This window comes from Enterococcus diestrammenae (assembly GCF_049384045.1).
In the GTDB taxonomy this organism is placed as follows: domain Bacteria; phylum Bacillota; class Bacilli; order Lactobacillales; family Enterococcaceae; genus Enterococcus_C; species Enterococcus_C diestrammenae.
In genome coordinates this window covers 1-57,671 of sequence record NZ_JBMRGR010000006.1, presented here as the reverse complement: position 1 = coordinate 57,671, position 57,671 = coordinate 1, and the positions used below count along the sequence as shown (strand labels likewise).

Sequence of the window (57,671 nt, the reverse complement as noted above, 5' to 3'; positions counted from 1 at the left end):
CCGGTAATTCCCCTAAGCGGTCCTTCCCAAAACGGATATCTGTTGTCACATGAAAATTAAAGTTATTCATGAAGTTCCCTCCCTGATTTCGTCATAGAACAATGGTAGCATATCTAAAAAAAATATGGCGCGTTGGTGGAATGATTTGTTCAATCACATTCTTTTTCAAAATCAAAAAGCCGAAATTCCCGCTACAACGTGGCTTTCGGCTTTGATATTTTTTAGCGCATCGTTACAAATTCCTCACTACCCGTCGGATGAATGGCTACCGTGTTGTCAAAATCGGCTTTGGTCGCCCCCATCTTAATCGCTACCGCAAAGCCTTGTAACATTTCCTCCACACCGATACCGATCCCATGAAGACCGATAATCCGTTCTTCTTGATCCAGGCAAACCAACTTCATCACACAACGTTGGCGATAATCGTTTAAGGCAAAATACATAGGGGTAAACCGACTCTTGTATACTTTGATGCGTTCAGGCCCATATTGTTTAAGGGCTTCTTCTTCAGACATACCGATAGTGGCGATGGCCGGATGAGTAAAAATCACGGTAGGAACCAGGTTGTAGTCTAGTCGCAAGTGAGTTTGCCCGTTGAACAGGCGCTCTGACAAACGCCGTCCAGCAGCAATCGCGACTGGTGTCAAATCAAGCTTGCCGATGACATCCCCCACAGCATAAACCCCCGCTACCGAAGTATTTTGGAAATCATCAACTTTAATAAAGCCTTTGTCATCTCGTTTTACTCCAGTGTTTTCCAGACATAAACTATCCGTTCGCGGTGTCCGCCCACCAGCAAACAATACCAAATCCCCTCGTAATTCTTGACCATTGGCAAAGCTGACACAAAAACCCGCCGCTTCTCTAGTAATCTTTTCAGCCACATACTCTGGATACAAAGCCATACCGCTTTCTCGATACAATTCTACCAAGTTATCGCTGAGCATCCGATCAAACGTCCGCAGTGGTCGCTCTTTACGATAAGCCCAGCTCGTTTTGATCCCCAATTCGTGACAGACACCCGCTAGTTCCGCTGCAATATAGCCAGCTCCAAGGATGATGATGGATTCCGGCTTCTCCTGCAAGGCAAAAAAACCGTCAGAATCAATGGCCATCTCCCCGCCCGGCACAGACATCAAGGAAGGTCGGCCACCAGTAGCAATCAAAATATGCGGCGCAGTGTATTGCTGTCCTTCGACGACAACTACATGATCCGATTCAAAATGGGCAAATCCCCGAAGGACCTCCACATGATTATGATCCAATCCCCGCTGATAGGCTCCGTGAAGAAAATCGATATAGTGTTCGCGACGCTGCACCAGTTCGCCAAAATCAAATTTGTCCAAAGATGCTGTGATGCCATAACCAGCCGTATCTCGCTGCAACATAGTCAACATTTCTGAAGCTTGCCACATCACTTTTTTCGGCACGCATCCTACATTGACACACGTGCCTCCCAACGCTTTACCTTCAATCAATAATACTCGTGCCCCGTGCTCACCCGCGCGATTTGCTGAAGCAATCCCACCAGAGCCGCCACCAATCACGATATAGTCGTATGTTTTCATGTCTTCTCCTTTAGTCTCCCTGATTGACAAATAGGTAAATGGCGATGAGTCTTTTCCTACCGACAACTAAGGAATGATTACCTAGATTTTACCAAAAGCAGTGGAAAATTTCATTGGGGGATTGACGAGTGTTTTGTTATTGACACTAGACTGTCTTATGTCTACTCAAAAATTAGTCTTTCTTAAAAGCACCCCAAAAAGCTCCCGAGTTCATCCCTCGGGAGCTTTTACGGCTATTTTTTTGGTTCTTCCTTCTTTTTCCGGATCATATCTCCCACATGCACGGGTTGCGCCACTGGCATGGTCAAAAGCATCATGGGATTTGGCGCTCGATCAATGGACTCGCCATCTTCGTTGTACATCACCGTTACAGATTGATGAAAATGTTGAAATCCTGGTCCGTAAAACTCGATTTCATCTCCGACAGAGAAATGATTGCGTTGCCGTACAGTCGCCATCTTGGTGGCGGCATCATAAGCCAGCACTTCGCCAATAAAAGTATATTGAGGAATTTTACGGCGCGGACCAAAAAGTTGATCTTCATCTGTTGGGGTGTGGTAGTAGAAGCCATCAGAAAGTTCCCGTTGTGCAACTTTCCATAGTTCATCAATCCATTCTTGTTTGCACACCCAATTTTCCGGATCTGCCATATAACTATCAACAGCGGCTTTGTAGACGTTGGTCACTGTGGAAACGTAATGGATGGACTTCATTCGTCCCTCGATTTTGAAGCTGTTTACGCCATTTTCGATCAAGTCGGGAATGTGTTGAATCATGCTCATATCCACTGCACTCATACTGTAAGGTTCCGTCACTTGACCTTTATCTACCAAACTTTGGTGGGCTTCAGTTCCAAAAGGCATATCAAATAAGTCGTATTTCCAACGGCAAGATTGGGAACAGCCACCGCGGTTTGCGTCCCGCATCGACATATGATTGGATAACACGCAACGGCCAGAATAAGAAATGCACATGGCCCCATGAACGAAGGCTTCAATTTCAATGTCCGAGTGGGCACGAATCATAGCGACTTCGGCCATGGAAACTTCTCGAGCCAATACCACCCGTTCCAAGCCTTCTTCTTTCCAAAATTCCAACGTCTCCCAGTTTGTTGCCGAAGCTTGGGTAGACAAATGCACTGGTAAGCCCGGCGCTTCCGTGATACAAATTTCAATCAATGCCGGATCAGATACGATAACTGCGGAAATCCCAACATCTCGTAAGTTACGGAAAAACTCGCCAGCACCTTCTTGATTGCCTTCGTGGGTGACCATATTCGCTGCTACATAAACTTTGGCATCATGTTCGCGGGCATAGGCCACCCCTTCTGCCATCTGTTCATAAGTAAAATTCCCCGCACGACTGCGTAACCCATAGGCATTGCCGCCGATATACACGGCATCCGCGCCATAATGAATGGCCGTTTTTAGTTTTTCTAACGTACCGGCTGGAGCCAAAACCTCCGGCCGTTTCAAAGCTGTTTTCGTGGTGCTCATCTTTTTCGTCTCCTTTAATAACTAACCCAACTAGCGAATTTTCTTAGGATCAATCCCATAAAAGCCGGTGTCTAGGCCGCGATTTGCCGGGTGCAACTGTTGTACTTCTGCCACTAACTGGGCGCCATCAGCTACCGTCCAGTTTCCTGATTCCAACAAGTGGCGAGCTTTATCAAAACAGCCGGCGATTTTTACAAAATTAGCCCCGGGAGACAAGACACCATCTAGCTTCCAAGTCGTAAAACCTACCTCTGCTAATTCACCAACTTGTGCCATCAAAGATACATCATTGGAAGCAAAAATATGCGTCCCATGGCTATCTTCATAAATCGAATAATGGGTATTCTCATCTTGCGGATCTGACAAAAAGAGTCCTCGTTCCCGTGTAACTGCCTCGTCTTGCTTCGTAAAACGATAATAATTTTCCAATAAAGGGCGTTTTGATTGATGGATACAAGTCGCCCCGTATACCAACACTTCAGTGGGAATTGCCAACTGTGGAGCCATTTTCACCATTTCTGCAAAAGGAACTTCCCGAGCTAAAACTGCGCCTACCGCTCCTTTTTTGTGCCAAAAATTGATTTGGCGAGCATTGGTTACCAAGGTTTCCGCATCATAAACAAAAGGCAAGGCCAGCTCCGGATTTTTTTTCATAACATAAACAATACCGGGATCACCAACTAATACCCGATCCACAGCGATTTCTTTCAAAAAAGCTAAGTATTCCGGCAAGCGTTGCATTTTTTCTGGATGCATGATGCCATTCACAGCCACTTCTGCCGTTTTTCCAGCAGCATGAATCACTTCCACTAGTTCCCGCTGCTCTTCTCGACTAAAATCTGCCGGCAAACGTAAGCCAAACATTTCCTCGCCAAAGACCAGCGTATCCACACCAAAAGCAAGTAGCTCTTGTGCTTGCGTCAAGGATTCACAAGTCGCTTTCAATTCTATCATCTTGAAGACTCCTATCTCGTATTAAAGATTAAATTTAATAAAACTAAATTTAACCGTTCATTTCAGGCTATTTCCAACCCGACTATCCTATCATAAAACAGCGCTACAAGACAATTTGCCAGCTTTTTCACAAACTTATTTAAGCAATAGCCGGTTTTAATTGGTCCGTAACAACTTCTCAAAAATAACATAAAAAAGCCGCTACTGTCAGCAGTAGTCGGCTGAATTTAAGAATTTCACAAATAAGCTTCGCAAGCTTGCAGTAGGTTTTTCCTAGCTAGAAAACTTGGTAGAAAAGCTTCAATCAAATACCTCGTACCGTGCTTTCACCCAGCGCCAAGGTACACCAGTCAATTCTAGCGCTGCCTCTTTCAAAATCGGCAAGCTTGCCTCATGGGTGGTCTGCACCGAAACACTAGCAAATCCCTGGGGCCAATCATAAACTAGCTCATTTAGACTGGTGGACTGCTCACAACAGGGCGTCGTCACTGTCAAATCATAAAAACCTTGTGTTCGAGCATAAAAAGCGGCCATTTTTTGATGCCACCACAGCGGGTCAAGTGCTGCATCACAAAAAGGACAGCAAATCCCATGAAATTCTTCACCAGCGTCGATAAACTGCACTCGTTCGGTGATTTCCACGCGATTGTCGTCATTGATTGTTTTCATTTTTTGCTTAAAAGGTACCACCAACTCCTCCGGCAACTCAAAGAAGGGATCTTGGGGAATTAATTTGTATACGATAGCAGGCACAGTCAGTTGCTCCTTTTTGAATAATCGAAAACTTTTCTCCATTATAAACCACTGATTTCGTAAAGGCTAGTTCATGAAAGCCGGCCGATCTAGCTACCGTCAACCCAATTCCTAGGTCGCTAAATTTCACCTTTTTCGGCCATCACAATGTCGGCATGATAAGCCACTTAATTCCTGATACATCAAGCTTTTTGGAGCTTAATTTTCTATAAGTTCTTTATCTATAAAAAAGGAGCCCTGCCATCAACTCTGGATAGCAGAACTCCTTCAGCAATCTGACTGGAAAAATCTTACACTAGCGCTGTTTCTTTACCGGTTGCCCCTTTAGGAACTTTAGCGTCTTCTTTCACCGTCAACGTAATCTTTCCTTTTTTAGCCCCAATCGTCACTTGCTCACCAAGGTGGATTTGGCCGCTCAGCAAGGCTTCACTGAGGCGATCCTCGACTTCTTTTTGCAGCGCGCGACGGATTGGTCGGGCACCGTATTCAGGATCAAAGCCAGCTTTCCCCAGGACATCGTAGGCTGCCGGAGTGATTTTCAGGCGAATATCTTGTTCAGCCATCCGTTTGATGATGGCTTTGCTCATAATTTTGACGATTTCGTGGATTTCGTTTTCCTTCAAGGAACGGAAGACCACTGTTTCATCGATTCGGTTCAAAAATTCTGGACGGAAGGCTTTTTTCAGCTCTTCCAAAATACGTTTTTGCATCTTACCGTGGTCTTTGGTAATGTCGGTCACATTGAAACCGACATTCTTTTCTTCACGAATTTGGGTGGCACCAATATTTGAAGTCATGATCAAAATCGTGTTACGGAAATCGACTTTGCGACCTTTAGAATCCGTCAAATGACCATCATCCAAGACTTGCAGTAAGATATTGAACACATCTGGATGGGCTTTTTCCACCTCATCTAGCAAAATCACAGAATAAGGTTTTGAACGAATTTTCTCCGTCAATTGCCCGCCTTCTTCATAACCGACATAGCCTGGAGGTGAACCAATCAAACGACTGGTGCTGTATTTTTCCATAAACTCGGACATGTCCACTCGTACCAAGGAATCCTCCGAGCCAAACATCGCTTCCGCCAAGGCTTTAGCAAGTTCTGTCTTCCCGACACCCGTTGGACCCAAGAACATAAAGGAGCCAATCGGCCGGTCGGGATCTTTCAAACCACTGCGGGCCCGACGAATCGCTCGTGAGACAGCAGTTACGGCTTCATCTTGTCCGACTACGCGTTGGTGAAGAATTTTTTCCAAATCCAACAAGCGTTCGGATTCTTTTTTCTCCAACTGTTGCAACGGTACCCCAGTCCACTGAGAAACCACTGTCGCTACATCTTCTGCAGTCACCTTATTTGAAAAGCCGGCTGCCTCTTTGGTCTCCGCGAAAGCCAACTCCGCCAAACGTTGGCTGAGTTTTTTCTCTTTTTGACGCAAGCGAGCCGCCAGCTCAAAATCTTGCTCCTGAATAGCTTGCTCTTTTTCATGCATCAATTGGGTAATTTCTTCCCGTAGTCGCGCTAGTTGCGACGGCTCGTCCGCCCGATCCAAACGCACTTTGGCAGCTGACTCATCCATCAAGTCGATGGCTTTGTCTGGTAACTGGCGGGAATTGATGTAGCGCACCGACAACTGGACCGCTGCTTGCAATGCATCATCCGTGATTTCCACCCCATGATGGTCTTCATAACGTGGTCGCAAGCCTCGCAAGATTTCTACCGCTTCTTCCGCCGTTGGTTCATCCACTTGAACTCTGGCAAAACGACGTTCCAAAGCCGAATCTTTTTCAATATATTTTTGATATTCATCTAACGTGGTGGCCCCAATGGTTTGCAATTCTCCACGAGCCAAGACTGGTTTCAAAATATTGGAAGCATCAATCGCGCCTTCTGCTCCCCCAGCTCCGATCAAGGTATGCAACTCATCAATAAACAAGATGACTTGACCATCATGGTAGATTTCATCGATGACTTTTTTCATCCGATCCTCGAATTCGCCACGATATTTGGTCCCAGCAACTAATGAGCCCATATCTAGCATCATCAAGCGTTTTTCTGCCATGTCTTCGGGGACTTCTCCCGCCACAATTCGTTGCGCTAGTCCTTCCGCAATGGCTGTTTTACCGACACCAGGTTCCCCTACTAAGACAGGGTTGTTTTTGGTGCGTCGGCTCAAAATCTGAATCAGGCGTTTGACTTCTTTAGTCCGGCCCACCACGGGATCTAGACGGTTTTCTCTGGCTAGCTTCGTCAAATCCCGCGCCAAATTATCTAGCGTTGGGGTACCTTGTTGCACGCCCCCTTGTCGTGTCCCTTGTTGCTGACCACTTGCTTGACGACGGCGACTAGCGGCTCCTGTGTTATTGGTTTTGGATTCATTGAGGCCCATTTTTTTCTTCAATACTTGCCGCATCTTGGCCAAACTCATCCCTAGATTAATCATAATCCGGGACGCTAAGATCTCATCGTCTCGCAACAAGCCCAATAAAATATGTTCCGTACCGATTTGGGGAGCGCCAAAGCGTTTGGCTTCGTCACCGGCATAAGCAAAAATCTGCTTCGCCCGCGGAGAGTATGGCAAATAAACGCCAGCTGGGTAGCTCTTCACGGTCCCATAACCCGTCAAATGTTCAATCTCTTCACGAATATCGTTTTCACTGATGGCTAATTCCCGTAACGTTTTGCCGGCAATGCCATTTTGTTCAATCACTAAAGCCAAGAGCAAATGCTCAGAACCCACTGATTGGTGCTTGAATGTTTTTGCTTCTTCTTGCGCAATGGCCAATACTGCCTTGGCCCGTTCTGTAAACAATTCCTCCATAACTTACCTTCTTCCCGCTGTCTGACGCCGCAGCTGTGACAGTCTCTGGTTTTCGTTGCTAACTTTAGCTGGTTACCACTGACGATGTTGTCTCCGTTACGTTGGCTTTCAGCATGCTTATTTTTCGTAACTTAAACGTTCCAATACCGCACGCATTAAACTGGCGCGAATCTTGTCTGCTTCTTGGTAATCCGCCAAGGTGGATTGAGCCATTACCGCTAGTATCAAATTGCCTTCTTTTTGGGTCAACAACTCTTCTTCATACAATTTTTGAATGATCGCCAAGGCATTTTTTTCCGTCAACGCCTCGTCGACCAATTCCGCGACTTGTTCTAAAAAGCGGTGTTTATCGGAAATCTTAACCTTCTCAATGCGAATATAACCGCCACCACCGCGTTTTGAAGCCACGGTGTAGCCCCGTTGAATCGTAAAACGGGTATTAATCACGTAATTTATCTGAGAAGGCACGCAATTAAACTGCTGGGCCATCTCCGTTCGACGTATCTCAATTATCTCACTATCTTCCAGAATTTTCTTCAGATAGGCCTCGATCAGATCTGAAGTATTATGACGTGTCATGACGAATCCTCCTATCTTCAGTATCATTGCAACTTTGCAGAATCATTTTTCCTTGAAATGCCAAGGCTTTGGCGATTTCATTGACTAATTCTGACCATAATCAATTATACCGAAGATTTTCAAATAATTAAAGAAAGACGAACAGGAGGGACAGGTTTGTTAAGAATTCTTGCTGTAACGCTGGCTTTTGTAACCCTTAGATAATTCTTCCCCACCAAAAGCCTGATAAAAGCTCAGAAAAAAAGCGCTAACCACTTCACTGATATCCCCGTGAAGTGGTTAGCGCTAGTCGCTTATTCAAATTGATGCCGAAATTTAATAATGTTTTACATCCATCTCAAAATATCCCAACACTTCAGCCGTTGCTTCTTTTACAGGAGTTACCGATTTTAGTTCCCCCTGAACGACTACCCGCTTGGTCCCGCCGATTTCATTACAAGTAATCAAAGTGACTAGTTTTTTGTCTGGGACTTCTTCAATGTACTGCGTCTCAGTGGGTAAAACAGTAATATTCAAGGTAGCGGTATACTCATAGATATTTTCCAAATCTGTCAGATAAATGGCGTCACCAATTTGAGTCTGATCTAATGGTTCGAATAAATACCCTTTATCATAGGCACGATGACTGGCCAGAGAATAATTGCCCGCCCCCATCTTTTGATCAGGAAACATGGTGCCAGCACCCCACAAGAGAGATTCGTTGGCAACACCTCTAAAGATTGGTAAATTAATGCCCACTTTGGGTATGGCGATACCACCGACTACTGGTAAGTTACGATTTTGCCATTGGGCTTTGAAAACCGTCTCGGAGCTAGCAGGAACTACCGCTTCAAAATCAAAGCTCGCTTCTTTTTCTTCATTTTTTACGATGTCTTCTCTCGTAAGCTTAGAAACCGCAAATTTTTCGCCATTATGGTCGATAATCACGTTTTTGATTTGATTATTAAAAACCAATACCAGTCCGACTACCAAAAGCAGTAGTAAAAAGATATTGATAAGCCAATTTCTTCCCCGATGTTTTTTCTTTTTCATAATAAGCCCCGCCCTCATTTGATTGCTAGCGCCTTTATTTTACCATAGAAAACAGCACACCGGCTATGGTAGCTCCAGACAGCCTCGCTAGTTTTAAGAAAACGCAACCTTCTTTTGCGGAGCGGATTTTCTAAAAATTGGCTGGACTAGCAAAAGATTGCAAAAGAAAGCCCTTTCTGTAATCAAACTTTAAAGGAAACGAAACACCACGAAATCCCTCGTTGTTGTATGATGGTAGTATCGGGAAAAAGGAGGGGGCGCCCCATGACAAAAATGATTTACATACATATTGATACTACCAGCAATGCCGTTTTGTCACGGGGCATTAGTCCCTTAGAATTTTATCATGGCATCGTCCATCAGCCAAAAAATCTCCTGCTTCTAGACCCTTCCTCTGATTACGGTGAATATGAAACCCACACCGGTTTGAAAATTTTGCGGGGAAATGAAGGCGTCAAACAGTATTTCGATGAACTGGCTCGCAATCGGATTTCTGAGGATATCAAATGGATTGACTTTAATGACAGTGCCCTGCTAAAAGAACTGACACCCTTAGAAATCAGTGAGTTGCTGTATTTTGGCCACATGAAAACCCATCTCCACTCGCCATTTTTCTATAAACTGCAGAATAATTTCGTTTACTTCGATTTGAAAGACGAGCTTTCCCGGGTTTACTATCGCTATTTAGATGAGTATTATCGGATTCTCGCTGACAAACTCACTCGGACAGTCTTGGAAAAAATCAACGACCGCCGTTCATTTTTCCGCAAAGCAACTCCAGTAGAAAAACTTGATATCAGTCTTTTACGAGAGATGAAAGGTCTTTTTCAAGAAGGTGTCGTCTTTTGCTTCCAGTCGGCCCACACAGAAGGCCAAGATTATAAAATTCCCATCTACTTAATTGAAGATGGTAGTTTTCGAAAAAATGAGGAACTTACCAAAGATGACATGCTCGTCGGCCATTTGATTTACCAACAAGACCGACGCCAATGGCAAGTGACCTACGAAGACAAAGATCTCCTTTTTCTAACCAATTAAAGTAAGCCTGTAAAAATACAGGATGGCCTTATTTTTCGAAGCATCCCTCAAAATATCAGGGAACCAATTATAGGCGACTATAAAACAGGCCTCATTCCTCAGTTTTTTTACTGATTTCTGCTTAGATCTTAGATGAAACTGGCTATTTAAGGCTTCTGACAGCCGAAATTTTGACCTTCCTTGATCCAGCAAAAAAGCTGCATTTTCCAAATGATGTGGAAAATGCAGCTTTTTTAGTGGTTCAATCACTTAACGGTTGCCGATAAGTACCGGTTTACAACTTATTTTGTAGCCGACCAAACACCATGATCGTCTTTCGGGATAAACAACCTAGGAGCAACTTTGACCAGAATCACCAAAACTACCGCTACATAGATGATATTCCCTAAAGCGGAGGCACCGTTGACGGAAAAAGAATACAGCCAAGGACTCATATTTTCTGGTGCATAGGCGCCCCAAACGAAGACCCCCGCCCAAAAATGCCAAAACCAACGGGAGAGACACGCAAGCACCGCACCCAAGACAATGTACAGCACCATCTGTTTTTGATAACCTTTTTGCACACTAAGGCGAACTTTAGTCCCCAACAAGCCGCCCAAGCCACCAAAGGCAAAAGCAAAGGGGTATTCAAAAATGATTTGCGGGACACTGATAAAGTTCTTCATCGCCGAACCTAAGACGATATTTAACAAGCCCCAGACAAAGCCTGCTGTCATCCCTGCCAGCGCACCTCGCCGATAAGAATACAACACCAACGGCACCAACCCTAAAGACAAATCCAAGGCTGCATTTGCCGTTTGGATGGGAATATAAGACAAAGCCATCCCCATCGCGGCGATAATCGTTCCTTCGATCCAGACTCGCAGATTTTTATTCATAAAAAAACTCCTCCATTGCAGATTATAGAACAGTCACAATCTACAAAGGAGAAGTATATGCTACTTCTAAGTCGTCACAATTCCTACGCTCGCATTATCGAGACAGGTACAGAGGGTTTAGAGTTCACTCATTCTCAGCCAATGGCATGGCTCCCCTTTGTGATCGTGTTCTATATTCAGTTATTTTGGTACAGCTCCATCTTAGCATATTTTTCAGAAAATGGAAGAGGAATTTCAGCCTTCCGTTTCCTCTTGTAAGCTGTCGGCTTTTGCCAACATTTGGTAGGTAGCGGTAAAGGTGGGGCAGACATCATCTGGTATCTGGTAGTCTGCTGTAAGTTCCCGTAATTGGGCAAACGTTGCCGAAAGATCCGGATTTTCAGTAGTCTCCGCCAATTTTTGGCTGATGCTATCATAGAGAGCTTTCACCTGAAAAACTTCTGGATGATGAGCGCCATGAGCACGGGTAATCGCCGTGGTGTATAAATCGAGGGTTGCTTGATTTTCTTTGAGATAGTCGGTCACTTTAGTCATTCATAATCCTTCTTTCAATAAATGCTTAAATTTTCTTGCCATCACGAAGTATACCTGTCTGGCTAGCAGAAGAACTTGATGGCTATCAAGAAAAACATTTTTAATCCGAAAGAGGATACCAGGACCCACCAAAATTGACGATAAAGCTTATGAACGATGGCAGGTCGACGATGGATAACGGTAAATTCTCGGCTCCTAAGTCTCCCTATTTTCCCTTCCCCACGCAAAAAAAGCAGTCCACCAAGTTAGTGGCCCTGCTTCTTTTGCAATTGCTTATTGTGGTTGATTGGTTTCAAACAAAGGACTAACTGGTTTGTTTTCATGGATTCGCTTAATCGCTTCACCCATCAAAGCACTAACAGAGATCTCATCGATTTTTTCAATCTTACGGTCTTCTGGCAAGTTGATGGAATCGGTCACGACTAAGCGTTCGATAGCGGAGTCTGAAATCCGTTGCATCGCAGGACCAGAAAGAACTGGATGCGTACAAGAAGCATAAACACTCTTAGCACCGGCTTCTTTCAAAGCATTGGCAGCTAAAGTGATGGTGCCGGCTGTATCGATCATGTCGTCGATCAGGACACAAGTTTTGCCTTCAACATGTCCGATGATATTCATGACTTCAGCAACGTTAGCTTTTGGCCGACGTTTGTCAATGATGGCAATCGGCGCTTTCAAGAACTCGGCCAATTTACGTGCCCGTGTCACACCACCGTGGTCAGGCGATACCACAACCACGTCATCTCCTTGAATTCCTTTGTCCAAGAAATAGTTGGCAATCAATGGTGCCCCCATCAAGTGGTCCACTGGAATATCAAAGAATCCTTGAATTTGAGCCGCATGCAAATCTAGACAGACAAGGCGATTAGCTCCTGCTTTTTCAATCATATTGGCAACTAATTTGGCAGTGATTGGTTCACGAGAGCGTGCTTTACGGTCTTGGCGAGCATAACCATAATACGGCATAACCACATTGATAGTTTTCGCACTAGCCCGTTTCAAAGCATCAATCATGATCAACAATTCCATCAAATTATCATTGACAGGACTTGAGGTAGATTGGATGACATAGACGTGGGCACCCCGGATACTTTCTTCAATATTCACTTGAATCTCGCCGTCAGAGAATTGATTCACTGAACATTTACCCAACTCGACGCCGACCGCTTCCGCAATCTTTTCCGCTAAGGGCCGATTGGAATTCAAGGCAAAAATCTTCAATCTTGGATCAAAATAATGGTTAGACATGAGAACCTCCGCTTTCTTCCTTGCATGATGGCTTACGGTACCTGGGACACCGCAGCAGATAGACAGATGAGAACCTGTTACTTTCAAGTAAATATTAGTCATTTTCATGAAATAAATCAAGTGTTTTCGTCAACTCTGTGAAACAGCTTAGAAGGAAGTCCCAACGGCAGCCGGCTTATTTTTTTATCTTCAGGAAAGATTCGTTTCACAAACAAATTCCTCCCCTTCTTAAAAAATGACACTCCTACCACCTTAAGGACCTCAAAAATGGCCTCGTCCAGAAATGAGACGAGACCATCAAATGACATGTTATTCTTGGAAAAAAGGAAATCGTTTAGCAAAATCTTCTTTATTTTCTTGTCGAGCCCGAGCGATACCCATTGCTCCTTCTGGCACATCTTTGTTGATGGTCGAGCCAGCTGCGATAATCGTGTTAGCAGCGATGTCCACCGGTCCAATCAAATTGGCATTGGAGCCGACAAAGCTATGATCGCCAACCGTTGTATGGTGTTTGTTTTTGCCATCATAATTGACGAAGACGACCCCACAACCTACATTGATATCTTTGCCTAAGGTTGCATCCCCGACATAGGTCAGGTGGCCAACCTTGGTTCCTTCACCAATCGTTGCTTTTTTCACTTCGACAAAATTGCCAATATGGGCATTTACACCAATCTCAGCTTTGGGACGCAAATGAGCGTAAGGCCCTACGTCAGCCCCACTGCGGACAATGCTTTCTTCAACTACCGAGGTTTTGATAACTACACCATCTTCAATCGTCGAATCGACAATTTGGGAATTGGTCGTAATCACACAATCGCTACCAATCACCGTGTTACCTTTTAAGTACACCCCTGGTTCAATAACGGTTTCGGCACCGATTACCACCCCATCATCAATATAGGTTGCCGCCGGATCGATGAAGCTGACCCCATTGACCATGTGTTGATGGTTGATTCGTTGACGCATGATTTCATTGGCTTTAGCTAATGCCACACGATCGTTGACTCCCAGCGATTCATCGAAATCCTCCGTCAAGTAAGCCGCGACATTTTTGCCTTCACTCTTGAGAATTTCGATAATATCAGTCAGATAGTATTCCCCTTGTGCATTGTCCGTATCCAATTTGCTCAAGGCATCAAATAACAATTCATTATCAAAACAATAGGTGCCTGTATTGATTTCCTGAATGCGGGCTTCTTCCAGCGTCGCATCTTTTTGTTCAACAATTTTTTCTACGATACCGACATGATCCCGAATAATTCGTCCATAGCCTGTTGGGTCTTCAGCTTTAGCAGTCAAAATCGTCGCACTGGCATTTTTCCCTTGATGGTAATCAAAAAGATTTTGCAACGTTTCTGAAGTCAATAATGGGGTATCGCCAGAAATGACTAGCGTCGTTCCAGGTTTACCTTTTAGGAAGTTTTCTGCTTGTAACACAGCGTGACCCGTACCTAATTGTTCTGCTTGTAACGCATATTTGGTGCGGTCACCCAGCTGTTCTTTCACTTTGTCCGCCCCGTGACCGACAATCGTAATGATTTCAGCAGGAGCCGTCTCTTCTACCCGATTGATGATATGTTCTACCATCGGTTTGCCACATACTGGATGTAACACTTTATATAGTTTTGATTTCATGCGAGTTCCTTTACCCGCAGCCAAAATAATGGCATACCGTTCTGTCATGAATCTTCCTCCGAATAATCAGTAGTCCCGTCGTTAGCAACCGTACCTACCAAATTTACATACTAAAAGTCTACGCTTAAGTTTAGCCTACCCGCCATGAGTTTTCAACTATTCTTATGTAGACCAATCTGCATTTATACTGCTGTTTAATTTTTACTTTATTGCTAACAAAAACCAGCAGAAAGAAGATTTCCGCTGGTTTATTATCTGCTTACTCTTCAAAATAATTTCCTGGCACCACACTAATTGTTTTCGTGCGGGTATCTACATCTTCTACAAACAGTAAAGAAGTGTACTCATTGATTGCCCGAACACCCTTAAATTTTGCTTCAGCAAAGACAGTTACTCCAACCAAATCACACTCAAACTCCTCGATGAGACTCTTCATTCCGTTGACTGTACCGCCACCTTTCATGAAGTCATCCACCACCAGGACTCGTGATCCTCGAGCCAAGCTGCGTTTTGAAAGTTCCATCTTCTCAATCCGTTCTGATGATCCAGAAACATAGTTTACACTTACTGTCGAGCCTTCCGTAATTTTAGAGTCTCGACGCACAATCACAAAGGGCACATTTAAATAGTAGGAAACTGCTTGGGCAATAGGAACTCCCTTGGTCGCCACCGTCATCACCGCATCAATTTTTTGGTCGAGGTACTTAGACGCGATAATTCGCCCTACTTGTCGCAACAAATCCGGCTGTCCCAGTAAATCCGACAAATACACATAGCCCCCTGGTAATAAACGATCTTGCTGACTCATCTCATCACACAGTTTCTCAATATAAGCTCGTGCATCTTCTTTGTTAATCTCCGGCACAAATAATACCCCACCGGCGGCTCCTGGAATCGTCTCTAAAATCCCGGTTCCTCGCATTTTAAAGGTTTTCTTCACAATAGCTAAATCTTCGGAAATAGAAGATTTGGCTGATTCATAGCGTTTGGCAAAAAAGGTCAACGGTATCAATTCATGAGGATGCTCCAACAAGTAATGGGTCATGTCGATCAAGCGTTCACTGCGCCGAATTTTCAAAATTGTGTACCTCCTGTTATTTTCTCGCCTTATTATACTGGTTAACCAGCAAAAAAGCTATCATTTTATATGAAATTAGAGAAATAGTTCGGCATTTGTCTATTTTGTAAGGAGGATTGCAAAAACTCGTTCAACTCTCGGAATTAAGTCGACGCAAGTTCCTTTATGAAGCCAAACATAATACCAACACAAAAAAACAACTCACGAAAATGCCACAGAATTCTCGTAAGTTGTTTCGTTGTCATATCTATTAACGATTTCGTTGTCCTCGTTGTACAGCGACTAGTAGTCGTTTCACCAAATTTACCACTAAGAATAAGGCGATAAAAACTAACGTAATCGTCGCAGCTGGAGGTGAATTGAGATAAAAGGAACTCACTAAACCACTAGTCATCCCCACTAAACCAACTAGTATGCTAATAAAGAGGACCGCATTGAAACTTTTCCCTAAGCGCATGCTAATGGCTGCTGGTAAAACCATGATTGCGGATATCAACAGCGCTCCAGCAATTGGAATCATTACCGCTATCGCCACTCCGGTGAGTACATTGAAAGTCATAGACATCCAGCGTACTGGCAGACCATCTACGTGAGCGACCTCTTCATCAAAGGTCAGCACATACATCGGTCGTTTGAACAATAAAAATGCCACTAAAGTCACTACGAACAGTACGGCCAAGGTCACTACCTGACTTGTGGTGATCGTGACAATCGAACCAAAAAGATAAGACTGGATACTAGTAGCAGAATTTCCTGGTGTTAAATTCATCAGTACTAGGGCCAGTGCCAAGCCACCAGCCATCAAAATTGCGATAGAAATTTCTGAATAGGTGCGATACATAGAACGCAAATACTCCATCACAATCGCCGCCACCACTACCACGGCCAAAGTCGTCAAACTAGGATCGAGATTGAGGAAAAAACCCAAAGCTACCCCGGCTAAGGAGACATGGGATAAGGTATCCGCCATCAACGACTGTCGCCGGATCACCAAAAAGACGCCTAACATCGGTGCAATCCCCGCAATGAAAACCACTGCCCATAAGGCTTTGATCATGAATTCATATGAAAACAACGCCATGGCGAATCCTCCTTCCGCACCAACCGAATCTGCCGATCAGCATAATTTTTGATATCTTCATGGTCATGGGTGATCATCAAAATCCCCTTACCATGTTCATGAGCATTGTGTCGTAATAACTTGTAAAACTTGTTACGGCTTTCTTCATCCATCCCAGTAGTTGGCTCATCTAAAATAAATAAATCCGGATCGGTAGCAAATAAGCGAGCTAAACTAATCCGCTGTTTTTGGCCACCAGATAGCTCACCGATACGTTTGTGGCGCATTTCCCACATACCGACTGCCTCCAAAGCTCGGCGCACATGCTCCTGATCTTTTTTGTTCAGTCTTTTGAACCAACGTCCTCGAGGATAGCGCCCTGACTGTACCAACTCCAAAACCGTACTGGGAAAGCCAGCGTTGAAGGAAGCCACTTGCTGAGGAATATAACCAATACTGATTTTTTCTCCCTCTACATTCGTTTTTGCTAAGGTCACTGTGCCCTTTGTCGGCTTCAGCAACCCCATCGTCGCCTTGATCAAAGTAGATTTAGCCGCGCCATTTTCACCAGTGAGAATCACAAATTCACCAGCGTCCACTTGATAAGAAATATTTTCTAAAACCGGCTCTTCATCGTAATAAAAAGTCAGATTTGACACATCAATATAGTGCACCACGCACCGCCTTTCTCGTCCTACGAAATGATTTTCCACTTCTCAAAATTCAGAAAATCATCGCATCTAGTAACATGTACTAAAGCATCTCAAAGAACCAAGACTTTAATTATCATGGTTCTTTGAGTGTAGCATCTTCCCCATCATTTAGGAATAATTTGACCTTTAGTTAAGATTACGTCCGCAACCTCAATTCGACTTATTTGATACTTTTTTGCAACGCCACTAAGTTGTCCGCCATCACGGAAAGATAAGTTGCACCAGCTTTTATCTGGTCATTCGTGAGACTCTCCAGCGGATTCAGCACCGCTAATTCGACGCCAGTTTCCGTGGAAAGTGTCTCCGCTACTTTGGAATTGGCATTTTCTTCAAAATAAATCACCGAAACATCATGCTCTTCCACGAAATGTTTCAACTCTGCCAACCGAGCTGGCGTCGGTTCTTGATCCGGAGACAAGCCGGCAATCGATTCTTGCGTCAAGCCATATTGATGAGCTAAATAACCAAAGGCCGCATGTTGTACCAAGAAGGTTTTATTCTTGGCATTCTTGAAGGCTGCCTGATAATCAGCATCCAGTTGTTCCAATTTGGTAATGTAATTTTGCGCGTTTTTATCGAAGGTGGCCTTTTGCTCTGGGTATTTTTCTCCCAACTCTTGGGCGATTTCTTGAACTTCCTTCACCGCCATCAACGGATCCGTCCAAACATGAGGATCTACTCCCGCATGATCATGACCATCAGTTTCTGTTTCTGATTCGTGATCTTGGGTATCCTCAGCGGCGCTCAACAAGTCGATTTCATCGGCAGCTTCTATCACGAGGGTTTTGTCTTCATTCAAGTTATCGGTCAAATTTTCCACCCAAGTTTCGAAGGCTTCCGAATTGTAAACAAAGACATCTGCATCACTAATCTCCGCTATATCCTTGGCGCTAGGCTCATAGTCGTGAGGCTCCGTTCCCGCCGTCACCAGCAAGGAAACCTCCCCTGTATCCCCTAATACTTCTTTCGTAAATTCGTACATTGGGTAAAAAGTCGCTACTGCCTGGATTTTGCCCGAGTCTTGTGACGTATCACCTGCACCATTCTCATTACCGCAAGCAGCTAGCAATAACCCGCTAGCTACAATGCCAGCTGTCAAAAAAAATTTCTTCATTCCATAAGCCTCATTTCCTTTACTTGCACTATCAGTGACTATCCAAAATAATTTCTTCAGTTGCAAAATCTATGCAAATCGTAAACTTCCGATTTGTTTCCTGAATCAATTTATCAAAGAAAAAATCACCCGTCAACCGAAAACGTAAAGTTTCCGATTTGAAGCGTGATTTTCATCGTAAATCGTAATAAAGGCTGATTTTATAGGATTCGTTGTTCATATGAAGGCGTGCTAATGTTTAATTAAAGGAAGCAAAATTTACTAATAAATGGGTGATCAACTCATTTATCACCGTCACTTCAACGTCCTGACCAAATAGACTTCTTCACAAAAGCCCTTCAGCCCATTGTAAATCCGTTGTGCTCGGGAATGTTGTTGGCACAGGGCAAAAACGGTAGGGCCACTGCCACTCATAAGGGCGACGTCCGCACCGTATTTCATCATCCGGTCTTTGATTTGTTGGATGACAGGATGGCGCTGGATGGTAATGTCTTCTAGGCTATTGCCCATTTGGCGAATCATGGCGCCATAATCATCATCTTCAATGGCTCTACGTAAAGCAGCAATATCCGGATGGCTGATATGATCCACATCCACTTCAGGAAAGACTGTGCGGGTGGAAACACTGATTTTGGGTTTTACCAACACGACCCAGCACTGAGGCATGGGAACCATCAGCTGGACTTGTTCCCCTTTGCCACTGATATAAGCCGTGTGACCATAAAGACAATAAGGGACATCGGTTCCAATTTTGACGCCGATATCAATCAGCTCCTCTGGCGACAAATCGAGTTGCCACAGGCGGTTTAAGCCTCGTAAAACGGCTGCTGTATCTGAACTACCCCCACCTAATCCTGCTGCCACGGGGATTTGCTTGTGGATGTCGATTTTAACACCTTGCTGAATGCCGTAGCGTTCCTTTAACATCGCCGTCGCCTGATAGACATTATTGCGCTTGTCTACCGGTAAAAAGGCTTTGTTGGTTTCGATGACAATCTTGTTTTCCGCAAGTTCTGTGATGGTGAGGCGATCCGCCAGATCCACACTGGCCATGACCATTTCCAACTCATGATAGCCATCTTCTCGTTTATACAGTACGTCCAAGCCAAGGTTGATTTTGGCTGGCGCTTTTTCGATGATTTCCAACTTCTCACCTGCTTTCTCATAAAAGGCTGTCAACATTGGGCCCTTCAAATGAAAAAATGCAAAGCAAACTTTGGACTGCTTTCGCCAAGGTTTCTGCGCTTTTTCGCTGTGGTCGCCTAAATCACGATGGTGAAAGGCCGCATGCAGTCAGACAGCTGCTGCGAAGGCATCGGTTTGGACCGAAATGCTGGTCCGTACACTCCTTCTTCACATAATAGTTGCCTAGATTCTATCATAAACCATGATTTCTAGCACCTTTTCCACAGCTGGGAACGAAAATTGTATAAGAAAAGAGGCCTGCTATTTCAGCCGCAACAGCCAAAGTTTAAGAAAAAACTATTCTTGCTAGCTTCACCCGCAAATCACTTCATTTCAGTTGCCTAACCCTCCCCCGACTCTTACAATAAAGAGAAAAGACAGAAACGAGGACTAGTGATGACCGATAGGATACCGAAAAATTTGCAAGGTGCTAGTGAAGAACTCAGCGGTCGCACCATGAATCATTTTTGGCAAGATCGCCAAATTGATACAGACATCAAAGAATATCCAGACCGTTATGAAATTTTGGCAGATCTTCCCGGTGTAACAAAAGAAAATATTCTCGTTCATTATGATGCAGAGCAACTGACCATCTCCGCCACTCAAAATTTTACTGAGAACAACACTGATGACGGGCACTATCTTCGCCGAGAACGCGCCACTGCCAGCTTCCAACGCAGCTTTGCCATTAAAAATATCGTTGCTGAGGAGATTACCGCTAAATACGAAAACGGCGTCTTGCGGCTAAGCTTACCCAAACAGAGCCCCAATTTAATCGTTGGAAAGATCATCCCCGTCGAATAATTCAGCAATAAATAAGAGCAGGTTCCCAACCAGGGGGCCTGCTCTTATTTAAATTCCAACTAAAAAATACCATCGAAAAAGATTCCTCTAAAAAATGACAAGCTCAAGAAAATCAAGAACAACACCACTAATTGAATCGGAAATCCCCGCAATCCACTAGGAATCGGGGCGATGCGCAGTCGCTCTTGAATACCGGCTAACAAAATGCCGCAAATGACAAAAAACAATAATCCTAAACTCACATGATACAAGCTCAGCCAAGGTTTTTCCAAATTTAAAGTGGTGGTGAACGCTAAATTAATTACTATCGGTAAGCACACAATCAGTTGTTGTAACTCTCGCGTATACCAGCGACAACGACTTAATAACCACCCTCCAAACAAACTCCAAAGTCCCGTCAAGACTGCTAGTAAAAAGGGCCATAGCACGGGGGGATTAATTTTTTCCTGAGGGAGTGGCAACAACAGATAACAAAGCATCCCCAAAAGTGCCGCCCCCGCCACTAATATGGTGACTAGGATTAATTGAAGCATACGACTGGTACGCCGATTATCTGTCAGTTTGCCACCGGTCTTTTCCACCAGAAGCACAATTACCGCTAATCCGAGAAACATAACCATCCGAATAGCTAAATTCATACTGCCCCCGCCTTTCTTATTTATCGATTTTGATATTTAGCTGATGATTGCCCGGTTCGCCTAAGACTCGCCGACGCAACAAACGGTCAATCAGAGGCACAAAACAGTTCATGGTTAAGATGGCATAACTAACACCTTCGTTGGTGGGACCCCAGAAGCGTAAAATCACCACGAGCACCCCAATCCCCACCGCGTACACACACTCACCGACTAGGGTGGATGGACTGGAGGCATAGTCAGTGGCCATGAATATCGCCCCCAACAGTAAGCCCCCACCTAGCACGTGTCCCAAAACAGTAGTACCTGATGCCAAGCTCCCAGGTTCGGCAAACAGCCAAGCCCCCATTGCCACCACTGCCACCATAATCAAGGGAATATGTGGCCGGATGATCCGGCGCCAGATCAAAAAAACGGCCGCTACTATAATCAAGACCGCAGATGTTTCCCCAATCCGACCACCAGTGTTGCCTAAAAACATATCCAATAGCTCATCACCAGATAGCGCTTGTCCCGCTTTTAAGGCGGCCAATGGTGTGGCATGAGTAGTAACATCAGCGGTCGCCTGGCTGACAGCACCTGGCGGAATGCGGCCAAACGGCGGATCTGGCCAACTAATCTGAAACATTTCCATGTAAAATAGTCCTACTAAAAACGCCCGCCCCCCTAGCGCTGGATTCAAAAAATTATAGCCAAGGCCACCAAAAAACTCCTTCACCACAATAATTGCAAAGGCTGAACCAATCACCGGGAAATACCAAGGAGCAGAAGGTGGCAAATTCATAGTCAACAGCAGCCCCGTCACCACAGCACTCAAATCAAAAGTCAGCTCTCGGCCCCGGGCTTTGAACCAAATAATTTCCGCTAGTTGAGCAGTCCCTATCGACAATAAATACAAACCATAAATCCGCCAGCCAAAATAATAACCAGAAGCTATCACAATCGGTAATAAGGCCACAACGACTGTACCCATGATCTGACGACTGGTGACATCGGCAGTTAGATGAGGGTTAGTGTCCGTGATTAAATTCCCTACCTGTGCTTCTAGTTGGGCCACGGAAAGGTGCTGTTCTTCAGAATAACTGTGCTTTTCTCGTTGAATCATCTCTTTTGCGCCTCCCTTCTCAGCTTACCAATCGCACCTCTCGCCTGCATAATCGTAGGAGCCAGGCGCCGCTTGGAAGGACAAACATAGCTACAGCACCCACAATTGATACATTCTTCCGCCTTTAGCTGGGCACAACGGGTTAGTTCACCGGCGCGCATCGCTTGATCAATATTTTGTGGTTCCAACCGAATCGGACAACTGACGACACACCGATTGCAGCGAATACAGGGTTTTTCCGCAAATTGCTGCAGATGGTTTTGATTAAAAACGATTAACCCGTTAGAACCCTTAGTCAAAGGCGTCTGCAATTGATGCAAGGTTCGCCCCATCATTGGTCCACCGTGGAGAATCTGAACTGGTGGCCCACCGCGAGTTTCAAAGCCACCGCAAAAAGCGATTAGTTCACCAGCATAGGTCCCTAACGGAAAATCAATTACCCGCGGATTGACCACATCGCCAGTCACCGTGACATAGCGACGAATTAATGGTCGCCGTTCATCTACCGCTTCAGCCATCGCTTTGGAAGTAGCGACATTCATATTGTAACCACCGGTCTCAATCGTCCGGCCACCGATTGGCGATTCCGCTCCTATCAAGGTTTCCAACAACTGCTTTTCACCACCTTGAGGATAACGCACCGGTAAAACCTTCACTTCGCAATCTGGCACTCCGGCAATGGCAGCTTCCATCATCTTCACTGCATCTGGTTTGTCTTCTTCGATGGCAATTATTAAGGTTTTGGCCCCCAACATCTCCCGAGCAATTTCACCCCCTCGGACGATTTTAACCGCTTCCATTTGCATCAAATAATCATCGGAATGAATAAACGGCTCGCATTCTGCGCCGTTTAGCACGATATACTCGACATTCACATGGTCTTCTGGCGCCAATTTGATATGGGTAGGAAAAGTCGCTCCCCCCAATCCTACAACGCCGGCTTCCCGCACCAATTCGGCAAAACTGGCCTCTTTTCGCAAGAGTTGTACTTCATCAGGATCTGCCTTGAGGTCTCGCTGGATCACCACCGCTTTTTGATACCCCCCCGCCAGATTGGGCACTTCGCGAATAGCTGTTACCGTCCCAGTAATCGACGCGTGGACGTACCCGGAAACCGCCTCTTCTGTCATAGCAATGATCTCCCCCGCTCGCACATAATCCCCCACCACTACTTGAACTTGGTTGGGAGCGCCAATGTGTTGATCAAAGGGAATCGCTACTTCCGCCGGCTCATAGTGATACAATACCGGCGCTAGCTGAAAAGTTTCTTTCATCTTCAATAATGACGGCGCAAAATCAATACCTCCTGTAAACTCACCGTTTTTCATCTAAACCACCTCTCTTGTCGACACCTGCCTTTTGCTCAAAAAAACACTAGATTTCTTAATTATATGGTAACAAAATTTAGGGAATCAGCAAAGAAATCCACTAGTCTTCTTTGAAAAAAACCATCTACAACGCATTTTTAGCCAAAGATCAGCACCGGCTACTACTTCACAAACGCTCTTTGAATTTTCTTAATAATCTCCCTTACCCCCAACTAGACCACCTTTCTTAGCAACTACTCGTTCGCAAAAAATGAAAGCGGGCACATTTCTTGTCAGATAAAAATCACCGTTGTTATACTTGATATGTGAAGCAGTTTTTCAGTTGAAAACAATCGTCATCTTGCTTACTAAAAATAGGAGGAAAAACAACATGGCAAAACCCGAAATTGACATGCTACTAGACAAAGAATACCTAATGTACATCGGTGGTAAATGGACCGTCGGCACAAAAGGTGCTACTCTGACTACCTCCAGCCCCGCTGACGGCAAACCGCTGGCAACCTTTATCAACGCTGATAACGCCGACGTGGATGCCGCTGTTGCAGCTGCCACCGAAGCCTTTCCTGCTTGGAGCAAAATCGGTACCGAAGAACGCAGCAAACTCTTGTTGGACATCGCTGACATTTTAGAAGAAAATCTAGAACACTTAGCGATGGTGGAAACATTGGACAATGGTAAACCCATCCGCGAAACTCGTAATGCCGACATCCCCTTAGTAATCGATCATTTCCGTTACTTTGCCGCCTTGATTCGCTCAGAAGAAGGCACTATCAAAGAACTCAATCACAACACCTTGACCATGGTACTGAAAGAACCGATTGGCGTCGTGGGACAAATCGTCCCTTGGAATTTTCCAGCTTTGATGGCCGCTTGGAAAATCGCTCCGGCTCTAGCAGCTGGCAATACAATCGTTATCCATCCGTCGTCATCCACGCCTTTAAGCCTTTTAGAAATCACCAAGCTCATCGGTCCGATGTTACCTGCCGGTGTCTTAAACGTCATCACCGGTAAAGGATCTGAGTCAGGTGATTACATGTTGACTCACCCTGGCTTTGCCAAACTAGCCTTCACCGGCTCAACCGAAGTCGGTTATGAAGTAGCCAAGGGGGCGGCAACAAACTTGATACCAGCTACATTGGAATTAGGCGGTAAATCTGCTCATATCATCTTTGCTGACGCGGATCGCAAGCGGGCTCTGAAATTTGCCCAAAGCGGAATTCTTACCAACCAAGGACAAGTTTGTTCCGCCGGCAGTCGTCTCTTGATAGAAGAGAGTATCTACGACGAGTTTGTCGCTGCTCTCGCCGAATCCTTCAAGACCGTCAACGTCGGCTTGCCTTGGGAAGAAGGCACTGAAATGGGGGCTCAAATCAACGAAGGGCAAATGGATACCATCTTGAAATACATCGCCATCGGAAAAGAAGAAGGCGCCAAAGTCCTCGTAGGTGGCGAGCGCTTCTCCGACGGTGTCCTAGCAGAAGGAGCCTTCATGCAACCGACAATCCTCACTGATGTCACCAATGATATGCGGGTAGCCCAAGAAGAGATCTTCGGCCCAGTCATCGTAGCCATTAAGTTTAAAGATGAAGCAGAAGCTATCGCAATCGCCAACGATTCCGACTACGGTCTAGCTGGGGGTGTCTTCACTACCAACCTCAATAAAGCCTTCCGGGTAGCACGCGCTGTCCGTACCGGCACTATGTTCGTCAACATCTATGGGGAACTCCCAGCCGGCACACCATTTGGCGGCTATAAGAAATCCGGAATTGGTCGAGAAACCTACAAATCAATATTGGATGCTTATACCCAAGATAAGAATATTTATATGTATGTGGAGGATGGGGAATAAATTCACCTATTTCCGGATAAGACTGCTGTTTTTCAGCAGTCTTTTTAGCTATTTCTAAAATCCCCCTCAATCCCTTGCCAATACCACCATTTTCTGTTACCTTCCCCTCATGAAGACAATTCAAGCAAAACTCCAACAATTACCGGAAGCGCCCGGAATTTACCTGATGAAAGATACCCATGGGGATATTTTGTATGTTGGGAAAGCGAAAAATCTCAAAAATCGGGTGCGTTCGTATTTTCATCATAACGCGCAGCATTCAAAAAAAGTGTTGCGAATGGTCTGGAATATCGCGGATCTTGATTGGCAGATTGTGGATACCGAACTGGATGCCTTATTATTGGAATGCCAGCTGATTCAAGAGCACCATCCTCTTTATAATCGCATGATGAACAGCCACCTCAACTATTGTTATGTTAAATTGACTGCTACTGGACCGGTGTTGATCACCGACCTGGAGCCAACAGATACGTCAGAAGTGGGTGGATTACCGGCAAACATATCTGAGGAATCCCCCCTGCAGACCTCCCTAATACTCGGCCCCTTTCGCCAATATAAAAAATTACCGACATTGATTGAAACATTGCAGGACACTTATCTATTACCAGGAGTCAATCCATTGACCAGTCTCGCCGTGCAACGACAACTGCCTCAAATGACTCAGCGCCCCTTGTCGGAACGTCTCTATCAGGTAAACCAGTTTTTCTTAGGCAATGAGACAACCGTTTTTCAAGAGCTAGAAGCACGGATGACTGCCAGTGCCGAACAACTGAATTTTGAGAATGCTGCGCAACTTCAGCAACATTTAGAACAAGCGCAATATTTCTATCGTTACGTACAAGAACATCAGCAATTTATCGCTAAGAAACGACTACTTTGGTGGACCCCGCTTGAGAGAGATCCAAAACAAAAGAAGGTTTATTACATCAGTCATGGTCAGCTATTGACAAGTCGCGTAATCCCACTAGCAACACCAGTGTCCTTCGATATAGCGCCGCTTTCGGCTCCACCACAACTCACCAAAAAAGATGTGGATCCTCAAGATATTCTGATAAGCTATTTGAAATACCACCAAGTATAGTATCGGTTCACGTTTGTAGATACTTCAACTACGCAAACAACCGCAAGCCATTTTTCACGGCTTGCGGTTGTTTGTCATTTTTTACGGCTTGCGGTTGTTTGTCATTTTTTACCGAAAATAATGTTCTTTTCTATCCTAGCTCAAAACTTCTGCATGACCAATCCGGCTCTTTTCTTTCACCGCGCCAGTCATATCCAATGTTACGCTGTCGATTTTTTCACCATTGGTAAAGACTACTAAAACATCTGTTTCTTTGCCGCTAGCCTTGACTGCGGTTAAATCCATTACAGCAAGTAAGGTTTCTGGCGTCACTTGATCGCCTTCTTTGACCTTCACATCAAAAGGGGCACCTTTAAGCTCTACCGTATCCAAGCCCATGTGGACTAAGACTTCAGCGCCTGTAGCAGTCGTAATACCGATTGCATGTTTTGTCTCAAAGACGCTGACAACTTTCCCATAGACCGGGGCATAGATTTCATTGGCTGTAGGGCGGATTGCAAAACCATCCCCCATCATTTTTTTAGAAAAGACTGGGTCGTTGACTTGATCGATAGCAATCACTTCACCGGCAACGGGGGCATAGATCATTTCTTCTGTCACAGTCCCGGTGCCCTTATCCATGACACTGGCTGTCACGGCTGCTGGTGCACTTGCCCCAACACCAGCTCCCACTGTTGCCAAATCTGACAGATCATCATCATCAAGCGCTGGTTCAATTTTATTCAATGCCTTCACTTGACGTAAAATATAAGTCATGATGAAGGTGATTACCATGGTTACGACCATCGAAACAATCGTCCAAGGATAACTCTTAAGTGGGAAAGACAAAAGACCAGGTAGTCCCCCGACACCGATCCCCAGTGCCCGACTATTGGTAACCGTGATTAGCATCCCACCGATGGAAGAACCAATCATGGCTGCCACAAATGGGTATACGTATTTCAAGTTAATCCCAAACATCGCTGGTTCGGTAACCCCGAGATAGGCAGAGATTGTTGCGGGAACCGAAACTTGTTCCTCTTTTTTATTGCCTTTGTGTTGGAAATAAATCGCTAATACCGCCGTCCCTTGAGCAATATTTGATAACATAATCATTGGCCATAAGTTTGTCGTTCCAAAATCTGAAACCAACTGTTGGTCAATCGCTAGCGTGGTGTGATGTAGCCCGGTAATAACGAGTGGTGAGTACAAAGCCCCAAAGACGAGACCAAACAACCAGTTAAAGGAAGATGACAAACCGGCGTTTACCACATAAGAAATCCCCGAACCAATCTTCCAACCAACTGGGCCTAATAACACGTGAGCCGCAATAATCGTCGGTAATAAAGAGAACAATGGAACAAAGATCATCGCCACCGCTTCAGGAATATGTTTCCTAAAGAAGCGTTCCAAGTAAACGAGTAAGAAACCAGCCAACATCGCCGGAATTACTTGTGCTTGGTAACCGATCTTATCAACAGTAAAGAAGCCAAAATCCCATGTCCAGTTAGCCGCAATGTCCGCAGCACTCGTCCCATTTACGGCATAGGCATTGAGCAATTGAGGAGATACTAAGGTAATCCCTAACACAATCCCCAAAATTTGCGTCGTTCCCATCTTACGAGTAATCGACCAGGTAATCCCGACTGGTAAGAAGTGGAAGATCGCCTCACAAGGTAACCACAAGAAGCTGTTGACACCATTCCAGAAAGTGGAAGCTTGTGTGATGGTTTGATCCCCCAAAAAGCCCAATGGTACCCCTTCGAGAAAGTTTCGGAAACCGAGCATAAGCCCCCCGATGATGATTGCTGGTAATAAGGGCGTAAAGATTTCTGCCAAAGTTCCAATGGCTTTTTGCACTAAGTTTTGATTTTGTTTGGCAACTGCCTTACTCTGTTCTTTGGAAACCCCTTCAATTCCCGATACTGCCGTAAAATCGTTATAAAATGAGGGGACATCGTTTCCGATAATGACCTGAAATTGACCAGCATTGGTAAACATTCCCTTTACACTGGGAATATTCTCAATAGCTTTTTCATTGGCTTTGCTCTCGTCGTTTAAGACAAAACGCATCCGTGTAGCACAATGAGTGACTGCCGCAATATTTTCCTTCCCACCAATCTCCTGTAACAGCTTTTCCGCATCCTGTTGATACTTGCCCATTTCTCAGGCTCCTTTCTTTTCTCGCTGTGTCCGAAGTGTTCCTAGCAGTGTTCCCCTATCTAACCTGATCCTGCCCCTAAGTTTATTCTTCGAGCTTCAGCAAATCCCGCGCTTCAAAAACTTGTATATATAAGTTCGTTACAAGACAATCATAACGGCTCACCAGAAATAATGCAAGCGTTTTATATTTATTTTTTTGCAGCGGTCTAAAAGTATTTCCTACTTTTATATTTTTTAAAAATACCTTCCTATTAATGTTTTTAATTGATTATCCCCAATTTGAAAATATTTATATGAAAATGGTCAAGTATCTTTTAATTTATTGGAGATAACATTTGAAATCGGTGTCATTCTCCGCTATAATGAAGTTGCATGTATAGACAAGTTGTAAGTTTATTTGAAGCAGAGTCCTCTGCTTCAAGCGCAATGTACACAAAGATCAAAAACTGTCTAGGAAATCTCCCTAAGAAACTCCCGACACTCCAAATGATTTGAAACACAGCAAACAAAGAAAGGAGAAGCAGAGAGGCACGCACCTATCTGCAAACAACTCATGAAGCTGACTATGATTACCATTACCTCCCAAGGCTGGCGAGTTCAGCTGCCCTCGGGTAACCAACAGCAACTAACCGACTTTCCTCAGGCAAACGCAAAATCCCTTTTTACTATCATCCAATCGGAACCAACAGATGGAGGTATCCTTTATTGTGAGCTTCCAGAAATTATCACTTTTCCAGAAGGGACTTTTGAGCTGTCCCAGTGGCTGACGGAGAATTTGAATCTGCCGTTTCTGACCAATGTCAAGGTAGATGAGTTCCCTGAAAAAGCTGCCGATTTATGCTGGCATCTCGATTATTATGGCTATCGCCCTGGCAAAGATGAGTACTCAGTGGAAAGTTTACTGACGGTTGGTAATGGCTATCTCGGTTTACGGGGGACGACACCGGAGATGGAAATTTCTGATGATAGCTACCCAGCAACCTATCTGGCGAGTCTTTATAACACTGCCTACTCTCAGGTTCAAGACCGCACCATCGCCAATGAAGACTTCGTCAATGCACCGAATCTACAAAAAATCTACTTAATCATCGATGGCGAAAAAGTTGCGATGTCAGAAACGCAAGTAAGCACGCTCCATCGTTCATTAGATATGCGAAATGGCCTAATGACCTCCCGTAGCCAGCTTTCTTTGGCAGATGGACGGAGTTTAACCATCGAAACGGCTAAATTTGCCAGTATGGCCCAACGAGAATGCTATAGCCTGCGTTATCGGTTCACTCCGGATTTTGATGGCACGATCCAAGTGGTGACGGAAGCTGATGGGACGGTCTACAACTACAACGTCGCCCGTTACCGCAGTCTTGAAAACCGCCATCTAGATGTTTTGAAGACGGCCGTGGCAGGTCCCCACGCTCTTTTAGCGGCCCGCACAAAAGACTCTCACATTACTGTTTTACAAGAATCCTTTTTGCGGAGTCCTCTCTTGGAAACCCATGAGCTCCAAACAGAAGTGACCGATGAAAAAGTTTTTCAATCCTTAACCATCGAAGCCCGTTGCCAACAATGGTATGAGTTGGAAAAAACCGTCCACGTGACCCAATATCGTCCTGACGAGGAACAACCCGCTCTTCATTTAAGCCCAGAGAATCCAGCAGAAAGGTTTCCTGATTTTACAACTTTGTTGGACCTATCTGCAGCGGCATGGCAAGTTTTATGGGACAATGCTGCCATCAATGTTACGGGGGATTTTATGAGTCAAAAACTTCTAAATCTCCACACGTATCACCTTTTGTCTTCCGCCTCCCCTATCGGCAATGTCAATCTGGATGCTTCCGTAACTGCCCGTGGTCTTCATGGTGAAGCTTATCGTGGCCACATCTTCTGGGATGAGCTGTTTATTTTGCCGTTTTATATTTTACGTTTTCCAGAAACAGCGCGGCAATTGTTGCTCTATCGGTACCACCGACTGCCAGCTGCCAAAACCGAAGCCCAAAAAGCCGGCTATCAAGGGGCGATGTTCCCATGGCAATCTGGTCTAGATGGAACCGAACAATCCCAAGAACTCCATCTCAATCCCATCAGCGGAGAATGGAAAGAAGATCACAGCCGCCGCCAACGCCATGTGTCGCTGGCGATTGCCTACAATGTCTGGTTCTACTGGCACAACACAGAAGATCATCAGTTTATGAAAGACTATGGATTGGAGTTAATTTTAGAAATAGCCCAATTTTGGCAAAGTATCGCTACTTTTGATCCGACAACAAACCGCTACACCATCGCTGGGGTCATGGGGCCAGATGAATTTCATGAGGCTTATCCTGGTGCTGAAAAAGGTGGGTTGAAAGACAATGCCTATACCAATATGATGGTGGTCTGGCTCTTTGAAGAATTAGCGAACTTAAAAAAAACGTTCGGCACTGAGGTTTTCCAACAAATCCAAGCAAAAACTGGGGTCACCGACGACCTGGTCTCAAAAATGGAAAAAATCCGACATCAATTAACCTTAGACATCAACTCGGACGGGATCATTGCCCAATTTGACGGCTACTTCGACTTGCTGGACTTGGACTGGGACCATTACCGCGCAAAATACGGCAATGTCTACCGCTTGGATCGCATCTTAAATGCGGAAGGCTTATCCGCTGACGACTATAAAGTCGCCAAACAAGCGGATAGTTTGATGATTTATTACAACTTCTCAAAAAATCAAGTAGAAGAAATCTTACAGGATTTAGGTTATCGGGAGCAGTTACCTGAAGACTATGTCAGCCGTAACCTGCATTATTATCTTGCTCGTACTTCCCACGGATCGACTTTGTCTCGCGTAGTTCATGCCCAATTGGCGGCGATGGTAGATGAGAAGGAACTGGCGTGGGAACTGTACCAAGAAGCCCTTTACTCTGACTATCGCGATATTCAAGGAGGGACGACCGCAGAAGGTATCCACGCGGGTGTCATGGCCGCCACCCTTTATATTCCACTGACGACGTTTGCTGGCCTAGACGTACGAGAAGAGGTAATTCATATTAATCCGAATTTACCAGCTGCTTGGGCCGCCATCGCCTACCACATTACCGTCAAAAATGTGAACTATTACGTGAAAGTCACGACTACAGAGGTGATTTTAACCACCTCGGCTGACACCCGTGTTATCATCAAAGGCAAAGAAGTTCCACTAACGGCTAGTGAACAGCTGGTCTATCCCTATCATGACGAACAAAATAAAAACTGACGGAAAGCCATTTGTTTTTCTGTCTATAAAGGAGTAATTATTGATGAAAAAAGGTTTCGTATTTGACTTAGACGGTGTCATCACCGATACTGCAAAATTTCATTTCTTAGCTTGGCGAGATTTAGGAAAAGAAATCGGGATTGATGTCGATCTCAAATTCAACGAGCAGCTGAAAGGCATCAGCCGTATGGACTCTTTGGAACGCATTTTAGTCCATGGTAAGCGTCAAAATGACTTTACCCCGGAAGAAAAAGAAGCCTTGGCTGCCAAGAAGAACACCCATTACGTAGAACTTCTGCAAGACTTGACACCAGCGGATCTGTTACCCGGAGTAAAAGACTTCTTAGAGGCTGCCAAAGCCCGTCAAATCCCCTGCGCTATCGCTTCTGCATCCAAAAATGCGCCTTTTATTTTGAAAAAATTGGAAGTTTTTGAGCGCTTCGATGCGATCGTGGATCCCGCGACTTTGCACAAAGGCAAACCGGATCCGGAAATTTTTGTCAAAGCAGCTGAACTACTGGGCTTTACTCCAGAAGAATGCGTTGGTTTTGAAGATGCTCAAGCCGGCTTAGATGGCATCAAAGCTTGTGGCATGTATGCTGTCGGCGTTTTAAGTGGAGAACCCCTTCATGGTGCTGACCAAACTGTCCACAAACTCACCGAATTAGACCTCGATGCCTTGTTAAATGCGTAAACTCTTATTCCCGGGCCACTGTTTGGTCCGGGTTTTCCTTCTTTAGTAGCGGACCTTTTTTAAGAAGACGATTGTTTTTCTCGTCAAAAATCACTATAATAATGGGGAAATAGCACTTGTCTAGGCAACTGGTTGCAGCAGACAAGTCGTTGACATCTAAAAAGAAATTGCTGCAGCATGAGCTTTTTTTGCTGTCACTACCCCACCAACAAAAAGTGAGGATGTTTAAAATGAATAAATTTCGTGAAATCTTCTTAGACCTTGAACAAAAAATTATCAACAAAGAATACCCGCCCCAAACCTTGCTGCCTAGCGAAAATCAGCTGATCCAAATATATAATGTTTCACGGGAAACAATTCGGAAAGCGCTTAATTTGTTGAAAAACGCTGGCTATATTCAAAAAAAACAAGGCAAAGGTTCCATCGTATTGGATATGAATCGCTTTGAATTTCCCATCAGCGGCCTGACTAGTTTTAAGGAGCTGCAAAACGCACAACAAATTCACAACGAAACCAAAGTCGCGGAGTTGAAAAAAATCGCTGTCTCCACTAAGTTGCAACAAATTACTGATTGGCCAGTGGCTTCGGAAGCTTGGAAACTCGTACGGCAACGGGAAATTGATGGCGAAGTTGTCATTTTAGACCGGGATTATCTCAATGCTGGGATCATCCCTGAACTTCCCCTCCAAAAAGCCAAAGATTCTTTGTTCGCTTATTTTGAAAACGAACTAGGTCTGGAAATTTCCTATGCTCAAAAAGAAATTACCGTCGAACCCGTCAACAAGGAAATTCGTGACTTGATGACCTTAACGGCTGAAGATCAACACGTGGTGGTGGTCCGCAGTTTAGTCTATCTTGAAGATACTCGTTGTTTCCAATACAGTGAATCTATTCACCGCTTAGACAAGTTTCGTTTTGTAGATTTTGCGAGACGCCGCCGCGTGTGACTCATCAATAAAACAAGTGCCAAACAGCCTTGCTTCCCTGATTCTGGAAGTCAATGACTGTTTGGCACTTTTTATTTCATTTCCGCTTCTTCTTCTAGCGCTTCTTCCACTAGCGTCGGTCCTTTACTGCGGCCTCGACCCATCAATTGCAGTAGTTGCCCTGCTGCCAGATAAAAGCTGGATCTTTTTTCATAGGCAAAGTAACAACTATCCCAAAAACTCGCGAAAGGTTTCTTGCCTTGGTAGTTTTCTTGAAACTCGTAAAACGCATTGCCATAGTTGAAGATGACATTCATCACTCGTTCTTGGAAGAAAGAAGACGGGGCATCGCCGACGTGAGCCAAAGGAGCCATGCCCATATCCGCATAGTGGAAACCATCCTTTTGCCACTGGAGCATCATGTTTAAAACAAGGTAGTTTGCCACATCTTGATCCACGCCATCAGCCACCCGCAATAAATCATAGGAAACCCACTCTTGGTTGATGGCTTGCTGGGTGATGAAGCCGATGATTTTATTCTGTTGGTCCCGAACTACCCCGACTGGATTTGCCAAAAGATAGTCCACATCAAAACGCCCACTAGCGAAAAATTTCTCCCGCTGACCGGCTAGCCACTGATCGCTCACCCTTTTCAAATCACTAACCAATGCTACCGGCAAATGACGGTAATAGGTGAAACGAAAACCTTGAGTGGATGTTTTGCGGTAGCTATCCATTTGCGTAAAGTCTGGTAAGCCACTAGCAAAATCCACGGCCCCAGTTTCACCTATCTTGGTAAACTCAAAGCCTAAATCATGAAGCATCACGACACAAGATTCACTGATTTTATAAAAAGCCAACTGATAACCTAACAAATCCGTATCCTTCAAAAAAGCGCGGGTAGCTTTACCAAAAAAGGTGGGATCCCCGATTGGATTACCTAAAACAAAACAGCGATTGGCTTTTATCTGAAAACCAAAGACCACCTTGTCTTCGCCAGCTTCCTGATAATAATACAGCTGATAGCCTGGTAAGCGGAGACGATGGCTATTTTTATTGCCCTCATAACGAGCCAACAACGCCTCAAACCGATGGGATTCAAAGGGTACCCCTACCTTTTTTTCCGGTTGATACAAATACTGTTGCAGACCAAATAGCACCAAAAGGGATAAGCCTAAACCGATTAAGCCTGCGAACCAAACATCTTCGGACGGAAATAAGACAAAATTCCCCAAGACTTGATTATTCCACCATTGTCCTCGATGGAACCCTGCCACTGCATAAACGATCAATAAGGTGCCAAACAACAAGCTGTCGAAAATCATCGCCCCCCACGAGTAGACAAATTTTTCCCGATAAAACTCATTACGAGCCAACCAGACAGCCAGTAAAACTAAGCAATACACCACCAATAAGCGGATCGAACGGGTTCGCGAAATCGTATTAAGAATCCCAAACACCAACACCACAATCGTCGGTAGGTAAGCTTTTTTCACTTTGGCATACAACCCTCGTGCTAAGCCCAATAACAGGAAACCAACCAATAAATTCAACGTTTGATCCAGAAAATCAAAGGAAAATGGCAACAAAAACTTGAATATCTGATTGATGGCCGAAAGATTTTTCACTGTGGACAGCAATACCATCATAATTCCTGCAAAATACACCGCTACAATCACAACCATATGGGCGACTTTTTGCAGTAAGATGCGTGGTAAATTATCAAAAAAGCGGTTAAGACGGACGCTACTTTGGGTTAGAAAAATCACCAGCCCCGAAATAAAAGGCACGAGATAATAAAAGAGACGGTAATACAGCAACCAAACCACCGTCTGGTTTTGCGAGAAACCCAAACCACTCATTCCCAAAATCATCATAACATCAAAGGTTCCCATGCCCCCGGGTACCATCGTCAGCATCCCAATCAAGGTAGCAATCAAAAACATCGGATAAACATCCGTCACAGCAAATTTCAATCCCATCAACCCACCGATGGCAAGAAAAATTGCCAAGGCGCCACTCCACTGACAAAAAGAAGTGACCATCAGCTGCAAGACACCTTTCGGGAAGAGATCAGCAAACAGTTTCTTGCGTCTGAGGTAAGCTAAAACCAACAACCCCGGCGCCAAGAGACTGCCGATGGTCAACCAAATCCAATAACTGCGAAACTCTGGATGCCAGCCAAAACCAAAAATCTGTACCGCTAAAATCAGCGCCCACAGACTCAGGCCACTCACCATAAACAGGGCCACTTTGGAAACCATCGCTAAGACCTGCTTACGATCGATGCCTTTGCAGTAAAAATTGGCCCGCAGACTCGCCCCGACGATACCTCCAAAGCCGGCAAGATTGTTGATAGTATTGGTGGTCCAAGCCGCTACGAAAAAATCCCCCAGTGACATTTTAGGTTTGCCCTTTTTCTCCAAAGCTTTCACCGTCACCCAGTCGTAGCCCAACATCGGCAAGACGGCCACTAGTCCCAGCACAGCCATAATCAATAACGTACTCCGGCCTTGCTGATCCATGGTTGCTTTGACCTCAGTCCAACTCATGCCATGGGCGATATTCATCACTTGATTGGCCACAAAAATCAAAATCGAGCCAAAAAACAACAATCGCAAAAGCAAGCTATGTTTTTTAAACCACTCTGAAGCGGTATGTATCAAAGAGTTCATGAGTCTCCTCCATTATTTGCAAAAATACTTTTTCTTAAATGGTACTTGATAATCAGTGATTTGCCAAACTATAGCTGTGAACTGGTTATTATTTTCTCAGCCTTTGCTTCTGCTTGTTGAAAAATACGCTGGCTTTCTGCTGTATCTAGGTATACTTTTTCAATCTGAGGCAGATGACACAACGCCAATAAATGTTGGTAAAAAATTTCAAATGCTAAGTCTCTCCTAAACGCACAGTATGAACGCTGGCTACGAATAGCATCTGACAACCCCTCATAGAAACTATCCACTACTTGTTGTCCATCATTTTTTGAGACTGAGTATATCGCCGACCTCATACCAAATTCAGTAAAAGCCAACAATCTTCCCAAGTCCGCTACATAGGTTCCCGTACGTCCATATTCCCAGTCAATAAAAGAAACTGCTCCCGGCTGCCAAAGAATATTGATTGGTAATAAATCGTCATTAGTGAAAACTTTTGGTGAGGAATAATAATTTGATAGATAGATTTGCAGGCCTTGCATCAACACGGAATTCGGTACTATTTTATTCAATAATCGTTGGTGCATTTGAATATTCTTATCCTGTGGTAGATTTGCATTTCTCAAATAACCCGCATTAACAAGTTTTGCCAATTCTACACCAACTAGCGTAAAAGTCTCGTCGGATGCACTTCGCAAGTCCTCCCCTCTAAAATAGGACAATACTAACCAATGTACTCCTGACTCATCAACCAAATTCTTCAGTAGGCGAGGTACCGCTAAAGAGTGGTTCGCTGAATCTATCTGCTCAAGATAGTTTAATTTCTGATAGACACGTATTTCCTCAACCGTTCCTCGCTTTAAAATCAGTTGAAGATTTCTATCTTCTACCAGAAATACCTCATAAGTTTTTTCTAGTTGAGGATCAGAAAACTGTGTTATCATTACGGTTTCATCCCAACCACCCAAACGACGTAACTGCTGTAATCCTTCTGGTTTTAATTTTCTCATTTTGGCTAACCCTCCTTTTACTGTTTGATTTAAGTTTACCATAGTCATACTTGTAACCAGTTATTTCTCATTGTTTCCTAAAAAGCAAGACCCCCGAAAATTCTCTCGGGGGTCTTGCTTCATTTATTCGTTTATTTCGCATAATCCACTGCTCGGGTTTCCCGGATGACAGTGACTTTGATATGACCAGGATAGTCCAGATCGTCTTCGATCTTTTTGCGGATATCCCGAACCAAGCGAGCGGCATCCAAATCAGAAATTTCTTCTGGTTTAACCATGACCCGCACTTCCCGCCCAGCTTGAACGGCAAAGCTTGATTCCACGCCAGCAAAACTGTTGGAGATATTTTCGAGGTTTTCCAAGCGACGGATATAGTTTTCCAATGATTCGCTTCGAGCCCCAGGACGCGCAGCAGATAAAGCATCAGCTGCAGCAACTAAAACGCTGATAACCGAAGTAGCTTCTACGTCACCATGGTGAGAAGCAATGGCATTGATAACCACTGGATTTTCTTTATACTTCGCGGCAAGTTCGGCACCGATTTCCACGTGGGAGCCTTCGATTTCGTGATCGAGAGCTTTCCCGATATCGTGCAATAAGCCCGCCCGTTTTGCCAATTGAATATCTTCACCTAGTTCAGCTGCCAAAACGCCAGTAAGCTTGGCAACTTCGATGGAATGATTCAAAACATTTTGACCGTAACTTGTCCGGAAACGCAAACGACCCAAGATTTTGATCAAATCCGGATGCAAGGTATGGGCGCCCACTTCAAAGGCTGCCTGTTCCCCATATTCACGGATGCGTTCGTCCATCTCTTTACGAGATTTTTCCACCATTTCTTCAATACGCGCCGGATGAATCCGACCATCTTGAATCAGTTTTTCTAGTGTCATGCGGGCGATTTCCCGACGAATCGGATCAAAGCCTGACAAGACCACAGCTTCTGGGGTATCATCGATGATCAAATCAATCCCCGTCAAAGTTTCCAACGTGCGGATGTTACGGCCTTCACGACCGATGATGCGGCCTTTCATCTCATCATTTGGCAGTGAAACCACTGAAACAGTGTTTTCTGAAACCGAATCAGCAGCGCAGCGTTGAATCGCCAATGACAGCAAGTTTTTAGCTTTGCGGTCGGCTTCTTCTTTCGCCCGTTGTTCGGATTCCTTCACCATCAAAGTCAGCTCGTGGTTGAGCTCTTCTTCGGTGGTTTTCATAATGATGTCTTTTGCTTCATCGCGGCTAAGACCAGCCACTCGTTGCAATTCTTGTTGTTGTTCGTCAATCAGTTTTTCGACTTCTTTTTCTCGCTCGTCAATTAATTGCTGTTTTGAACTAAGTGTTCGCTCACGGCTTTCCAAGGAGTGTTCGCGCTTTTCGATGGAATCGTCTTTGCGATCCAGAAGCTGCTCTCTTTGCAGTAAGCGATTCTCTTGTGATTTGATTTCGAGCTTGCTTTCCTTCAACTCACTTTCGATTTGGGCACGATACTTCTGGTTTTCTTCCTTAGCTTCCAACAATGATTCTTTTTTCAGCGTTTCCGCGTCTTTCTGCGCAGCTTGGATGATGCCTTGCGCGGAGTTTTGCGCACCTGCCAACTCTTGTGCATGTTCTTTTTCATGCTTTTGTTTGGCAACGGTGAAGCCTACTAAAAGACCAACAATTATACCGGCGATAGCGAGGAGAATGTAAATTCCCATTAAATCCACCTCCGTACTATCCGTATTCAAATATTCTTGTAGTTTTTTGATAAACTAGGTTGCTTCTGAAAACGCCTGCGACTTGCTGATTTGAACTCTTTTATTAAAATCATCGAAACAGTCACATTTTTCGACCTCATAAGTTCTTCAACATGCTGCTCGCGGTAAAAAGATCAAAATACTTGCGCCAACGTTTTTAGCTACGCCCTAAATAACTGAAATTATCAACATGCCTACATTCGCATGCGTGCAAAGTGCACAACTTTATTCTAATGTTTGTACACTAGGCTGTCAACTTTTTAAAGGTGGAAAAGCCTTGACTAAACAGCGGTAAAATCCTGTTATTTCAGAGAGTTTGCTGAAAATGAAAAGCGCCCGTTATTCCCCAGTAAAAAGCAAGCCCCATAAACTAGCCAACAGATTGCCAACGGAATTTACCATTGACTGCTTTCAAAAAAAAAAACAAAAAAATCAGTTCTCATAGCTCTCAGTGAAGTCCTCGGATAATCAGTAGACCGATAAAAACTCACGCATCGTTCTTCTGAATTCCTCTTAAATATTATCTGACCCTCCCTTATAAGAGCCTAGAAGCTTACAAAAAACTACCGGCCACTGAAAATCAGCTAACCGGTAGTTTGTTTTGGCTATTCCACATCTAAAGGTAATTCTTCTTCAGCAACTTCTTCTACGGGAACGGCATCCCCGATATCAAAGGCTGCTCGTACCAGTTTGTTGAGTTCTTCTTTCAGCTCTGGACGTTCTTTAATATAATTCTTGGCATTGTCCCGACCTTGGCCGATACGTTCGCCATTGTATGAATACCACGCACCACTCTTATCCACGATATCTTTTTCCACCGCCATATCCAAGAGTTCGCCTTCTTGAGAAATCCCGCGACCGTACATGATATCGACTTCTGCCACTTTAAATGGTGGTGCGACTTTGTTTTTGACAACTTTAATCTTGGTACGGTTCCCGATAATATCCGTACCAGATTTTAACTGTTCCGCCCGTCGAACTTCCAAGCGAATCGTCGCATAGAATTTCAATGCGCGCCCCCCAGGAGTGGTTTCAGGATTCCCAAACATAATACCGACTTTTTCACGGATTTGGTTGATGAAGACGGCAATCGTCTTGGTTTTATTGATGGAGCCAGAAAGTTTCCGCAAAGCTTGAGACATCAAGCGAGCTTGCAGACCTACGTGGGCATCCCCCATCTCCCCATCAATTTCGGCTCGAGGGACTAAGGCCGCTACGGAGTCGATCACGACGATATCCACTGCACCACTAGAGACAAGGGCATCGGCAATTTCTAAGCCTTGTTCCCCTGTATCTGGTTGGGATAGCAACAATTCATCGATGTTGACACCAAGGTTTTGGGCATACAATGGGTCCAAGGCATGCTCGGCATCGATAAAGGCAGCGGTGCCCCCTTCTTTTTGAACGGAAGCAATCGCGTGTAAGGCTACCGTGGTTTTACCAGAACTTTCAGGTCCATAAACTTCTATGATCCGACCACGAGGGTAACCACCGACACCTAAGGCCACGTCCAATGCCAGTGAACCACTAGGAATGGTAGAAATTCGTTGATCCACCTTTTCCCCTAATTTCATTACGGCACCTTTACCATAATTCTTTTCAATTTTTTTTAACGCAGCATCTAAGGCTGCTTTACGATCGTCTGCCAAATGATGATCCTCCTTAAAATATGCTAGAAGTGAACTATCTCAAATCAGAAAGGACGAACCAGTCGCCTTCTGAGTTTAATTCATCAGTACTTTTTTATGATACCTGTTTAGAAATCAAAAGGCAAGAAAAAAGCGAACATATTTTCGCATTGTTTAATTTTCCTTTAGCTTTCCTCACTAAAATTATCCTCTGCCAATAATTCCCGCCGGAGTAAGTCTAATCCCGCCATCACAGCACTGTGACGCACATACGCTCGATCACGGGTGAAGTGGTACAAGCGGCTTTCAACACCGCTTGCCGATGCCAAAGCAATCCAAACTGTCCCAGCTGGTTGTTCCTCTAATGTTTCGGGACCAGCCACACCCGTAAAACTCAACCCATAGTCAGTTCCCAATTTTTCCCGACTAGCGACGGCCATCGCTTCAGCACATTCTCGACTGACCGTCCCATAGGTCGCCAAATAGGCCGGATCGATTCCCAATAAACTCGCTTTCGTCTCGGCACTATAAGTCACCAAGCCACCTGGAAAAACCGTCGATACGCCAGGGACATTGCCGATGGTTCCTTGAAATTCCCCGGCAGTCAGGCTCTCTGCTGCTGTGACTGTTTTGTGCTTGTCTTTCAGTAAAGCCACCACCACCTTCTCCAGGGTATTTTCTTCACCATATCCGTAAAAATACTCCCCCACCCGATCCATGATGTGGGCTTCTGTCGCATCTAACAACGCCTGGCCAGTCACTTCTGTCGCGGTCTTCACCGTCAGTCGCACCGTTACTTCATTGGGTTTCGCGTAAGGGGCGATGGTGGGATTGGTTTGTTGATCAATCAAATCCGCCAATTCCGTCACCAATTTTGACTCCCCGATACCATAAAAGCGCAAGACCCGGGAGAGTAGTTTTTCTTCATGAGGAAGTTTTTCTGCCAATAGTGCCTTAGCATGATGCAAAAACATTGGCTTTAACTCACTTGGAGGCCCCGGTAAAAGAAGATACGCCGTTTGCCCCGGTTTCTGATAAAAAATTCCCACTGCTAACCCTGTTTCATTCGGCAATGCTAGCCCCTCAGCAAAAACTAGCACCTGCCGTAGATTATTCGGTGTCATCCTTCTTTGGGCTTTTCTATAAAAGGCGTGTAACTGCTCTAAGCCGGGCTTATCCTCTACTAAGTCTTGTCCGACAAATTCGGCCACGACATCTTTGGTCAAATCATCAGTAGTCGGTCCCAACCCACCACATAACACCACCAAATCACTGCGTTTATCCGCTACCTGCAACAGTTCTAGCAAGCGCTCGCGATTATCCCCTACCACGCTATGGTGATACACTTCAAAACCCATATCCGCCAGTTCTTCTGATAAAAAAGTAGCATTGCTATTGATTACTTGCCCTAGTAAGATTTCCGTTCCCACGGCAATAATTTCAGCTTTCATTTATTTTTTCGCTCCTTATCCACGTACTGCTTCAATCTTTGAATCTGCAGCTAAAGTATAACACAGGGAACCTTTCCTAAGATTTAACAATCCCTTATTTATAATTAACAAATTAGCAGCCACTCGTTTCAGCTGGCTTTCGCCTATAAAAAAGACCGTCACATGTCAACCACGCAACGATCTTTCTCAAACTTATCAAGTTTACATTGAGCCTTTAAATACAGCTGTATTTTTCGCGAAGTAATCTACACCAGAATAAATCGTAAATACCAAGCAAGCGTACAACATGATTTGATCCAATGGCAAGCCCATCAACGCAAACGGAATATTGTTGATGAACAATAGGATAATCGCTACCATTTGGGTCGCCGTCTTGACTTTCCCTGGCCATGCAGCTGCCATAACTTCCCCGTGTTCCACTAATAATAAGCGTAACCCAGTCACTGCCAACTCCCGGCAGACGATGATTGCCACCACCCAGGCCGGTGCTTTACCAAGCTCTACCAACATGATAAAAGCCGTCATGACTAACATCTTGTCTGCCAATGGATCAGCAAATTTACCAAAGTTGGTCACTAAGCCGCGGGAACGCGCAATTTTGCCATCCAACCAGTCAGTGATACTAGCTACTGCAAAGATGATTGCCGCTACCAGATGGGTAACCGGCAGCGCCACATCCCCGGCAGTCACCACACCCCAATCCAAAGGCAATGCCAAAATCAGGATAAAGATGGGGATCATGCAAATTCTGACCACTGTCAGTTTATTAGGAAGATTCAATTTAAGATACCTCTCAATCTATTTTCTCAGTGTATAGAATCATTTGTCTGGATTCTCTGTTTTCAGATGAACTACCTGAAAACTCTTTGTTCTTCATCAACTTTTAAACTGCTTAGACGCTCGGCTGCGAAAATATCTATTTTCTCAGTGTATAGAATCATTGGTCTAGATTCTCTGTTTTCAGATGAACCACCTGAAAACTCTTTGTTTTTCATCAGCTTTTAAGCTGCTTAGACGCTTGGCTGCGAAAATACCAATTTATTTTTACAAAACTCGTCTATTGATAACTAATCTCCAAGTTGATTGTCTTGCGCAAGGCCTGCATGCCAGCTTCCGTAAAGAGCACATCATGGTCATTGGCTTTGATGGCGATATTGGCGCTAGCACCTAATACAATCGTAGCATTGGTTGTGCCTTCTGGTAAGGTGGTGCTTTGAGCTTCATTGGCTTGCAAGGTGTATTGATAGACGTAACCATCATTGACCATCACGCCCACCCAACAAGGCCCTGTCACTTGCCCTTGGAAGTCCAAGCGCAAAGGTGCTTTGGCATCACTAATTTTGATATTTGCCACCGCTTGGGTATTATTAACCATTGTCACAGCCATTTCTTTTTCTTCAGGGGCACTAGAAGATTCTTTTGTACTTTCTTCTGTCTTAGAAGAGCTGGCCTTCGTTTCAGAACTGCTGGACTCTTTGGGTTTGTCCACCACCACAGAAGACGAACCCGGATCGACTAATAGGGGCTCGGAATTGCGGTCTTGGATAGTTTGCCAAGCCACAACGATAATAATAGCTAATGCGATTAAGCTGAAAAAAATCACCGGTAATAAACGAACCCAGCTGTTTTTTGGTTTTTCTTCCACATGCAATGCTTTGCGCGAGCCTCGTACCGTTTCAGGCCGTGGCCGTGGTGGCGGTGGCGGCGTCAATTCTTCCTTACCTTCCAGTACCCGTACTAGGCGATCGCCGTCTTGCCCCACTGCTTGAGCGTATTGGCGGATAAAAGCTCGTACATAAAACGTCCCTGGTAAGGCGTCAAAATCGCCGTTTTCGATAGCCTCCAGATAACGCCGCTGGATCTTGGTGATCTGCTGCAGTTCATCTAGAGAGAGGTTTTTGTTCAAACGGGCTTGCCGTAGTCGTTGCCCGATAGTGGTTGCTTCATTGGCCACGTAGTCATCTTCTCCAGTCTTATTATAACAGCCAGCCGCCGGTCACTGGGATGGTGACCCCCGTCGTATACTGGGCCTCCTCAGAGCATAAATAGGCCACAGCTGCTGCAATCTCGTTAGTCGTCGCTAGTCGTGCTAGCGGGATTTCCTCTGTCAAGGTTGTCATTTCGCTATCGGTGAAATCCTCATTCATAGCAGTCGCTACCGCTCCAGGTGCAACACAGTTCACCGTGATTCCCAAAGTGGCGACTTCCTTGGCATAGGCCTTGGCGAAGCTTTGCTGAGCGCCCTTAACACCGCTATAAACAGTTTCCATCGCGCTGCCGGATAAGCCATACACCGAACCGATAAACACTACCCGCCCATGACCAGACTGTCGTAATTTACTTTCCAGTCCCGCCAATAACAACAGTGGCGTCTCCATGTGTATCTGCCATAGGTTTGCCATCTCTTGTCGGCTATGCTGCGATAACAGGGCATATTTCGTAAACCCAGCCGCAAAAATCACTCCGTCTACTTGGAACAAACCCTCTAGAAATGGCGCTATTTCCCGATAGTCTAACATGTCTAAGCATACCACAAAAAAATCTTGGTGAGGATAGGTTTCCCGTAGTTCACTAACAATTTTTAAGACTTTTCTTTCATTCCTGTAACAATGACAATACAAGGACCAACCATCACGAGCCAACCGGCGACAAATAGCCCCTCCGATATCACCGGAAGCTCCCATTACAAGGGCTGTTTTCATGGCTAATTGGCACCTTCTTCTGGATAAAGGTAATAGACGCCACTAGCTTCAGCATGTAACAAAGTTTCCCCAGCAGCCAAGACATCTTGTAACGTAATTGTTGGAATAATTTCTGGTACATCAAAAATCGTCAAATCGCCATATTGGCTCTGAGTGAACTGATTTGCGATGTATTCTAAGGAGTTCAAGGATTGGAAATATTTTCCTAGCATTTTCTTCTTCAACAATTCCAAATTGGTTTCGTTGACCTCGGGATCTTTGGCAAAATTAAACAAGATTTCTTTTAGCGCCTCAATCATTGCTTCTGGTTGATCACTATCCCCATAAAGTCCTACAAAATGAAACCCACGATCCAAGGTATATTCATAACCAAAGGAATCGTCAATCAAGCCTTCGTTGTACAGGCGCAAATAATTTCCACTAGTATTGCCTAACAACAGCGCCAACAATAAGTTGGCCGCATAACGAAAACGCACCAACTCCCGCGAATCTACGGGTAAATCGGCCAGTCTTCCCCGAATTCCTAACGCCCCTTTCCCGCGACTTAGCGGCAAGGTCCGGCTAGCTTCAGATCGGATTTGACTCAAGGACTCCTCAGGAAAGATTCGCTGGATTTTCCCTGCTTCCACCGCTGGAAAATCTTTACCGGCTTGGTTTTCCCGGATCCAAGCCATAGTTTCTTCTGGATCGATATTGCCCACCACCAACAATTTCATATTGCTAGGGTGGTAGAACGTGTTGTAACACAAGTACAAGTCATCAGCAGTAATTTGATCAATGGTTGCTACCGTCCCCAAGATATCCACCGCTAAGGGATGCTCTGGGTACAAACTTTCTAATAGTCCCGAAAATTGCACAAAATAAGGATCATCTTGATACATACCGATTTCTTGACCAATGATGCCCTTTTCTTTATTGACACTTTCTGGGGTGAAATAAGGCTCTTGTACAAAATCCAACAAGGTTTCCAAATTTAAGCGGATATTTTCCGTAGCTGAAAACAAATAGCTCGTCTTAGTAAAACTGGTGAAGGCATTAGCACTTGCCCCTTGTTTCCCAAAAACTTGGAAGATATCGCCAGCTTCTTTTTCAAACATTTTGTGTTCCAAAAAATGGGCAATGCCATCTGGTACACGGACGGCTTCCGTTTTGCCAAGAGGCACAAACTGATTGTCGATACTGCCGTAGTCCGTGGAAAATAGCCCATAGGTTTTGTGGAAGCCCGCTTTTGGTAATAGGTACACAGTCAACCCATTCGGCAACACTTCCGTATACAAGGTTTCGTTAATTTGGCGATAGTCGATTTTACGCATTGGCTCCCTCTCCTTCCAAGAAATAGATGGCTTGTAGCTGAATTGATTGGGCCACCTTCTGCACTTGGGCCACTGTCACTTCATCGATACAGCGCAAAAAGGTCTCGTCATCCATGACAGATTCCGGTAACCAATTGTCTAGATAGTCTGCTTCAATCAACGCTTGCGGACTATCCAAAGACAACAGATAGGAATTTTTCAACATCGCCTTGGTCTGTTCCAACTCCTCATCAGTGATTTGACCTTTTTGCAGAGTAATTAACTGTTCGCTGATCAAATGCAGAACTTTCTCGCGGTTTGTGGCATCGATCCCCGTTTGAACATTGACAAAGCCACGGAAACTATCGTAGCTAGAGGAAGCATAATAAGCCATGCTTTCCTTTTCTCGGACGTTCATAAATAGTCGTGAATGGGGAAAGCCGCCAAATAACCCGTTGAAAACCATCAAAGCAAAGCGATTGAGTTGGCCATAGTAGATCTCGCTGCGATAACCCAAATTAAGTTTGGATTGGGTAAGGGGTTCTTGTTCTTGCTTTTCCTCGACATAATTGATGGCGGGTTGCTTGAAGAAGATTTCTGGATGCACCCGCTCCCCTTTTGGAAACGGCAATGGAGCAAACAAAGCCAGCATCTCGTCTTCGGTCACATCGCCCACAACAAATATATCTACTTGATCTTCTCGCACCATCTTTTCATAAGTCGTCACCAAATCAGCAGCAGTCAAGGCCGATACCGTCGCCAATGTTCCAAAACTTGGTACTTGTTGATCAGCGTCTTCTTTAAAAAACAGCTGTTGCAACTGTAAAGAAGCGTAGGCTTGTTTGTCTTCAGCAAAACTCTTGATATAAGACAACATATTTTCTTTTTCTACTTGAAAAATTGCCTCATCAAATTGGCCATTGCTGATATTAGGAGCAAACAAGACTTCCCGCAAAAAGGCTACCCCTTGAGCCAAAAGGGCATCATCGCCTACGTACTTGCCATTGACTAGCGTCAACGTCGCATTGACTTGGTGTAAATTGCCTTTTTTGGCCATCCCCACACCAAAACTAGCCCCATAAAGTTCCGCTAATCGACTAGAAAGAGCGGTTTGCGTCGGGTAATTTTGACTATTGGTTTCCAAAAGAGAGGTCAGTAACGTCCGGGCCCCCGCATTGTCTTTAGTATGTCGCGCCGAAAAACGGATCATAAAGCGGACGGTTTTAAATTTTTCAGTAGGGAGTACATGTAAAAAAACTCCCGGTTGGATTTCCTGGGTCATAGGTATTGCCCCTTTCATTTATTTAAAGGAGGATTCAAGTTGAAAAAGCCATTTTACTGGTGGTTTTTTTCAATACATTTTCACTAAATTATAGCACAACCCCCTGACTCAACCCATTGAAAGCCATCCACAACTAGTCGTATCATTTTTCATATTTCCACTTCTTCGTTATACTGAAAACGAAATGCCTAATCGGCTTTCGTTGACTGCATCGGATTTGGTTCATCTCGATCTCGCAGCCGGTTGGCGAAACCATAAAAAATCAAGGAGGAAGGAAAATGATCAAAGAATTTAAAGAGTTTATCATGCGAGGGAGCGTCTTAGACTTGGCGGTTGGTGTCGTGATTGGTTCAGCTTTTACCGCCATCGTCACTAAAGTCGTTGATGGTTTAATTACACCATTGATTGGATTGCTCGTCTCTTTATTCTTCAAAACCAAAAATTTGGATGACGCCATGAATATTCTCGACGTGAAATACCGTGGCAATACCTTTGCGTTTGGCGCTGTGATTAGTGCGATTATTACATTTTTGATTACCGCTTTTGTTTTATTCTTAATCGTCAAAACGGCCAATAAAGCCAAAGCGATGGCTGCTCGTAAAAATGGTGTGGAAGAAGAGGAAGAAGCGGAAATCGTGACGACTGAAGCCCTCTTGTCTGATATCCGCGACCTGTTGGAAGCCCAAGTCGCTGCCCAAAAACCAGCGGAAACAGCTGTGAAGGTTGAAGCAAAAGATCCAGAAAAACCAGAAGCTTAACCCCGAATAAGCTTGCAACTAATAAAAAATGACAGTCGGACGGATTTTCCGGCTGTCATTTTTTTATTTATCAATCGCGGCTTTCACGATTCTCGACGCATTTCAATATGGGGGATACCATCTTCCAAATAAACGTCCGAAGTCGGTTGAAAACCAAAATTGCCATAAAAATTTTGGAGATGGGCTTGGGCGCTGATAACCACGGGTGCTTGCGGAAAATGTTCTTGTGCCACTGCTAACAGTTCTTCCAACAAATGATTACCAAGATGTTGCCCTCGATAAGCTTCATTCACCAAAACTCGACCCAGATGACTGCTGCTTTGGTTGCCATACACACGACCGTAAGCTGCGATTTCACCAGTTTCCGCCGTCAGCCAGACGTGCCAAGCCTCCTTATCTATTTCGTCGATTTCTTGATAGGGACAGTTTTGCTCTACCACAAAGACGGCCACCCGTAGCTTTGCAATCGCGAAAAATTCTGCTGTAGTTAACTCATTGAAGTGTTTTCTCTGACCGTTCATCTTACTCTCCTTTACATAGAAAAAGAGCTCAACCACGATGGTTAAGCCCCTAATTCTATTTGTTACTAACCCAGAAATTCGATTTCCACAGTGCGGGTCAACACGTCAGAATAACTATAGGAGACTCGCTCGAAGGAATTTTCTTCGGGATCTAAATCCACCACAAACACAGATGGATAGGTCTCTGTCAACACGCCTTTGCGTTCTGTTTGACGCTTGCGGCCTGTCTGAGCTACTAACATGATTTCGCTACCGATACGGCATTCCAAGTCTTTCTTGATTGACGCTAAAGTTGTTGGCATCGCGTTCACCTCAGAAGCCATTATACCATATACAAGTAAAAAATTCAAGTTTATCATAACGAAAAGCCGCTGACAATCACTGTTTACCATTTTTTCGAAAATACTGCAAAACTTCCCACGAAAGGGACAATTCTCCACCAGACAGGAGTATGTAATGGTAGCTACTCCGCCAAAAAAGATAACGTTTTCAATAACTTTTATTGCGAATGAAAGCAGTTAAAAAATTTTCGTCGTGCACGTTCCAACGCGTCGTTGGTCCGCTTTGTTGACGTATCTAGATTCCTGGCTGTCACCTTAGCATTCGTCCCTAAAACAAAATCGGCAAAGCAACATTCCTCTAAAGGAGATAAACTATCGGAAAAAGCCGCCAAACTCTCTTCCGCCACCAATTGATCATCGGCAGCTGGCGCCCACTGTCGATAAGACGTATAACGAATCGCATCCGGGCCCTCGTCTTCGATCATCGCTTCCCAAGAAATGGCTCCCACCATTCCTTTACGCTTCAAGGCTGCTTGTTTTCGCAGATGACTTTTGATACGATTTTCAAAATTTCGCTTAAAATAAATACCGATACTGGCACCCACTTTAGGATTGTAGCGTTGGAGGCTCTCATAAAAACAGATCAAGCCTTCTTGCAGCCAATCATCTCCATCAAAATCCTTCAAAAAATACATCCCCTGCAAACGGAAAACGATTGGACGATACATATAAAACAACTCTTCTAATGAATCTTCACAGCCCTTTTTAGCTTCTAGTACCAAATACCTTACCCGTTCCTTCATTTTCTTTCCCCCTAACCTTTTCTAGTAGAAAAAGCGTAACATATTGCCAAAAGGGATTTTCTCATAAAACATCTATTATTTTGCACCAATCAGCCGGTCTAAATAAAGCGCTGCCAATAGTGTCAGAGATTAAGAAAACCTATTTTTTAAGTGGTCTAGCTAAAAAATTTACATAAAAAAGGCTTCATTTAGTCCTCCAAGTTGAATAGTACTATCCATGAGATACAAACAAACCGGGTGCCCTTGCTTCCGAAGAAGGCCACCCGGTTTATCAATATTCGATGAATTCGTGCTATGACTTGCGTCTAACGTTTTTTTCTTGAAGAGATAGCGGGTATGCTATGAAAAGGCGACCTTTAGCTAAGTCGCATCGAGGTGACAGTAGCCCATAAGATGGCTTAGAGTGTGAAGCGTAGACCACCGTCTCTAAGCTTGAATTCGCAAAGTCAACTAAAGGTGCCTCTGCCCATAGAATTCATCTAAACAGACACCATTAAGATGAGCTAGTCAAGCCAAACTCGCTTTTATTTAGCTTTGGCCGATCTAGCTACCATCACGCCAATTGCTCGGCGCCGCTGCCTTTTTTTAAACTAAAAATAACAGATTGTCCGTGCGTTGATTCCATTTCTTTTACCGACACTACTTGCTGTTGTCTCGCTTAGAGGATAGTTCGGCCAATTTCTGTCCCAATTCAGCTAGCTGATCAGCCGTCCACGGCGAGTTGCGGCGAAAGTCGGCAAACTTCAAATCCTCTTGATGGCCGGCAATCTGCTTTTCCGTTTTTTCAATCGTCTTATACAATTCCCGGGCGGAAGTCCGCAAAGCCCCCTGGGAGAAAATCACCCATTGTTCCGCCAAATCGCTAGTCGCCACCGTTACTTGCGTCAGGCGGGTATTCAGTTCACCAGCGACTCGCTCGATGTAGCTATCGGCGGTTTCCCCTTCTTCCGTAAAGACGACTTCCAGCTGATATTTGGTGAAACGAGTGGTAATTCCCGGTACAAACTGAGCATCAAAAACCACGATAATTTCCGTGCCTTCATACTTTGCGAAATTGGACAAGCGATTTAATAACGCGTCTCGGGCATCTTCCATCTTGTCTTGTTTTTTTAATAGCACCAGCTCTGGCCAGGCACCAATCATATTGTAGCCATCGACAATCAACAGCTGTTTTTTCATGAGGGGGCACCACCGTTTGTGCTTCGTTGATTGAAAGCTTCGTAGATCAAAAGTCCCGCAGCCACACTGGCATTGAGGCTTTGCACATGGCCAATCATGGGAATCGTCAACATTTCATCCACTTCTTTGGCAAGACCAGCACTCATGCCCCGGCCTTCATTACCGATGATTAAGGCGATTTTCCCACGAGCATTCCATTTGGTATAGTTTGTGCCCAACATATCGGTGCCAAAAATCCAAAAACCGGCTGCTTTTAGTTCCTTGATGCCCTGGCTTAAATTGGTCACCCGCGCCACTGGAACGTGCTCCACCGCACCCGTCGACGTCTTCACAACGATGGGCGTAATACCAACCGCTCGATGTTTGGGAATGATCACACCATCCACTCCAGCGGCATCGGCAGTTCGTAAAATCGAACCAAAATTATGCGGATCTTCCAAATTATCTAAAATCAAAAAGAAAGGTTCTGGATTTGTCGTTTTTTCCAATAGTTCTGGCAAAGACAAATACTCATAGGGGGTGATAGCTAAAACCATCCCTTGGTGGACGCCGTTGTCACTCATGGTATCCAATTTTTGTTTAGGTACCCACTTTACTGGTACGCTTTGCTCTTGGGCGCTTTGTTTTAATTCATCGATTTTCGCCCCACGAGCATCTTCTAAGATAAATAATTTGTTACCGCGTCCTTGTTTCAAGGCTTCCATCACTGCATGATGCCCGAAAACAAAATTCTCATTTTCAGGAGTCGATACTTGGTCAGAGCTTGCTGGGTGGTTCACTTTTTTTGGTGAACGTTCTCGGTTTGGGCCCTTTTCCAACCATTTTGATTTGCCTTGATTATTGCCGCGGAGATTTTTGTTATTTTGTCGCCGTTTATTTTCCTTCATTGCTTTCACCTACTTTCGCGATACACCACGCCACTAGCTCGTCTAGGCGGTCTTGTTGCTTGGTGAGATGGAGATAGCCCATCAAAGCTTCAAAACCGGTAGCCACCCGATAGGTAGTCACATCGGCATTTTTAGCACTGGTATGACTTTTAGCATTGCGTCCTCGCCGATAAAATAATTTTTCGTCTTCTGTCAATAAATCTGTAGCCAGCATGGCTTCCATCAGCATGGCTTGGGCCTTAGCGGAAACATAATGGGTGGCCATCTTATGGAGGGTATTGGGGCGGGTTTGCCCATTTTCCACTAGGTAGTCACGAATGTACACTTCATAGACGGCATCTCCTACATAGGCTAATGCCAGTCCGTTTAACTGGGTATAATCTCTCATGCGTCTCTTCTCCAACGGGTCCCTTGAGCAGTATCCTCCAAGATAATCCCTTCTGCCTTTAACTGGTCACGAATTTCATCACTACGAGCAAAGTTTTTATCTTTTCGCGCTTGGTTTCGTTCGGCGATCAAGGCATCGATTTCTTCATCCAACAATTCTTCAGCAGCAAATACGATACCGAAGACTTGCAACCAAGCCGCAAATTTGGTCAAAGCCACTTCCAATACTGCCGTTGAAACAGTTGGGGCCTCACTGTAAGTATTCAACCATTTGGCTAATTCATAGACGACAGTGATACCATTCGCCGCATTGAAGTCATCGTCCATCTCAGTGACAAAAGCTGTTTCCAACTCCGCTAAAGCTGCCAAGTGAGCCTCATCTTCCGGCAAGGTCGCGACTGCTTGCCCCAACCGAAACTCCGCATTTTCTTTTGCAGTCTTCAAGCGTTGCAAATTATTGGCTGCATCTTGTAAGGTTTGTTCACTATAGCGAATCGGCCGCCGATACTGGGTAGTCGCCATAAAGAAACGCAACACTTGTGGATCCACCGCAGCCACCATTTCATGGACGGTGACAAAATTACCCAAGGATTTACTCATTTTTTCATCGTCTTCTCCGATAGTCACGTAACCGTTGTGCATCCAATAATTAGCAAATTTCTTCCCCGTTTTCGCTTCGCTTTGGGCGATTTCATTTTCATGATGGGGAAATTCCAAATCTTGCCCTCCCCCATGAATATCGATGGTATCTCCCAACAGTTTCGTCGCCATCACCGAGCACTCAATATGCCAGCCGGGACGTCCTTGACCCCATGGCGCATTCCAAAAAATTTCTCCCGGTTTTGCGGATTTCCAAAGAGCAAAATCCAGCGGGTCTTCCTTGATAGCTTGTTCTTGCCCCGTGCGCTGGCTGGCACCAACTTCCAACTCATCGATGGACTGATCCGACAGTTGACCGTATGCTGCAAACTTACGGGTACGATAATAAACATCCCCCGCCACCGGATAAGCATACCCTTTGTCAATCAAGACTTGGATAAATTCGATGATGTCTTCAATATGATCCATCACTCGCGGGTTAGCCGTTGCTGGTAAAACATTCAAAGCTTGCGTATCTTCTTGAAAAGCAGCGATAAAACGGTCGGCCACTTCTGGTGCCGTCTGCTGTAACTCTTTGGCCACTCGAATAATCTTATCATCCACATCGGTAAAATTGGAAACATAATCCACCTGATAGCCCCGGTATTCAAAATACCGGCGAATCGTATCAAAGGCGATGGCGCTTCTAGCATTGCCGATGTGGATGTAATTGTAAACAGTTGGTCCGCAGACATACATCTTGACCCGACCAGCTTCTAAAGGTTTAAATTCTTCTTTTTCACGAGTCAACGTGTTATGAATTTTAATCATTTTTTACTCTCACTCCATTCAATCTCACCACGCGGGCAGGAGCTCCTACCGCTGTGGCATTGTCAGGTATATCCTGTAAAACAATTGAGCCAGCCCCGATTTTACTGTTACGACCAATGGTAATCGGCCCTAAAATTTGCGAATGCGCCGCCACCATTGCTCCTTTTAAAACAGTGGGATGACGCTTTCCTTGGTCTTTGCCAGTGCCTCCTAAGGTCACTCCGTGGAACAAAACCACATCTTCCTCCACTACCGCCGTCTCCCCAATCACGACACCCATGCCATGATCAATAAAGACACCTGAGGCAATCTGGGCCCCTGGATGTATCTCGATCCCTGTCAAGAAACGCCAAAACTGCGCGTTTAGTTTCGCCAATAAAAATAGTTGATGACGATACAAAAAATGTGACCAACGATGCCAAAATAAGGCATGAAATCCCGGATACGTCAAAACGATTTCCAACGTACTCCGAGCAGCCGGATCATTGGCCTTAGTGGTCTGAATCGCTCGTTTAATCCACCCCATGCATACTCCCCCCCTTGTTAGTGCGCACTTCTTAACTAATTCACACAGCGTCAACGGTATTCAATCTGCCTTCCCCAAATAAGCGGCCTATTTTATCATACCAAGTCTATAAAAAACACGCGGAGTTGCCTTTGCAATAGGTTTCCCTACTCCAAAAGACGCCCCCGCGTGGTCCCACTTTTGTTCACAACAAGGCTGCCCCCTTCCCTAAAAGAAGGAAAATCACAAAAACTTGCTGTCTTAAAATGGGTAACGGTCGTTGCCGTAGCCGGTTTTGACCGACTCCACTCCCAGATGCATTTCCCATCCTTCGTTTGACTGCCTCTCAGCTAAGAGCAATCTCTCTGTAAAACTGGTTAGATGGTACTTCGTCTGTTCAACGTGTTTATGATTGTTAGCGAAAAACGTGCCAGCTAGTCTATTTATTGCTTCAACCCCAAATTAGGCTAACGCTTTGTCCAATTTTTCAATGGTTGCTTCCAGACCCATGATGGCGATGGTATTTGGTAAATCTGGTCCATGCATTTGGCCCGAAGTCGCAATCCGGATTGGCATGTAAAGGTTTTTACCTTTAATCCCTTTTTCTTTTTGAACAGCTTTGATAGCCGCCATGATATTTTCTGGTGTGAACTCAGTCAAGGCTTGCAATTGTTCTTTGAAGGCTTGCAAGACAACCGGTGTCGTTTCTTGTGCCATGATGGCTTTGCCTTCTTCAGTTGGTTCGTCGTGTTCGCCGAAGAACAAGCCCGAAAGTTCCACGATTTCAGCTGCAAAACTCATTTGTGGTTGATACAACGCCACCACTTTTTTCACCCAAGCTTTTTTGTCTTCGGAAGGATTGGCTTCCACGCGACCTGCTTTTTCCAAAAATGGCAAGCACATGTCAGTCAATGTATCCAAGTCCATTTCTTTGATGTAGTGGTTGTTCACCCATGCCAATTTCTTCGCATCAAAGGCCGCAGGAGATTTACTCAAACGTTTAGGATCAAACATTTCCACCAATTCTTTTTGGGAGAAGATTTCATCTTCCCCGACTGGTGACCAACCTAAAAGCGCAATAAAGTTAAACATCGCTTCTGGCAAGTAGCCTAGTTCCCGGTATTGTTCGATAAATTGCAAGATGGACTCATCCCGCTTGGACAACTTCTTACCAGTTTCTGAGTTGATGATCAACGTCATATGGCCAAATTGTGGTGGGGTCCAGCCGAATGCTTCATAGATCATCATTTGTTTTGGTGTGTTGGCGATATGATCGTCACCCCGCAAGACATGAGTGATTTTCATCATGTGATCATCTACGGCTACTGCAAAGTTGTAAGTTGGCATGCCATCACGTTTTTGGATGACAAAATCGCCACCGACATTATCTGATTCAAAGTGGATATCCCCTTTAACCATGTCAGTAAAGGCGTATTCGGTATTTTTTGGTACGCGGAAACGAATCACTGGTTCTAAGCCAGCTGCTTCTTTAGCGGCTTGTTCAGAAGGTGTCAGGTGGGCACATTTGCCACCGTAATGAGGCATTTCACCACGAGCCCGTTGTTCTTCTCGCTCAGCTTCCAATTCTTCTTCCGTACAGTAACACTTGTAAGCCCGATTTGATACCAACAGTTGGTCGATTAATGGTTGGTAAATATCTCGACGTTCTGATTGGCGGTAGGGACCATATGCCCCTGGATTTTCGGGAGATTCATCCCAGTCCATCCCCAGCCAAGCCAAGTTTTCGAGCTGTGATTTTTCCCCATCAGCAATATTTCGCTTCAAGTCAGTATCTTCAATCCGAATAATAAAATCACCGCCATTGTGACGGGCGAATAAATAGTTGAACAATGCTGTCCGGGCATTGCCAATATGCAAATGGCCAGTTGGACTTGGTGCATAACGTACACGAATTTTACTCATCTTATCTCTTCCTTTTGGTTGGAATTTAGGTTGCCTATTCTTTGTAATTTTACATTCAAAAGCTTCATTAGTAAAGTAAATGACGGGGCAAGTTCATTGATTGCCATGATAAGCAAGGCTTTTTTTCAGAAAAAGACGAGCTCGCTTTCAAATAATTCGTCGCATAATCGCCACGCTGGCAAATACCTACTGAATGAGCGTCGCCTTTTATCGCTAAAAAGTGGAAATCGTCTCAAAAAGACTCGTCACCTCCCACATGACTGAGGTAACGAGTCTGATATCAAGTATCCTTAACGATTGTTGCGGTTGTGTCGATTGTTTTTCCCACTCCCATTACTATTTCCAGTAGCTGAATGGCTGCCTTGTTGGTTGTCATAATTGCTGTTGACTGCTTCATTTTTATTATCAATGCCTCGACTAGAATGAGCAGGTTTGGCGAAGATCATGCGTCCCGCTGCCGTTTGTAAAGCACTGGTGACAACAACAGTCAGGCGTTCATTCATATAGTGTTGGCCATCTTCCACCACCACCATTGTCCCATCGTCTAAGTAGGCCACCCCTTGTTGCCGTTCAGTCCCAGCTTTTACCACCAGCACATCCATATTTTCACCAGGAATGACTACCGGTTTGACCGCATTGGCTAGTTCATTGATGTTTAACACCGGCACGTTTTGAAATTCGGCGACTTTATTTAAGTTGTAGTCGTTAGTGACCACCGTCCCATCCAAGAGCTTCGCCAATTTCAAAAGCTTGCTATCGACTTCTTGGATTTCTTCAAAATCCCCATCATACATTTCAACTGAGATGCCGGATTCTTTTTGTAAAGCATTTAAAATATCTAAGCCTCGACGCCCCCGCACCCGTTTCAAGCTATCACCGGAATCGGCGATATATTGCAGTTCGTAAAGGACGAAGTTAGGAATCAAGATCGTCCCTTCAATAAAGCCAGTTTTGGCAATATCATAGATGCGCCCATCGATGATTACGCTAGTATCCAAAATCTTATATTTGCGAAAATGATCGTCGGCCTTACGCTCCAACATCTCTTGTTGGGCTTCAGCAGCTTCTTCGGCTTTTTTCTTGTTGGAAGTAAAAATCTTTTTCCATTCTTCAATCCTTGTTGTGGAAATTTGAAAGCCTAGATAACCTAGCAAAATCATGATGAGAAAAGGAGCGACACCTTTAGCAAAAGGAATATCCCAATTGTAAAAAGGTAAGGAGATAATCACCCCGATCAGCAAGCCGATAATCGTCCCAATCGCTCCAAAGAGTAAATAGGTCAGACTGAGCTCACTTAATTTTTTTTCGATATACTTCAGGGCAGAGGAAATGTGATTCACCAGGAATAATGATAATAAAAAGAAAATAAGTGCTCCAAGAATAAGATTGGTGAAAACATTATTGAGCCATTGGTTTTGCCCTTGATTGATTGCTTCCCAAGCAACCGGCATAAAGGAAACCCCAAGACTCGCCCCCGCCACCACAAGTAAAGTAGTGATGACGCGTTTTTGCATAACTGTTCCTCTCTTTCATATAGTGTGCTAAGAGGCGGTGATCAGAAGGTGAGGGATAAGACGGGAGGGACAGCGTGACGCTTTTTGTCACACTGGCACTCACGGATTATCACCGAACCTTCTCCGCCTCGAAGCCATCCTAGTATAGTGTGCTGAGAGGCGGTGGTCAGAAGGTGAGTGATAAGACGGGAGGGACAGCGTGACGCTTTTTGTCACACTGGCACTCACGGATTATCACCGAACCTTCTCCGCCTCG

The 57,671-nt window shown here is 44.7% G+C and carries 49 protein-coding genes, 1 riboswitch and 1 other annotated feature (1 of these 51 running past the window's edge); of the genes, 8 read left to right on the top strand and 41 right to left on the bottom strand.

The genetic code is table 11. The annotated features are described in order from the left end of the window. The 8 genes from ACO03U_RS05800 to ACO03U_RS05765 all read right to left on the bottom strand — a co-directional run. Positions 1-70: the start of an iron-containing alcohol dehydrogenase gene (locus tag ACO03U_RS05800; protein ID WP_204686172.1), read on the bottom strand. 1,124 nt of this gene lie to the left of the window's left edge; 70 of the gene's 1,194 nt are visible here — the first part of the coding sequence; its start codon is at positions 68-70; the stop codon falls past the left edge of the window. Between the two features lie 151 nt (positions 71-221). Further along, positions 222-1,568: a glutathione-disulfide reductase gene (gene gor / locus ACO03U_RS05795; protein ID WP_204686174.1), complete on the bottom strand. Its 1,347-nt coding sequence runs from the start codon at positions 1,566-1,568 to the stop codon at positions 222-224. Positions 1,569-1,801: 233 nt separating this feature from the next. Continuing rightward, positions 1,802-3,064 (bottom strand): peptidase U32 family protein, encoded by a 1,263-nt coding sequence (locus ACO03U_RS05790; RefSeq protein ID WP_161868961.1) that lies wholly within the window; start codon positions 3,062-3,064, stop codon positions 1,802-1,804. A 30-nt stretch (positions 3,065-3,094) separates the two neighbouring features. After that, positions 3,095-4,018 carry a peptidase U32 family protein gene (locus ACO03U_RS05785; RefSeq protein WP_204686182.1) on the bottom strand — a complete coding sequence of 308 codons (924 nt, stop codon included), beginning with the start codon at positions 4,016-4,018 and terminating at the stop codon, positions 3,095-3,097. A gap of 300 nt (positions 4,019-4,318) precedes the next feature. Beyond that, positions 4,319-4,771 (bottom strand): hypothetical protein, encoded by a 453-nt coding sequence (locus tag ACO03U_RS05780; protein WP_204686184.1) that lies wholly within the window; start codon positions 4,769-4,771, stop codon positions 4,319-4,321. 290 nt (positions 4,772-5,061) lie between these two features. Next, positions 5,062-7,593 (bottom strand): ATP-dependent Clp protease ATP-binding subunit, encoded by a 2,532-nt coding sequence (locus tag ACO03U_RS05775; RefSeq protein ID WP_204686186.1) that lies wholly within the window; start codon positions 7,591-7,593, stop codon positions 5,062-5,064. Positions 7,594-7,710: 117 nt separating this feature from the next. Beyond that, positions 7,711-8,172, bottom strand: a complete 462-nt coding sequence (locus ACO03U_RS05770) for a CtsR family transcriptional regulator (protein ID WP_161868965.1) — start codon at positions 8,170-8,172, stop codon at positions 7,711-7,713. 315 nt (positions 8,173-8,487) lie between these two features. After that, a complete protein-coding gene (locus tag ACO03U_RS05765; RefSeq protein WP_204686189.1) occupies positions 8,488-9,204 on the bottom strand; it encodes a class A sortase in 717 nt (238 codons plus the stop codon). A 264-nt stretch (positions 9,205-9,468) separates the two neighbouring features. On the opposite strand from ACO03U_RS05765, the gene ACO03U_RS05760 reads away from it, so the two are divergent. Next, a complete protein-coding gene (locus ACO03U_RS05760) occupies positions 9,469-10,242 on the top strand; it encodes a hypothetical protein (protein ID WP_204686190.1) in 774 nt (257 codons plus the stop codon). 281 nt (positions 10,243-10,523) lie between these two features. Here the strand turns inward: ACO03U_RS05760 and thiT are convergent, their stop codons facing one another. The 9 genes from thiT to ispE form a co-directional block, all read right to left on the bottom strand. Next, entirely contained in the window at positions 10,524-11,120 is a 597-nt protein-coding gene (gene thiT, locus ACO03U_RS05755; protein WP_204686198.1) for an energy-coupled thiamine transporter ThiT, read from the bottom strand. Positions 11,121-11,183: 63 nt separating this feature from the next. Then, a riboswitch (TPP riboswitch) is annotated at positions 11,184-11,287 on the bottom strand. A gap of 67 nt (positions 11,288-11,354) precedes the next feature. Continuing rightward, positions 11,355-11,654 carry an iron-sulfur cluster repair di-iron protein, ric gene (locus tag ACO03U_RS05750; RefSeq protein ID WP_204686200.1) on the bottom strand — a complete coding sequence of 100 codons (300 nt, stop codon included), beginning with the start codon at positions 11,652-11,654 and terminating at the stop codon, positions 11,355-11,357. Positions 11,655-11,927: 273 nt separating this feature from the next. Next, a complete protein-coding gene (locus ACO03U_RS05745) occupies positions 11,928-12,902 on the bottom strand; it encodes a ribose-phosphate diphosphokinase (RefSeq protein ID WP_161868970.1) in 975 nt (324 codons plus the stop codon). A gap of 309 nt (positions 12,903-13,211) precedes the next feature. Continuing rightward, a complete protein-coding gene (glmU, locus tag ACO03U_RS05740) occupies positions 13,212-14,588 on the bottom strand; it encodes a bifunctional UDP-N-acetylglucosamine diphosphorylase/glucosamine-1-phosphate N-acetyltransferase GlmU (protein ID WP_161868971.1) in 1,377 nt (458 codons plus the stop codon). Between the two features lie 211 nt (positions 14,589-14,799). Further along, positions 14,800-15,618 (bottom strand): pur operon repressor, encoded by an 819-nt coding sequence (gene purR / locus ACO03U_RS05735; RefSeq protein WP_161870199.1) that lies wholly within the window; start codon positions 15,616-15,618, stop codon positions 14,800-14,802. Positions 15,619-15,868: 250 nt separating this feature from the next. Next, a complete protein-coding gene (locus tag ACO03U_RS05730) occupies positions 15,869-16,699 on the bottom strand; it encodes a metal ABC transporter permease (protein ID WP_204686202.1) in 831 nt (276 codons plus the stop codon). Next, positions 16,672-17,352 (bottom strand): metal ABC transporter ATP-binding protein, encoded by a 681-nt coding sequence (locus ACO03U_RS05725; RefSeq protein WP_204686204.1) that lies wholly within the window; start codon positions 17,350-17,352, stop codon positions 16,672-16,674. The genes ACO03U_RS05730 and ACO03U_RS05725 overlap by 28 nt, the downstream gene beginning before the upstream one ends. 199 nt (positions 17,353-17,551) lie before the next feature. After that, complete coding sequence (locus tag ACO03U_RS05720; RefSeq protein WP_204686206.1) at positions 17,552-18,505, bottom strand: metal ABC transporter substrate-binding protein; 954 nt, start codon at positions 18,503-18,505, stop codon at positions 17,552-17,554. Between the two features lie 294 nt (positions 18,506-18,799). Further along, entirely contained in the window at positions 18,800-19,651 is an 852-nt protein-coding gene (gene ispE / locus ACO03U_RS05715) for a 4-(cytidine 5'-diphospho)-2-C-methyl-D-erythritol kinase (protein ID WP_204686323.1), read from the bottom strand. A 435-nt stretch (positions 19,652-20,086) separates the two neighbouring features. Between ispE and ACO03U_RS05710 the strand changes: the two genes are divergently transcribed. After that, the gene (locus ACO03U_RS05710; protein WP_204686208.1) at positions 20,087-20,494 is read left to right on the top strand and encodes an Hsp20/alpha crystallin family protein; all 408 of its coding nucleotides are present in this window, start codon (positions 20,087-20,089) and stop codon (positions 20,492-20,494) included. Between the two features lie 59 nt (positions 20,495-20,553). Here the strand turns inward: ACO03U_RS05710 and ACO03U_RS05705 are convergent, their stop codons facing one another. Genes ACO03U_RS05705 through rsxC form a run of 3 tightly spaced genes read right to left on the bottom strand, consistent with a single transcriptional unit; the run spans position 20,554 to position 23,562 of the window. After that, complete coding sequence (locus ACO03U_RS05705) at positions 20,554-21,132, bottom strand: hypothetical protein (RefSeq protein ID WP_204686210.1); 579 nt, start codon at positions 21,130-21,132, stop codon at positions 20,554-20,556. 16 nt (positions 21,133-21,148) lie between these two features. Then, positions 21,149-22,234, bottom strand: a complete 1,086-nt coding sequence (locus ACO03U_RS05700) for an RnfABCDGE type electron transport complex subunit D (RefSeq protein ID WP_204686212.1) — start codon at positions 22,232-22,234, stop codon at positions 21,149-21,151. Next, entirely contained in the window at positions 22,231-23,562 is a 1,332-nt protein-coding gene (rsxC, locus tag ACO03U_RS05695; protein WP_204686214.1) for an electron transport complex subunit RsxC, read from the bottom strand. Before rsxC ends, ACO03U_RS05700 begins: the two co-directional genes overlap by 4 nt. A 370-nt stretch (positions 23,563-23,932) precedes the next feature. Between rsxC and ACO03U_RS05690 the strand changes: the two genes are divergently transcribed. After that, positions 23,933-25,411, top strand: coding sequence for an aldehyde dehydrogenase family protein (locus tag ACO03U_RS05690; protein WP_204686217.1), 1,479 nt, complete (start codon positions 23,933-23,935; stop codon positions 25,409-25,411). A 166-nt stretch (positions 25,412-25,577) separates the two neighbouring features. Next, positions 25,578-26,492, top strand: a complete 915-nt coding sequence (locus ACO03U_RS05685) for a GIY-YIG nuclease family protein (RefSeq protein ID WP_423104415.1) — start codon at positions 25,578-25,580, stop codon at positions 26,490-26,492. Between the two features lie 135 nt (positions 26,493-26,627). On the opposite strand, the gene treP is transcribed toward ACO03U_RS05685, so the two are convergent. Then, a complete protein-coding gene (gene treP, locus ACO03U_RS05680; RefSeq protein WP_161869758.1) occupies positions 26,628-28,634 on the bottom strand; it encodes a PTS system trehalose-specific EIIBC component in 2,007 nt (668 codons plus the stop codon). A 553-nt stretch (positions 28,635-29,187) separates the two neighbouring features. Between treP and ACO03U_RS05675 the strand changes: the two genes are divergently transcribed. The 3 genes from ACO03U_RS05675 to treR all read left to right on the top strand — a co-directional run bounded on the left by ACO03U_RS05675 (position 29,188) and on the right by treR (position 33,507). Then, positions 29,188-31,866, top strand: a complete 2,679-nt coding sequence (locus ACO03U_RS05675) for a glycoside hydrolase family 65 protein (RefSeq protein WP_204686221.1) — start codon at positions 29,188-29,190, stop codon at positions 31,864-31,866. 43 nt (positions 31,867-31,909) lie between these two features. After that, on the top strand, positions 31,910-32,560 hold the full coding sequence (gene pgmB, locus ACO03U_RS05670; RefSeq protein ID WP_161869756.1) for a beta-phosphoglucomutase: 651 nt from the start codon (positions 31,910-31,912) through the stop codon (positions 32,558-32,560). Between the two features lie 230 nt (positions 32,561-32,790). Further along, a complete protein-coding gene (gene treR, locus ACO03U_RS05665) occupies positions 32,791-33,507 on the top strand; it encodes a trehalose operon repressor (protein WP_161869755.1) in 717 nt (238 codons plus the stop codon). Positions 33,508-33,578: 71 nt separating this feature from the next. Here the strand turns inward: treR and mprF are convergent, their stop codons facing one another. From mprF to yfmF, 10 genes are all read right to left on the bottom strand, one after another. Then, positions 33,579-36,161: a bifunctional lysylphosphatidylglycerol flippase/synthetase MprF gene (gene mprF / locus ACO03U_RS05660; RefSeq protein ID WP_204686223.1), complete on the bottom strand. Its 2,583-nt coding sequence runs from the start codon at positions 36,159-36,161 to the stop codon at positions 33,579-33,581. Between the two features lie 68 nt (positions 36,162-36,229). Next, on the bottom strand, positions 36,230-37,153 hold the full coding sequence (locus ACO03U_RS05655; protein WP_204686225.1) for a phosphotransferase: 924 nt from the start codon (positions 37,151-37,153) through the stop codon (positions 36,230-36,232). A gap of 131 nt (positions 37,154-37,284) precedes the next feature. Further along, entirely contained in the window at positions 37,285-38,853 is a 1,569-nt protein-coding gene (gene rny, locus ACO03U_RS05650; RefSeq protein ID WP_161869746.1) for a ribonuclease Y, read from the bottom strand. Positions 38,854-39,497: 644 nt separating this feature from the next. After that, positions 39,498-40,541, bottom strand: a complete 1,044-nt coding sequence (gene recA / locus ACO03U_RS05645; RefSeq protein WP_161869745.1) for a recombinase RecA — start codon at positions 40,539-40,541, stop codon at positions 39,498-39,500. 164 nt (positions 40,542-40,705) lie between these two features. After that, positions 40,706-41,971: a competence/damage-inducible protein A gene (locus ACO03U_RS05640; protein WP_204686227.1), complete on the bottom strand. Its 1,266-nt coding sequence runs from the start codon at positions 41,969-41,971 to the stop codon at positions 40,706-40,708. A gap of 201 nt (positions 41,972-42,172) precedes the next feature. After that, positions 42,173-42,751: a CDP-diacylglycerol--glycerol-3-phosphate 3-phosphatidyltransferase gene (pgsA, locus tag ACO03U_RS05635; protein WP_204686229.1), complete on the bottom strand. Its 579-nt coding sequence runs from the start codon at positions 42,749-42,751 to the stop codon at positions 42,173-42,175. Positions 42,752-43,028: 277 nt separating this feature from the next. Further along, on the bottom strand, positions 43,029-43,925 hold the full coding sequence (locus tag ACO03U_RS05630; protein ID WP_204686231.1) for a helix-turn-helix domain-containing protein: 897 nt from the start codon (positions 43,923-43,925) through the stop codon (positions 43,029-43,031). A gap of 22 nt (positions 43,926-43,947) precedes the next feature. Beyond that, positions 43,948-44,673: an elongation factor P 5-aminopentanone reductase gene (ymfI, locus tag ACO03U_RS05625; RefSeq protein WP_161869741.1), complete on the bottom strand. Its 726-nt coding sequence runs from the start codon at positions 44,671-44,673 to the stop codon at positions 43,948-43,950. Positions 44,674-44,675: 2 nt separating this feature from the next. Next, positions 44,676-45,986: an EF-P 5-aminopentanol modification-associated protein YfmH gene (gene yfmH / locus ACO03U_RS05620; RefSeq protein WP_204686239.1), complete on the bottom strand. Its 1,311-nt coding sequence runs from the start codon at positions 45,984-45,986 to the stop codon at positions 44,676-44,678. Next, the gene (yfmF, locus tag ACO03U_RS05615) at positions 45,979-47,247 is read right to left on the bottom strand and encodes an EF-P 5-aminopentanol modification-associated protein YfmF (RefSeq protein WP_204686247.1); all 1,269 of its coding nucleotides are present in this window, start codon (positions 47,245-47,247) and stop codon (positions 45,979-45,981) included. Before yfmF ends, yfmH begins: the two co-directional genes overlap by 8 nt. A 278-nt stretch (positions 47,248-47,525) precedes the next feature. Between yfmF and mscL the strand changes: the two genes are divergently transcribed. Further along, entirely contained in the window at positions 47,526-48,005 is a 480-nt protein-coding gene (gene mscL, locus ACO03U_RS05610; RefSeq protein WP_204686257.1) for a large conductance mechanosensitive channel protein MscL, read from the top strand. 83 nt (positions 48,006-48,088) lie between these two features. Here the strand turns inward: mscL and ACO03U_RS05605 are convergent, their stop codons facing one another. From ACO03U_RS05605 to ACO03U_RS05560, 10 genes are all read right to left on the bottom strand, one after another. Then, the gene (locus ACO03U_RS05605) at positions 48,089-48,526 is read right to left on the bottom strand and encodes a GNAT family N-acetyltransferase (RefSeq protein ID WP_161869384.1); all 438 of its coding nucleotides are present in this window, start codon (positions 48,524-48,526) and stop codon (positions 48,089-48,091) included. Positions 48,527-48,591: 65 nt separating this feature from the next. Then, positions 48,592-48,828, bottom strand: coding sequence for a Veg family protein (locus ACO03U_RS05600; RefSeq protein WP_161869385.1), 237 nt, complete (start codon positions 48,826-48,828; stop codon positions 48,592-48,594). A gap of 197 nt (positions 48,829-49,025) precedes the next feature. Then, positions 49,026-49,610 (bottom strand): sigma-70 family RNA polymerase sigma factor, encoded by a 585-nt coding sequence (locus ACO03U_RS05595; protein ID WP_204686259.1) that lies wholly within the window; start codon positions 49,608-49,610, stop codon positions 49,026-49,028. Between the two features lie 639 nt (positions 49,611-50,249). Then, positions 50,250-50,789, bottom strand: a complete 540-nt coding sequence (locus ACO03U_RS05590; RefSeq protein WP_204686261.1) for an NYN domain-containing protein — start codon at positions 50,787-50,789, stop codon at positions 50,250-50,252. After that, positions 50,786-51,676 carry a 23S rRNA (guanosine(2251)-2'-O)-methyltransferase RlmB gene (rlmB, locus tag ACO03U_RS05585; protein WP_161869388.1) on the bottom strand — a complete coding sequence of 297 codons (891 nt, stop codon included), beginning with the start codon at positions 51,674-51,676 and terminating at the stop codon, positions 50,786-50,788. Before rlmB ends, ACO03U_RS05590 begins: the two co-directional genes overlap by 4 nt. Next, the gene (locus ACO03U_RS05580; RefSeq protein WP_161869389.1) at positions 51,663-52,064 is read right to left on the bottom strand and encodes a Mini-ribonuclease 3; all 402 of its coding nucleotides are present in this window, start codon (positions 52,062-52,064) and stop codon (positions 51,663-51,665) included. Before ACO03U_RS05580 ends, rlmB begins: the two co-directional genes overlap by 14 nt. Next, positions 52,061-53,473, bottom strand: a complete 1,413-nt coding sequence (gene cysS / locus ACO03U_RS05575) for a cysteine--tRNA ligase (protein WP_204686263.1) — start codon at positions 53,471-53,473, stop codon at positions 52,061-52,063. Before cysS ends, ACO03U_RS05580 begins: the two co-directional genes overlap by 4 nt. After that, a complete protein-coding gene (gene epsC, locus ACO03U_RS05570; protein WP_161869391.1) occupies positions 53,466-53,999 on the bottom strand; it encodes a serine O-acetyltransferase EpsC in 534 nt (177 codons plus the stop codon). The genes cysS and epsC overlap by 8 nt, the downstream gene beginning before the upstream one ends. A gap of 151 nt (positions 54,000-54,150) precedes the next feature. Continuing rightward, positions 54,151-54,388, bottom strand: a binding site (T-box leader). 52 nt (positions 54,389-54,440) lie between these two features. Next, a complete protein-coding gene (gene gltX, locus ACO03U_RS05565; protein ID WP_161869392.1) occupies positions 54,441-55,901 on the bottom strand; it encodes a glutamate--tRNA ligase in 1,461 nt (486 codons plus the stop codon). A 290-nt stretch (positions 55,902-56,191) separates the two neighbouring features. After that, positions 56,192-57,415, bottom strand: coding sequence for a PIN/TRAM domain-containing protein (locus ACO03U_RS05560; RefSeq protein WP_161869393.1), 1,224 nt, complete (start codon positions 57,413-57,415; stop codon positions 56,192-56,194). Positions 57,416-57,671 lie beyond the last annotated feature (256 nt).

Excerpts from the sequence above, each read along its gene's own strand:
- gor (WP_204686174.1), bottom strand. The coding sequence starts at position 1,568 with ATGAAAACATACGACTATATCGTGATTGGTGGCGGCTCTGGTGGGATT.
- ACO03U_RS05790 (WP_161868961.1), bottom strand. The coding sequence starts at position 3,064 with ATGAGCACCACGAAAACAGCTTTGAAACGGCCGGAGGTTTTGGCTCCA.
- ACO03U_RS05785 (WP_204686182.1), bottom strand. The coding sequence starts at position 4,018 with ATGATAGAATTGAAAGCGACTTGTGAATCCTTGACGCAAGCACAAGAG.
- ACO03U_RS05775 (WP_204686186.1), bottom strand. The coding sequence starts at position 7,593 with ATGGAGGAATTGTTTACAGAACGGGCCAAGGCAGTATTGGCCATTGCG.
- ACO03U_RS05770 (WP_161868965.1), bottom strand. The coding sequence starts at position 8,172 with ATGACACGTCATAATACTTCAGATCTGATCGAGGCCTATCTGAAGAAA.
- ACO03U_RS05765 (WP_204686189.1), bottom strand. The coding sequence starts at position 9,204 with ATGAAAAAGAAAAAACATCGGGGAAGAAATTGGCTTATCAATATCTTT.
- ACO03U_RS05760 (WP_204686190.1), top strand. The coding sequence starts at position 9,469 with ATGACAAAAATGATTTACATACATATTGATACTACCAGCAATGCCGTT.
- thiT (WP_204686198.1), bottom strand. The coding sequence starts at position 11,120 with ATGAATAAAAATCTGCGAGTCTGGATCGAAGGAACGATTATCGCCGCG.
- ACO03U_RS05750 (WP_204686200.1), bottom strand. The coding sequence starts at position 11,654 with ATGACTAAAGTGACCGACTATCTCAAAGAAAATCAAGCAACCCTCGAT.
- ACO03U_RS05745 (WP_161868970.1), bottom strand. The coding sequence starts at position 12,902 with ATGTCTAACCATTATTTTGATCCAAGATTGAAGATTTTTGCCTTGAAT.
- glmU (WP_161868971.1), bottom strand. The coding sequence starts at position 14,588 with ATGACAGAACGGTATGCCATTATTTTGGCTGCGGGTAAAGGAACTCGC.
- ACO03U_RS05730 (WP_204686202.1), bottom strand. The coding sequence starts at position 16,699 with ATGGCGTTGTTTTCATATGAATTCATGATCAAAGCCTTATGGGCAGTG.
- ACO03U_RS05720 (WP_204686206.1), bottom strand. The coding sequence starts at position 18,505 with ATGAAGAAATTTTTTTTGACAGCTGGCATTGTAGCTAGCGGGTTATTG.
- ACO03U_RS05710 (WP_204686208.1), top strand. The coding sequence starts at position 20,087 with ATGACCGATAGGATACCGAAAAATTTGCAAGGTGCTAGTGAAGAACTC.
- ACO03U_RS05705 (WP_204686210.1), bottom strand. The coding sequence starts at position 21,132 with ATGAATTTAGCTATTCGGATGGTTATGTTTCTCGGATTAGCGGTAATT.
- ACO03U_RS05700 (WP_204686212.1), bottom strand. The coding sequence starts at position 22,234 with ATGATTCAACGAGAAAAGCACAGTTATTCTGAAGAACAGCACCTTTCC.
- rsxC (WP_204686214.1), bottom strand. The coding sequence starts at position 23,562 with ATGAAAAACGGTGAGTTTACAGGAGGTATTGATTTTGCGCCGTCATTA.
- ACO03U_RS05690 (WP_204686217.1), top strand. The coding sequence starts at position 23,933 with ATGGCAAAACCCGAAATTGACATGCTACTAGACAAAGAATACCTAATG.
- ACO03U_RS05685 (WP_423104415.1), top strand. The coding sequence starts at position 25,578 with ATGAAAGATACCCATGGGGATATTTTGTATGTTGGGAAAGCGAAAAAT.
- treP (WP_161869758.1), bottom strand. The coding sequence starts at position 28,634 with ATGGGCAAGTATCAACAGGATGCGGAAAAGCTGTTACAGGAGATTGGT.
- ACO03U_RS05675 (WP_204686221.1), top strand. The coding sequence starts at position 29,188 with ATGAAGCTGACTATGATTACCATTACCTCCCAAGGCTGGCGAGTTCAG.
- pgmB (WP_161869756.1), top strand. The coding sequence starts at position 31,910 with ATGAAAAAAGGTTTCGTATTTGACTTAGACGGTGTCATCACCGATACT.
- treR (WP_161869755.1), top strand. The coding sequence starts at position 32,791 with ATGAATAAATTTCGTGAAATCTTCTTAGACCTTGAACAAAAAATTATC.
- mprF (WP_204686223.1), bottom strand. The coding sequence starts at position 36,161 with ATGAACTCTTTGATACATACCGCTTCAGAGTGGTTTAAAAAACATAGC.
- ACO03U_RS05655 (WP_204686225.1), bottom strand. The coding sequence starts at position 37,153 with ATGAGAAAATTAAAACCAGAAGGATTACAGCAGTTACGTCGTTTGGGT.
- rny (WP_161869746.1), bottom strand. The coding sequence starts at position 38,853 with ATGGGAATTTACATTCTCCTCGCTATCGCCGGTATAATTGTTGGTCTT.
- ACO03U_RS05640 (WP_204686227.1), bottom strand. The coding sequence starts at position 41,971 with ATGAAAGCTGAAATTATTGCCGTGGGAACGGAAATCTTACTAGGGCAA.
- ymfI (WP_161869741.1), bottom strand. The coding sequence starts at position 44,673 with ATGAAAACAGCCCTTGTAATGGGAGCTTCCGGTGATATCGGAGGGGCT.
- yfmH (WP_204686239.1), bottom strand. The coding sequence starts at position 45,986 with ATGCGTAAAATCGACTATCGCCAAATTAACGAAACCTTGTATACGGAA.
- yfmF (WP_204686247.1), bottom strand. The coding sequence starts at position 47,247 with ATGACCCAGGAAATCCAACCGGGAGTTTTTTTACATGTACTCCCTACT.
- mscL (WP_204686257.1), top strand. The coding sequence starts at position 47,526 with ATGATCAAAGAATTTAAAGAGTTTATCATGCGAGGGAGCGTCTTAGAC.
- ACO03U_RS05605 (WP_161869384.1), bottom strand. The coding sequence starts at position 48,526 with ATGAACGGTCAGAGAAAACACTTCAATGAGTTAACTACAGCAGAATTT.
- ACO03U_RS05600 (WP_161869385.1), bottom strand. The coding sequence starts at position 48,828 with ATGCCAACAACTTTAGCGTCAATCAAGAAAGACTTGGAATGCCGTATC.
- ACO03U_RS05595 (WP_204686259.1), bottom strand. The coding sequence starts at position 49,610 with ATGAAGGAACGGGTAAGGTATTTGGTACTAGAAGCTAAAAAGGGCTGT.
- ACO03U_RS05590 (WP_204686261.1), bottom strand. The coding sequence starts at position 50,789 with ATGAAAAAACAGCTGTTGATTGTCGATGGCTACAATATGATTGGTGCC.
- rlmB (WP_161869388.1), bottom strand. The coding sequence starts at position 51,676 with ATGAAGGAAAATAAACGGCGACAAAATAACAAAAATCTCCGCGGCAAT.
- ACO03U_RS05580 (WP_161869389.1), bottom strand. The coding sequence starts at position 52,064 with ATGAGAGATTATACCCAGTTAAACGGACTGGCATTAGCCTATGTAGGA.
- cysS (WP_204686263.1), bottom strand. The coding sequence starts at position 53,473 with ATGATTAAAATTCATAACACGTTGACTCGTGAAAAAGAAGAATTTAAA.
- epsC (WP_161869391.1), bottom strand. The coding sequence starts at position 53,999 with ATGGGGTGGATTAAACGAGCGATTCAGACCACTAAGGCCAATGATCCG.
- gltX (WP_161869392.1), bottom strand. The coding sequence starts at position 55,901 with ATGAGTAAAATTCGTGTACGTTATGCACCAAGTCCAACTGGCCATTTG.
- ACO03U_RS05560 (WP_161869393.1), bottom strand. The coding sequence starts at position 57,415 with ATGCAAAAACGCGTCATCACTACTTTACTTGTGGTGGCGGGGGCGAGT.